Genomic DNA, 57,671 nt, shown 5'->3' with positions numbered 1-57,671 from the left:
TACGCACGTCCAGACGACCGCTGACGGCGTCGCGCTCGACGGTACCGGTATCAACTTCAGGCTCGACATCCAGCTGTTCGAAAATACTCTCGGCACCCGCCACACCTTTCTGGATGGTCGAGCTGACTTCGGACAACTGGCGGATCGGTTTAGGCAACAGGCCGGCCAGGGTGATGTAGGCAACCATGTCACCGGCCGATGCATCGCCGCGCAGGAACAGCACCAGGAACATCAACACCGCCATGGCGCTGTAAATCACCAATTGCAGCAACGGCGTGTAAATGGCGCCTGTACGTGTCATGCGCAGTTGCTTGTCGGTGTTGCCCTGACTGGCGGCAAAGAAGCGCTTCTCTTCGTAGACTTCACCACCAAAGCTGCGCACCACGCGATAACCCTGGATGGTTTCGGACGCCACGTGGGTCACGTCACCCATGGCCACCTGAATCTTCTTGCTCTGCTTGCGGAATTTCTTGCTCGCCGTACGCACCATGATGGCGATCAGCGGCAGGATGGCAATCATCACCAGCGTCAGGCGCCAGTTCATGAACAGCAGCGAGGCAAACAGGAAGATCACGGTCATGCCTTCACGGATTACGACCTTGATCGCATCTGTGGCCGCCCCGGTGACCATCGTCACGTTGAAGGTGATACGCGAAATCAGATGCCCCGAGTTATGCTTGTCGAAGTACCGGTTGGGCAAAACCAGCAGGTTGTTGAACAGTTGCACCCGCAAGTCATGGACCAGGCCGAGGGAAACCTTGGCCAGAAAGTAATTGCCCAGATAAGATCCCAACCCCTGCCACGCGGCGATCAGAATGATCAGCAGCGGCACAGCCTGCAACAATTGCAGGTCGCGCAGGTAAGGCACGGTTGGAAACAGCGCCGCCTCGGGATTGGACAGGCCATCGACAAAGTACTTGAGGATGTAGCCGAGCATTGGCTGGGTCGAAGCGAAAATCAAAAAGCCGACGATGCTGATCAGAAACAAACTGATGTACGGCCGGACATAGCCGAGCAAACGGAAGTAGATTTTCAAGCTCGATGGGCTTGCGGAGAGACTGGAGTCGGTCATATCACGCGTTTGTCGATAAAAAGGACGCAGACTTTAGCACAGCTTCTTCAGGGTTCTGGCAATCGCATAAAGGCTGTTATTGTTAGGCGTCGGATTAAGCATCAAATAGCCATCACCCCGAAATGGCCGATCAACTTCAGGATTGAATCTCCCAGCATGCAACTAAGCGGTTTCAATAGTGTGTCAAATCGAGTCTTCGATTTCATTTGCCTCTGGATTCTTCCACTCGGCTATCTCTTGCTGCTGTGCGCACTCTTCTTCCTGCCAGGTCGAAGTGTGCACCACAAACTTTTTTATGGCCTTTTCAGCATTCCAGCGCTGATCGCCCTGTGCCTGCGCCCCCGCGAACTCAACGAATTGGTCCGCGACCCGATTTTCATCGCCGTGCTGACGTTCGCAGCCTGGGCATTGCTGAGTTTGTGCTGGGGGCCGGATAAGGAAGACATCGCCGGACAATTCAAACCACCGCTGCATACCCTGCTGCTGTTCACGGGTTGCTACTTGCTGGTGCGCTATCGCAGCGAAATCATTCAACCCTTGCTGTTTGCCGCTGCATTGGTCGGACTGATCGGCACCGCCCACGATCTGTTCATGTTCGCTCGCGTATACCAGCCTGGCCTGCGTTTGATCGGTGGCGGCGCGTTCGATAACCCGCTGCTCAGCTCTCACATGTATGGCTTTTACGCCGCCTACTGGCTCAGCATCAGCATGCTCTGCAAGCGTCGCCAAATGCTCTGGCTGAGCCTCCCGGCGCTGGCAATCATGTTTGCCGCGGTGATTGCCACCGGCTCCAGGACGCCTCTGGTTGCGCTGACGATGGCGGCACTCTGGCTTAGCTTCATTTGCTGGAACCGCCGCTCGGTCGCATTGTTGGGGGTGTTGGCTGCCAGCGGAGTCACGGTTTACGTGCTGTTTTCGCGAATGATCATCGAAAGGGGCGACTCTTACCGCTTCGAAATCTGGCAGTTGGCCTTACAGAAAATTGCTGATCACCCCTGGATCGGTCATGGCTATAACGCCCAACTGTCGATCGACCCCGGCGTCGGCTACAACTTTCAGGAACCCCACAGCTTTGTCCTGGGCGTGCTCTATTACGTGGGTGTTGTTGGCCTGCTGCCGTGGTTGTTTTTCCATGCCTGGAGCCTGTTAAGCAGTTGGCGCAATCGCCTGCAGCCCCTGTTTATCATCGCTTCGACCTGGTTGATATTTGGTATTGGTGCTGGCCTGACCGAGGGCGGCGGCATTATTTCGCGGCCCAAGGAGCACTGGTTCCTGCTGTGGATTCCGCTGGCGCTAATCGTCGCGCTGAGTGTCAATCAACGCGCCAGACGCTTGCTGACGATGCCTATCAAGACGCTGACGCCGGCGGCCCGGCAACAGTTGACCGCCAATGCGCAGGTCATCGAAGAAGATGGCCTGGGCCCCAAAGTCTTGCGCCTGCTCGATGGCAGCTTCCTCAAGCTGTTTCGCGGCCGTCGCTGGTACACCTCCGGCAGTTTCAACCCCTACTCCGAACGTTTTGCCGTCAACAGCCAGCAACTGCGCAGCATGGGGATCCCGACGCCGCCAATTCTTCACCTTTATCGCCTCCCAGACGGCAGCAGTGCTGTGCATTATTCGCCACTACCGGGCAATACACTGCGTCAGGTCTTGCAAGGCATAACCGCTCCGGCGGTGCGCCAGGCGCTGGTGCAGCGTTTTGGCAAGTTCATGGCTCAATTGCACGAGCAAGGCGTCTATTTCCGCTCGTTGCATCTGGGTAATGTGCTGGTGCTTGAAGATGGCGAGTTCGGCTTGATCGATGTGGCCGACCTGCGCATTTACCCTTCTTCATTGAGCCTTCCCCTGCGTCAGCGAAACCTGCGCCATATGCAGCGCTACACGGTGGACAAGCGCTGGCTGTTCGAAGAACACTTCGAAGCCCTGCTTCAGGGCTACGCCATGACGGCCTCGAAGTCCGCTGTTGATAACCTGCACAGGCAAGTGCTGGCCGGGAATGCCCCGGCTCGAGCTCTTTGATGACTGAAACCAACCCACTCATTGCGCTGGCAGCTTATCTGCTGGCCATCGTGACCGCCGCCCTGTTGTTGCGCGCCGTTCCGAAAATCGCCCGGCACATCGAACATTCCGGTGAAAGCCGCTATGCCAGCATTGATGGGTTACGCGGTTACCTGGCGTTCGGCGTGTTCGTGCACCACGCGATCATTACCTTGATCTTCCTGCGCACGGGCGTGATTGATTTTCCGCCGAGCAATTTGTACTCGCAGCTGGGCCAGGGCAGTGTCGCGCTGTTTTTCATGATCACCGGCTTCCTGTTCTGGAACCGATTGCTCACCCAGGAGCGTCAACACGACTGGCTGGCCTTCGCGGTATCGAGGCTGTTTCGCCTTTACCCGTTGTACTTGCCGCTGATGCTGATCGTGTTTGTCTCGGTGTTCTACCTGCAAAACTGGGAACTCAAGGACTCTGGCCTCCGTTTCGCCGGCCAGGTCCTGGCCTGGCTGACCTTCGACCGGCCGGACGTCAACCAGTACTACCAAACCGGCATGATGATCTCCAACGTCACCTGGACCTTGGGCTATGAGGTGTTTTTCTATCTGGCACTGCCCCTTGCCGCCATGGTGTTCATCTACCGGGGCAGCAGGCTGCAAGTGGTGTTGTGCCTGATCGGCATTTACGCCCTGTATGAAGTGGTCGGCCTGGAGCACTCGCTGAAAAAACACTTTCTGGCGAGTTTTCTCGGCGGCATCGGCGCTGCGTACTGGATTCGTCGGCCGCAACTGGTGGCTTGGGCTCAATCGCGAATGGCGGGGATTATCGCACTGCTGGCATTGGTGATTGCCTTCACGGCATTCAACCGTGCTTTCAGCCTGAGGCCACTGCTGCTCATGTCGTTGTTCTTTGTGATTGTGGCGTCTGGGAACACCCTGTTCGGTGCGTTGAAACCGCGCAGCATCCGCTGGCTCGGCGAAATCAGCTACAGCACCTATTTGCTGCACGGCTATGTGCTGTGGGTGTTGATCCAGCGCCTGCCGCCAATGCTTGGGCTAAACGCCGGCGACCTCTGGACCTTTCTCCCACTGCTGGCCCTGTGCAGTTGCCTGCTGATCATCATCAGCAGCCTGACGTTCCTGTATATCGAGAAACCGGGCATAACGGCCGGCAGGAAGGTATTGCAGTGGCTGCGCCAAGGCAAAGAGGCCAAGAAGAGCCTGACAGAGAAGATCGCCGGCGAAAGCTGACGCGCCTGGCGTTCTGTAGCAGCTGGCGAAGCCTGCGTCCGGCTGCGCAGCAGTCGTCAACCCGGCAGCAAGGTATGCCTGATACACCGTGTGTTCTGATTTTACGACTGCTTCGCAGCCGGACGCAGGCTTCGCCAGCTGCTACGTAGGGCGCGCTGGATCAGTCTTTTTCCAGTGGCGAGAAATACAGTCGCCCCAGACCACGCCAGGTCTTCTTGTTCCAGGCCTTTAACGGGATCTGCGCCAGCAGTTCGCGGGCCAGTTTGCGATCACGGTTGGCGGTCTTGAGGAACATCGAGCTGAGAAACCTGTAGCGAACCTCGTCATACAGCGGGTGATCGCTGAACAGCGCGTAGGTACGCAAGATGCTGTCGATCATGAAGCGATGGTTCTTGTAGGAATTGGTGGCGTGCTTGCGATAGCGCGCCATCAGCACATTCAGACCATCGATAAAGTAACCGGCGTGGGTCACCTTCAGTTCGATCAGCAGGTCTTCCAGGCGAATGGTCGGATCGAACCCGCCCACCTTGTCCAGCGCTTCCCGGCGGATCATCAGGGTCGGGGCAGGTGGATAAGGTTTGCGCTCCAGAAACATGTCATCGAAGTCCAGGCGACGGAACGGCACGTCACGGCGCTGACGCTTCTCCGGGTACAGATTGCCGTCGGCGTCGATCAGCTCGATATTGCCGGCGCAGATGCCGACCTCGGGCTTGCCCTCCATGTGCGCGACCTGGGTGGCGATGCGTTCCGGCAGCATGATGTCGTCGGAACCAAACGGCACGATGAGACTGCCGCCGGAGCGAGCAATGGCACCGTTGAGCGTGTTGGTCAGCCCCTGATTCTCCTGAACCCGAAAATCGAATCCATATTGCGCCTGCAACACCTTGATGCGTTCGACGCTGTCGTCTTTGGAACCGTCGTCGACCACCAGCAATTCGATGTTCTTATAGGTCTGGTTTAGGACGCTGAGAATGCTTTCCTCGATGTAGCGAGCGTGGTTGTACGACGCGATGATGACCGTGACGAGAGGTTGCGCGGCGCTCATGGTTGTTCCTTGCGAGCCTGTTCCAGGCCGGATTCGATCAGGTTCAGGTATTCCTGACGGAACACCTCGATGTCATGTTGTTCCTGGAGATAACGGTAGGCCTGCTCGCCCTTGGCCTTGAGCTCGTCATCCGCCAGCCCGAGGTAATTGTCCAGCGCCGCGACCAGGCTTGGCACGTCCTTGGGGGTAATCGCCAACCCGCCAGCGCCTTCGATCAGCGGCAGCATGGCGGGCACGTTGGAGGCGATCACCGGAAGATGCCCGCTCATGCCTTCGAGCAGCGCCAGCCCGAGGCCTTCAGCCAGGGACGGCATGGTCCAGACGTCGAATGCGCGAATGTACTGCAAGGCAATCTCCTTGAAGCCCAGCAAGTGCGCACGCCCGTTCAGGCCCAGGCGCTCGATTTCGGCACTCAGGCGAGACTCTTCGCGGCCGGCACCAATGATCGCCAACTGAGTGTTCGGGTACTTGTCCTTAAGCGCGGCAAACGCCTGCAACAGATAAATGTGGCCCTTGACCGGCACCAGGCGCCCCAGCGCGCCAATCAGGCGAACCGACGGGTCGATGCCCAACAACTCGCGGGCACGCTCACGACTGTGCTGCAAACCTTCAGCCTGCTCGATGTCGATGGCGTTGGTGATGGCGTAGGTGTTCTGGTCGGTGAAACCGCAATCGCAATCCAGCAGGTACTGTTTGACCGCCGGGGAGACACCGACAAAACGCCAGTGACGATCGATCAGGCGCTGGGTCTGGCGGCGTCGGTAAAACCGGTCGTACTCGCCAAAGCCATGGGAAATGCCGATGCACAGCGGCACTTTCAACCAGCGGTTAAGCGCCAGCATCATGTTCACAGGCTTGAAGCGGTTGCAGATCACCACGTCGAATTTTTCCGCGCGGCAAAACTTGTACAGCGTCCACATCGCCCGCAAACGCATGCCTTTGAGCGACTTGTCGGAAAACTCGAAATACACCGAACGGTCGGCTCGGCTGACGGCCTCGCCCGGCCCGGGCTTGCCCCGCAGGAACGCCGCCGTCACTTCATAGCGATCACTGGGCAGCGCCTTGACGATCTGCTCCGCGAGGTCGGCAAAATCATGGGCTTTGACGTTGTAGTCAGGCTGCAACTGCAGAACCTTTGACCGCTGGCTCATAACTCTCCCCGCTGCGAAACGTTTATTGGTGTGTGCTTGAGTATCCACAACAGCTCGTGACGCCGAACAGCCTTGCGAAAGAATTCGTTTTCGCCGTAGACCGGTGGCTTGCGCCCGGCCAGCAGCCGCTGGATCAACCGGCGCAGTCGGCGCTTGGCCGGCATGGGCGGTTGCAGGTCATGCATCATGCCCAATGCCATGGCTTTATCGCGCTGAAGTTCCAGCGACAACGGCAGGCAGCAAGGCTGCATCGGCGTGGCCGGTTCGAAGGCTGGCGGCAACGTGACGCCCTGACCGGCATCACCCATTGGCCAACGGTCGTTGTCGTGCAGGTGATTAGCGTAGCCGAGCAGTGTCGTCGGCTGCCATTCGAGCCCTTGCAACGCCTCGAGGACGGCCTGCTGGGCGCAGATATGATCAGGGTGCGGATCGAGCGTCGGATGCGGCAGCACAATCACTTCAGGACGCGCGCGCAGCAGCAGTTCGCGTAAATCGGCCAACAAGTTGTTCCAGGTCGGCGCTCCGTCTGCATCGCCCGGCAGGGCAAACGGGTTCAACTGGCGAAACAGACGCGTATCGCTCAAATCCGCTTCCCGCGAAGCCACCGGTTGCGCCGGGGTAGCCTGCATCGCGGCCAGTTGCAGACAGAAATAACCCAACTGCACGCAATGTGCTTCAGGGACGCCTGCCCAACGCGGGACGGCGATACTGTCCCACGCACGCAAACGCCCCTTGAGGCGTGCGGCCTCGACCTTGTCCAGGCCCAGTTGTTGATAGTGCCCGGCTTCGATTTCACCGGCCGTCAGGGTGACGATCCAGGCTTCATCGGCTTGACTGTACAAACCATAGGCAGCCAGTTCGGCGTCGTCGGCGTGAGGCGCAATCACCATCACCCGTTGACGGCGGAAGTCGGGCTGCTCCAGCGCCCACAACACCGGCTCGCCGAGCAAGCGGCAGTGGCGCCCACGCAGGCGCAATTCACCGCGCGACAGCGCTTGCGCCTGACCGCTGAGGTTCAGGTAACGCAGGCCGTTTACGCCGCGTTCAAAGGTTTGGCGATCCGGGTTGTCACCGCCCGACAGTTCCACCACCGGGTCAAAAAAGCGCCCCAACCAGCTGCTTTTAATCCGCAGCGCCAACACCAGCGTGGCATCGTCGACCAGCATGACGCCTTCATCCAGGCGCAAACGTTCCCCCTCCAGGTGAACCTTGGGTTGCGGGGTATACGCCGGGAAGCTGTATTGGTAATCGTCCTTGGGGGAGTAAAACAAGTGATCGGCAAACCATGCTTCGTGGGCAATCCAGCCCAGGACGGCGAGCACCAGCGGCAACCACCAGGCCACCAGCACGCCGATGGCTATCAACAGCATCAGCGCGATCAGCAGGCTAATGCGTTTGTTGCGCCGATGGCGCTTGAGCAGTTGCTGTTTGCGGCTCATGGGTTCACTCACACGGTAAAAACCGGTACAGGGTTGCACCAGCGGTCCTTGTACTCGCGGTCAGCGCGGCCGAAGGAAAACCGCAATGGCTTATCCAGGGCCCGCGCGTGTTCCCAAGCGCTTTGCGTGTTGATAAAACTCAGCACGCTGCCGGGGCTGAACTCGCGGGTCTCGGGATCGACGCCACCGTTGATGTATTCGACGCTGATCCACTCGGGCGACTCGACGCGATACACCAATTGAATGGCAATCGGTGCATCGTTGAGGAAAATCACCGAACCGATCAGCAAGTCCCGCAACAGTTCGATCACCTCGCCCATACGCTCGGCACCCGTGGCCGGGAACCCCCAGCGGCGCTGGAACAGGTCGCAATAAATCGCGGCCAACTCCGAGCTGGAAAATTCGGCGACCGGTCGCACAACGCCACCGGCTTCTTCCAGCAGGCGCAATTCACGGCGCTGGTTGTAGCGGAATTTCTTCGACAGTTCTTCCGGCGTGCGCGCCATGGCCAGTTGTTCGGCTTGCAACTTGATAGCGCTGAAACGGCCCTCGCTCAGCGCCGACAAATAACGCCCGCGATGGCGCAGCGGTGCTTGAGCATCGGCGGCGGCCGGCAGGATCACCTCGGCATTGCCGAGGTCGAACAAGCCTTTTTTGCCACGGCGCTTGAGTACGTCCTTGGACAGCGCGAGGTCGCGCCCCCAGGTCGGAATGGCGGCTTTCACGTCACCGTTCTGTTCCCAGGCCAGATAGCGCACCGGAATGTCGGCCAGTTGCGCCAGGCGCTCAACCACCATGGGGTGCGTCGCGACGCTACCGCCAAATCGCTGCCAGGCCTGTGCATAAGTCGAGGCGTCGACTACCGTCCAGCCACGTTCGCGCCAGCCTTGAAATCGGTTGAGCATCAGCCCCTCGGCGCCAGTTCTGTGACGTGTGGCAAATGCCAGAAAGCATCGCGCACTGCGCGGTCGGAGAAACGCTCACGCAAGCGATCAAGCATCAACTCGGCACACTGGTGACGTTGCTGATCGTCCATCGCGGCCAGATGCTGCAGCCCTTGAGCCAGACGCTCGGCATCCCCCAACGGGAACAGGATCCCGACACCTTCAACGACTTCCTTCGCGCCACCGCAAGCGGTCGCGAGCAACGGTACGCCGGCGGCCATGGCCTCGAGCAGCACCATGCCGAACGGTTCGTGATCGGAGCTCAAGGCAAACACATCGAAGGCCCGAAAGTAGCGACGGGCATCCGGCACTTGGCCGAGGAACAGCACCCGATCGCCAATGCCCAGTTCACGGGCCAGTTCCTTGAGGTCCTGTTCCAGTCGACCGCTACCGAGAATCACCAGTTGGCTGTTGGCCGGCAACTGCGGCAATGCCAAGGCAAACCCGTGCAGCAGCGTGGTCTGGTCCTTATCCGGGTGAAGCCGTCCGACGTTGCCGACAATCCAGGCATCCGCCGACAGGCCCAAGGTTTCCCGAGCCTCGCGAACCGACACCTGGCTGGTCTGCAAGGCCGGCACATCGATGCGGTTATAGAGTGTTTGAATCCGCCCGGCCGGCCATTTCGGCAGGCAACGGCGCATGTCGTCACGCACCGCATCGGAAACACCGAGCAGGCTGAGGCGCTTGCGGAAGAGATGGGCGAAGAGTTTGCGAGAGCCGCGTTTGTAATCGTCAAACCCGTGATGCACACCGATGACCGGCAACGAAGTGCCGAGCAAGGCGATGTAGATCGGTTTGAAACGGTGGGCAATGCAGAAGCTGAAATTGCGCGAAGCGGCGATCTTGCGCAGATCGCCGATGGCGCCCAGCTTCAGGCCACGAATGGCCTTGGAGCTGTATTCCATGAACAGCACTTCATCGGAAGCACAGCCCGCGGCAACTTCGCTATCGGCGGCACCGGTCAGAAAGACCGTGGTCACTCGATAACCAGTCCCCGCGAACAGGCTGGCGTACTGCCGGGCGCAGTCCAGAAACGGGCCGTCATAGCCGTGACAGAACTGCAGCACATGGCGTTCAGCCGAGCGAGTCATAAGCGTCCGCGCCTTCTTTGACCACCAGGATGTCTTCCATGATCAGGTATTGCAGGTCAGAGCCGAAGAACATGTTCAGGGCGTCGGTCGGCGAGCAGATCATCGGTTCGCCACGACGGTTGAGCGAGGTGTTCAGCGACACGCCGTTGCCGGTCAGCACTTCCAGCGCCTTCATCATGTCGTAGTAGCGCGGATTGTATTCGCGCTTGAGCACCTGGGCCCGGGACGTACCGTCTTCGTGGACGACTTCCGGCACGCGGGTCTTCCACTCTTCAGCCACTTCGAAGGTGAAGGTCATGAACGGCGCCGGGTGATCGATCTTGATCATTTGCGGGGCAACGGTGTCGAGCATCGACGGGCAGAAAGGCCTCCAGCGCTCGCGGAACTTGATCTGGTGGTTGATACGGTCTGCCACGCCGACGGCGCTCGGGCAACCGATGATCGAACGACCGCCCAAGGCACGCGGACCGAACTCCATGCGCCCCTGGAACCAGGCCACCGGGTTGCCGTCGACCATGATTTTGGCGATGTTTTCCGGCATGTTGTTCAGCTTGCGCCAGACCGGTTTGCTCGGGTGACGAGCGCAGGCAGCCAGCACGTCTTCGTTGGTATACGACGGACCGAGGTAGACGTGTTCCATCTTCTCGACCGGAACGCCACGGGCGTGGGACACATACGCCGCCGCGCCGACTGCCGTGCCGGCGTCGCCGGATGCAGGCTGTACAAACAGTTCTTTGACGTCATCGCGAGCGATGATTTTCTGGTTGAGCTTGACGTTCAACGCACAGCCACCGGCATAGGCCAGTTTGCCGGTTTCCTTGAGCACGTCGCCCAGGTAGTAGTCGATCATCTGCAGCGAGATTTTTTCGAACAGCGCTTGAATGCTCGCCGCGTAGTGAATGTACGGCTCGTCGGCGATGTCACCTTCGCGCTTGGGACCCAGCCACTCGATCAGCTTCGGCGAGAAGTAGTAACCCTTGCCCTTCTCTTTGTAACGACGCAGGCCGATCACGTTGGCGTAGTCGGTGTTGATCACCAACTCGCCGTTTTCGAACGAGGCCAGGCGCGAGAAATCATATTTGCTGGCGTCGCCGTACGGCGCCATGCCCATGACTTTGAACTCGCCATCGAGCATATCGAAACCAAGGAACTCGGTGATCGCGCCGTACAGGCCGCCGAGGGAGTCTGGATCGAAGAATTCCTTGATCTTGTGGATCTTGCCGTTTTCGCCGTAACCGAAGAAGGTCGTGGCGTACTCACCCTTGCCGTCGATCCCAAGGATCGCGGTTTTCTCTTTGAAACCGGAGCAGTGGTAGGCACTGGAGGCGTGAGCCAAGTGGTGTTCGACGGGTTCGATCTTGATTTTCTTCGGATCGAAGCCCAGTTGCTCAAGGCACCAGACGATCTTGTTGCGATAGCGCTTGTAGCGACGGTTGCCCATCAGGATCGCGTCAAGAGCGCGGTCCGGGGCGTACCAGTAACGCTTGGCGTACTGCCAGCGAGCCTTGCCGAACAAGCTGATCGGGGCGAATGGAATCGCAACCACGTCAACGTCGGACGGCTTGATGCCCGCCTGCTCCAGGCAGAACTTTGCCGATTCGTAGGGCATGCGGTTCTTTGCATGTTTATCGCGCACAAAGCGCTCTTCTTCAGCCGCCGCGACCAGCTTGCCGTCGATGTACAAGGCTGCGGAAGGATCATGGCTAAGGGCGCCGGACAGGCCAAGAATCGTCAATGCCACAGGGGTCTAGCCTCTTTAGTCTGCATGCAGGCGACAAGCGCCTCAAAAATTAATGTGCCCTCGCAAGCGGCGAGAGACAGCTAAAGGGCGGGATTATAGCTTAAAAGCGACTGCAAACCTCTAGCGCGAAACGGCAGGCTCGCGCGTTGACAGCCGAAAGTCGTCGCCATAGACTCCTGTGCAAATGGACTGGGGGATCCCGGTCGGCGTTGCGGCCTCGGTGAGTTTCACCGGGGCTTTTCGCTTTCTGATGACGGAAAAATTTTCAAACCCCAATTTTCGAAACCTTCTCCCACATTATTACGACCACCACTGCAGTAGAACTTACGCTTTAGCACATCAAAGGCACGATTTTCTTGCCCTGACCGCAAAACGCTCATACCGATGGGTCTTGCAACAAGATCCGCCAGCTGCAGCCCCGTGGAATTCACTTGTTTAGTTGCAAAGACGATGTCGAACGGAAGCTGAATTCCCAGTCGATTTGCGCGATCACACATGCGACGAAACTCCAACTCAAGCTCGTTATCCTCCTTTTTCCCTCTTCGTTCGAAAATCACATGAGTCAACGCATTGTGATGATTCTTTTCCTGTAAAAACTCATAAAGCGTTTCCAGGCAAAAACCGAGGGCGACGTGATAAGGATTGTGCACAGCCCCCTGCTTTTCGCGAAGAGCGGCCTTGTCGATCACACAACTGATCAAAACGAAATTGCTTGCTTCGATAATGCCCGTCAGCTCATCAAGAAAGGCATGTTTGTGTTGCCTGGACATGAACAGGCTAGAGAATGCGCCCTTCTCTTTTCTAATTTCCAGCTCATGCAGACCAATCAGGTCGTGCCCCATATGATTAAATTTAAACTTCTGAAGGGCAGGTATAACTTTCTCGCAATAGTGTCTTTTATGGAAAACACAAAAAGCGAGCACAAACATTGGATAGTTTGCATCTAGCTTCTGCATCCCATGATCGCCGCTCTCATCGACATAAATTATGAAATCGCTGTATTTCCCAACAGGCGGCAAGCGCTTTTTCGCCTCTACATTTGCGTCGGCTTCAGTTTCGCTTTCAAAAAGAAAAAACTGCTGAGAGGGCAAGTCAGGGGTCGACATGAAGCTATACACCGGATTACAAAAAGAACTACCCGCGGCCTGCGCGCCAGTAAATGCTGAGATTGCCATCGACCGTCTGACGATAAACCGTATAAGGCAAGCAAACCGTGTCCAGGACACCTGACAAGGTTAAATCCAGGAGCACGAACGGTACCAGGAAGCCAGTGGGGTCAGGCGGAGCATTCAATACGCAAAAATCGTAGGCGAGGCCGCTGTAAACCCGGGGAATGGACTGACAGTAGGTTTTTTGTTTTCTGAGACCGCGAGCCGCGTCTTCATCGTCCTGGAATACCGTCATAGCGGTCCCGCAGCCGGTTAGCGCAAGTGAAACAGCACCGAACATAACAGCCATTTTTATCGTCAAAGCTTGCCCTCCGTGAACGTCAGGCAAACTAGCATCGTGGCTATTCAGGGCACAGTTCATGGGGGCTGTAGATCATGTAGGACGATTCATAAAAACTTGTCCCCTAATCTTCAGTGGCAGGTCGGACCTCATCGTCGGAATGCCACCCGGAGCCAGCTTGCTCCGGGTGGCATTCCGACGATGGCAATTCAGGCAGCGCCAGAGATATCTTTGGGCAAACGCTGATCGATGACCTTATAAAGCGCACTGCTCTCTGGCCAATTGCGCATGAACCGCGCCCGATCCCGCGCATAGGCCGGGGCAAAGCTGCCCGCCGAGCCATGCTGGCACATCGAATCCAGATCGATCAGCGCCCAGCGATCTTCCTGCCAGAACAGGTTATGGCCCTTGAAGTCACCATGGCTGATGCGCTCGCCAATCAACTCGGCGAACAAATGATCCAGCGCCAGCAGTTCCGCTTCAGGGGCGTTGCCGCTGTCGACGAAAGGCGCGAAGCGCTCGATGATGTCCGGTCCCGGCAGATACTCGGTCACCAGATACGCCCGACTGCGCAGCCAGAGAAATCGCTTCTCCAGCAACGCCAACGGTTTGGGGGTCGCAATGCCAAGGAAGGCAAGACGATTGCCTTCACGCCACGAGTGCCACGCTCGGCTCGGACGCCAGAAGCGTTTGAGCCAGTGGGCAAAGCCTTTGATGTTGTAGCGCTTGATCACCAGCGTCCGACCATCAACCTCGACTTTTCCTACGCTCGCCGCGCCGCCGGTCTTGTACAAATGACCTTCATCGAGCAACGCGTCGGCCTGCTCCAGCACCGGCAGCATCGCGGTTTCTTCTTCGCGACGGATCGCCCGCAAGCCAAACGCACCACGCTGGACGCTGAACAGCGTGCATTCGCGACCGACCTTGATCAGGAAGTCCTTCAAGCGCCAGGTGCGAACCTTATCGATCTGCTTCTGCAAGGCTTCCATCGGCAAGGCGTGCTCGCCGTTGCTCAACAGGTAATACACCAGCAGTTCTTCGGTGAACGGTTCCAGCGACTTGGGCAACTGCGCAAAAAATACACCAAGGTTTTCCAGCACCTTTTGCCGTGACAACGGCTGGCCCGGCGTCTCGGCACAGACACCGCCACCATCGATCAGGTACAACCGACCGCGCTGACGCAACAGGTTGTCCAGATGCAGGTCTTCCTGCCAGAGCCCCTTGCGGTGCATTTGGCCGATAGCGCCCAACGCTTCGGCCAGTACGGCCCCTTGCATATCCGCCAGCACCGGCAAGTGTTCGACTTGTTTCCAGGTATCCCCCAGGCTTTCGGCGCCTTCAAGGAAGTCAAACAACAGCCAGCCGCCCTCGCCTTCTTTCAAACCGTCCACCAGCAATTGCGGCGTGGTCAGCCCTTGATCGGCCAGCAAGCGCACACCGTCCAGTTCACGCTGAAAATGCCGCGCCGCTTTGCTGCCGACCAACAATTTGGCCAGCACCGGACGGCCGCGCCAGACACCGGCGCCGACATATCGCTGCCCCGGCAAGACCCGCAACAGGCTCAGCAATTGCAACTCTGCGGTCCCGGCGGCGTCGGCCAGTGAAATGTTCAGTGGCAGGCCCGGGCTGCGGCCGGCCGTTTTCAGTTCGGACAAACGCATCAGCGCGTCTCCTTGCGACTGCGCCGCGCGGTCAAGCGAGCAACCCAGTTGTCCACCAACGAGCTGTCTTGCGCCTGACCCACGTAAGCCGCCAACATCTCGCGCAATTGGCTGGCGGTCCACTCCGGCGCACGGCGCAGCAAAGGCTCCAGGTCCTTGACCCGATCACGCTGACCGAACAGCAGCGGCCGGGTTTTTTCCAGGTCGATCAACTGTGCCTGATAACCGTCGCCAGTAGCCTGCATGAAAATGTGTTTAGGGTAGAAGCAACCATGCACCTGCCGCACGCTGTGCAGCCGTCGCGCCAGTTCACCACAGGCTTTCAGGATGGCCGAATGTTGCGCATCGCTCAGGTCTGCCCAGCGCTGCAACAGCGAGTCGAGGTCATCCCAGCCGTCCAGCGCACGCGTCAACAAGACCGCACGGACTTCGCCATTAACCTTGCGCTCACCAAAAAAAACCGCCTGTAGCGCCGGAATACCGAGCGCTTGATAACGGCTGATGTTGCGAAACTCACGGGCAAAGCTCGGCTCGCCAAAGGGCGCGTGGAAGGTGCGCGTCAGGTAGTTGCTCTGACGCTTGAGATAGAAACCACGACCTTCCAGATCCAGCCGAAACACACTGCTCCAGCCACCGCCGACAGTGTTGGGTTCATCCACCGCTTCAAGCTGCTTGGCCCACAGCGCATCGAACGTGGCGAGACCATGGCGTTCAAGCAGCGCACGGTCTTCAGCAGCCAGAAAATCAGTCATTCGCGTCCCTCGAAAAATCTCACTACGTGCCGGATCCGTTTCTTGTCGGCGGCATTGAGTCGGTCCCGCTGGCGGTACTGCAGATAAAAGCGCAAGCGCTGGGTGGCCGACAGGTGGTATTTGGCCACCTTGTCCAGGCAAGCCAGGTCTTTGGTGATCCGGTACTGGAGCCAGAAGCCGCGCCAGAAATGGCCGTTGGGGCAATCGATCAGGAACAGTCGGGCTTGATCGTCGATCAGCAAATTGCGCCACTTCAAATCGTTATGAGCAAAGCGATTGTCGTGCATTACCCGAGTGTAATCCGCCAATTGCCGACTGACCGTATCGACCCAGGCACGGTCCGACAACTTGGGATCGTGCCGTTCAGCCAGTGCCGACAAGTCTTCAGTATTAGGCAGTTCGCGCGTGATCATCGCTCCGCGGTCGTACGCCGCGCCGCGCCGTTCCAGGCCCCAGGCCACGACTTCGGCGGTGGGAATGCCCCACTTGGCGAAGCGTTTGAGGTTCTGCCACTCGGTCTTCACCCGGGGTTTGCCCAGATAACGGCGCAGGCCTTTGCCGGCACCGTTGTAGCGTTTGACGTAATAGTTGACGCCGTTGCGATTGACGCGGATGACCTCGGACAACAGGTCGCGGGTCAGCCGCTCACCCTGCAGCGCGAACACCGCTTCAAGGCTGCCAAAATCCTCTGCCAGCTCACTGTAAGCAGGTTCCAGTTTCCAACCCGCCATCAGAGCGCATCCCCATATCGCTGTTTACGGTCATAAAGTTTGTTGGCTTTGCCTTCCAGCCAGGCGAGCAGCGACGCTTCTTCGGCCAGAATCTGGCGCAGCGGCTGTTGAAAGTAGCCTTTGAGGAAACGCAGCTTGTCACGCCGGGTCAGGCCGATGTCCAGGGCCGAAAAGTACAGCGCCGCCAGATCTTTATTGCGCCAGCGCCGAGTGATTGCCGAACGGGTCTGGGCACGATGCAGGTCAATCACTGAGAGTTTGAAATCGTCGGCGGTCACCGGTTTATCGGTGTGCAGCAGAAAATGGCAGATGTAGCAGTCGCGGTGGTTGACCCCGGCGCGATGCATCATGCCGGTCATGCGCGCCACTTCGGCGATCAGCGCACGCTTTAGCCTGGGCTCGGGCGGATTCTTGATCCAGTCGATGCTGAAGTCTTCGAGGCTGACGGTCGGCGCCAGCTCTTCGGTGACGATGAACGAGTGCTGGTCTGCCGGGTTGCTGCCCTTCTCGCCGTAAGCGACGGCGGTCATGGTTGGCACGCCGACTTCTTGCAGGCGCGCAATGGCTTTCCATTCCTGACCCGCGCCGAGGACCGGCAGCTTGGCCGTCAGCAGGTTTTTGAAGATCTCGCCCCAGCCAATGCCGCGATGGATCTTCACGAAAAAACCATTGCCGTTCACTTCAGTGCGCAAGGTCCGGCGCGCTTCCAGTTCACGGTAAACCTCGCCCTCGAGGCCTTCGACTTCGGTGAACGCATCGCGTCCGGCCCAAAGGCTCTTGAACGGTTCAGCCAGCATCAACTTCATTTAGCGCGCTCCGCCAGAATCACATCGGCCGCGTGCTGCGGCATGCTGTAGAGGTCGGCCGTCTCGGCAAAGGCCAGACCGTTGCGGCTCCAGGCCGTCCGTGCTTGAGCGTCATTCAACATACCGGTCAGGTATCGGGTCAGTTGTGCCTGCTCGAAGGGTTCGTCGAGCACCAGGCCGGCGTCGGCCTCGGCGATGTAATGGGCATAGCCACACACCGCACTCACCAATACCGGCAGCCCGGCCACCAGGGCTTCGAGCAACACGGTCCCGGTGTTTTCGTTGTACGCCGGGTGGATCAACAGGTCGGCACCGAGCAGGAAACGCGGGATATCGCTACGGCCCTTGAGGAACGTCACGTTATCGCCAAGGCCCAATGTGGCGCTCTGCATCTGGAATAATTTGGGGTCATCCTGGCCAATTACAAACAGACGGGTGCGTTTCTTCAGATCAGCGGGCAACGCGGCCAGTGCCTTGAGGCTGCGATCCACGCCTTTGGTCTTGAACCCGGAGCCGATTTGCACCAGCAGCAACTCATCGTCTTTGAGGTTGAATTCGGCACGGAACCCGGCGCGAATCTCAGCGGCATTGGCCGGTGCACGACGGTCTTGGGAAATGCCCGGTGGCAGCAGATGGAAACGCTCCAGCGGCGTGTCGTAATGCTTGATGAACAGCGGCTGCTGCACTTCGGAAATCATCAGCACTTCGGTCTTGGCGTCTTTGGCGAACACCGCGCGCTCGTACTCGGCGAAGTGCCGGTAGCGGCCCCAACGGCGGTACAGCGAGTTGCGCAGATTCTGCGCCTTGTCTTCAAAGCAGCCATCGGCAGCGTAGTAAACGTCCAGGCCCGGCATTTTGTTGAAGCCGATCAGCCGATCCACGGGACGTTTGGCCAGGTCGGCCTCCATCCACTCGCTGAGCTTCTCGTTGCGCCGATGATTGAACAGCGCTTTGACCGGTGCCACCAGCACTTCGAAACCCGGCGGAATGTCGCCTTCCCAGATCAGCGTGTAGACACGAATCTGATGGCCGCGCTGCTGACATTCCAGGGCGATGCGCATGAAATCGCGCTGCAAGCCCCCGAACGGAAAATACTTGTACAAGACGAATGCCAATTGCATCAGCGCAGCTCCTCAGCCAGTAACAACGTGCTCAGTCGGGTCGCGACACGCTCGGGATTCAGACGCGTGAAGCACAGTGGCCACTCGCGTTTCAGGTCAAACTGACGGGCATCCTGGGCCGTCGGTTGATACGTACATTTCTTTTGCAGGCACGGGGCGCACGGGAAGTCGCTGGCGATGTGAATCTGCGCTTTGCCATAGGCACCGGTCAGGCCCGGGTTGGTCGGGCCGAACAGCGACAGGGTCGGCACATCCAGCGCGGCGGCCAGATGACCCAGGCCGGTGTCCACGGCGACACACGCCTGTGCACCGGCCAGGACCTTGCCGACGCCCGCCAGATTCAGCTTGGGCAGCACTTCGACATGACGGAACCCGGCGGCGATGCGCTCGGCCCGGGCTTTCTCTACCGGATTGCCCCACGGCAGCTTCACGCCGACGCCGAGATAACCCACGCGTTCGGCCAGCTCACGCCAGTAGGCTTCCGGCCAGTGCTTGGTGTCCCACGTGGTGCCGTGCAGGAACAGCACGTACGGATTCTTGCGCGGCAGTTCCACCAGGCGTTCGACGTTCAGGCCGTAATCGCCCAGACCCTTGGGCAAGTCGTAGCCCAATGCCAGCGCGAACAATTGACGCACCCGCTCTACCGCGTGTTGTCCACGGCCCACCGCCAGGCGACGGGAGTAAAAGCGCGCGGCCATCGGCTCGCGTGCCGAATCCTTGTCCAGCCCGGCGACCGGCGCCTTGACGTAACGCGTCAGCCAGGCGCTTTTCAGCAAGCCCTGGGCGTCGATCACCAGATCATATTTTGTGGCTCGAACGCTTTGTTTGAAGCGCTTCCACTCGCCACTCTTGATGGTTTGCCAGATGTTCTTGCGCCAGCGACGGATCGCCACCGGGATCACCTTGCCCACGGCCGGGTGCCAGGTCGGGATCTCGGCAAAGCCTTCTTCCACCACCCAGTCAAACTTGATGCCGGGGATTGCCCGGGCCGCATCGGTCAACGCTGGCAGCGCGTGAATCACGTCGCCCAGCGAAGACGTCTTGATCAACAGAACCCGCAAACTATTTGACCTCGACCACAGTGCCCTGCAACCGCTGCAAGGCTTCGTTAACCGCTTGCGGCATCAGTTGGCGCAGGCAGTTGTAATGACCGAACCGGCACGTGCGATCGAAGCAGGGGCTGCACTCGATGCCCAGGCGAACCACTTCGACATGCTCGGCCAACGGCGGGGTAAAACCTGGCGACGTCGAGCCGTAGATCGCCACCAATGGGCGGTTCAGCGCGGCGGCGACGTGCATCAGGCCGGAGTCGTTGGACACCACGGCATCGGCGCAGGACATCAAGTCGATGGCTTCGGCCAGCGAAGTGCCGCCGCTGAGGTTGACCGACTCTTCACGCAGGCCGGGAATCAGGCGCGCCCGGATGTCTTCGCCCACGGCGTGATCGTTTTTCGAACCGAACAACCAGACTTGCCAGCCTTCGCGAATCTTCGCTTCGGCGACCTTGGCGTAATGCTCGGACGGCCAGCGCTTGGCTTCACCGAACTCCGCACCGGGGCACAGGACCAACACCGGGCGGTCGAGGGCCAGGCCGAACTTGGCCAGCGTCGCTTCGCGGGTGACCGGGTCGATCTGCAAGGTCGGGCGTGGATAGGGTTTCGGCAGTTCGACACCGGGCTCATGGGCCAGGGCCATGAAGCGCTCGATCATCAGCGGATAACGTTCTTTATCCAGCGTGCGCACGTCATTGAGCAGGCCGTAGCGGAATTCGCCACGCCAGCCGGTGCGCTTCGGGATGCCGGCGAAGAACGGCACCAGCGCCGACTTCAGCGAATTGGGCAGCAAAATCGCCTGGTCGTACTGACCGGCCAGGGATTTGCCGATACGCCGGCGGGTCGCCAGCTCCAAAGCGCCGTGGCCGAGTGGAAAGCTCAAGGCCTGGCGTACTTCGGGCATGCGTTCCAGGATCGGCCGGCTCCACTCGGGGGCCAGGACGTCGATTTCGCATTGCGGGTGGCGTTGCTTGAGACACTGAAACAGTGTCTGCGCCATCACCATGTCACCGACCCAACTGGGCCCAACGATCAGAATTTTCATGTGGTTTCCAAAAACGAACCGGGGAGGCATACGCCTCCCCGCCTCGAGAATTCTACAAAACACTGCAGATCTTTTGTGGCAGCGAGCTCACTCACCACCACATTGGGTATTGGATGTTTCAATATCCCGCTTCAGCTTAGCCCCAGCTCACGCCAGATTCGCAACACCTGTCGCCGTTCATCCGCGAACTGGTCGCCCGGTATGACCCCGGCGTCCTTCTGCAAGGCCTGCCGGTGAGCGGCGGAGCGATAGGCTTTATAGGCCTCGCGCAACAAGCTGGCGTCTTCGGCGGGCATCAGCCCTTCGTTTGCCAGCTCTTCCAGAATGCGGAAATTATCAGACCAGCGCAGCAATGACGGGCACGCTTGGGACCACGCCAGGGCCGCGTATTGCACCATAAATTCAATATCGACGATACCTCCGGCGTCCTGCTTGAGATCAAACGGAGCCGTGGCTTCGAAGGCATTCGCCCCGGTCCCGGCCGCCGTACTCTTGGTGCCGAGGTTATCGCGCATCTTCGCGCGCATCTCACTGACCTCCTGACGCAGGGTCGCCAGGTCTCGCGGCTTGCCCAGCACCGCCGCGCGAACCCGCTCGAATTCCCGACCGACATCCGCGCTGCCCACCAGCACTCGCGCCCGAACCAGCGCCTGATGCTCCCAGGTCCAGGCCTCGCCGTGTTGATAACGGGCAAATGCACCGAGCGAACTCACCAGCAACCCCGCTGCACCCGAAGGTCGCAAGCGCATGTCCACTTCATACAGCTGACCGGAGTTGGTCTGTGCCGTCAGCAAGTGAATGATCCGTTGCCCCAGGCGGGTGAAAAACTGCGCACCATCGATTGGTTTTGGTCCGTCGGTTTCTGCCAGTGGATCGCCATCGTGGATAAACACCAGATCCAGGTCCGAAATATGCCCGAGTTCCAGCCCGCCGACTTTCCCATAACCGACAATGATGAAGTCGGGATCGCACAACCTGCCGTCAGCACGCAACGGCGTGCCGTACTTGGCCACGGTCTGGTGCCAAGCCAGGGCCAACACTTGTTCAAGAATAGCTTCGGCGAGCCAGGTCAAGTAATCGCTGACTTTCATCAACGGCAGGCTGCCGGCGATTTCCGAGGCGGCGACGCGCAAGCGGTGCGCCAGTTTGAAATGGCGCAGGGCTTCCATCTGCTGTTCGAGGTCGTCCTCGGGAATCCGCATCAGGCGCTCGCGCAATTCGGCGGCCAGCTCCGGCGCCAGTGGTGGCTTGAACAGCCGGCCTTCGTTGAGCAATTCGTCGAGCAGCAGCGGGAAGCGCGTGATTTGCTCGGCGATCCACGGGCTAGCGGCGCACAAGGTCAGCAAGCGTCGCAGTGCGCCGGGGTTTTCGGTCAGCAACACCAGATAGGCGGAACGACGGGCCACGGCTTCAACCAGCGGCAGCACGCGCTCCAGCACCAGGTCGGGGTTGGCATGCTCGACGGCCTGAGCCAGCAAGCGTGGAATAAAGGCATCAAGGCGTTCACGCCCCAAACGCTGCATCGCACGAAGTTGCGGACTGCCGCGCAGTCCCGCCAAGGCTTTCAGGGCCTTGGTGGCGTCCTTGAAACCACCCTCCTCCAACTGCCGGCAAGCCGCCTCTTCGTCCTGGGCTTCTTCCCACAACGGCAGCCATTCACCGCCAACCACTACTTCGCTTTCGCCGCCTTGCTCTTCATCAGGATCGGCAATCACCTGAGCGAAATGCCAGGCCACGCGCCCACGCCAATACATCAGTTGCTCATGGAAGGCGTCCCAGTCGGCGAAGCCCATCATAAAGGCAATGCGCGCCTGGTCCTGCGCGCTATCCGGCAGCATCTGGGTCTGGCGGTCGGCAATCGCCTGAATCGCGTGTTCGGTGTAACGCAGGAATTCGTAGCCTTCGCGCAACTCGCTGATCACTGCCGGCGGCAGGTAACCCTGACCTTCCAGTGTGCTCAGTACTTTTAATAGAGGGCGTTGTTGCAGGCTCAGGTCGCGGCCGCCATGAATCAGCTGGAACGCCTGGGCGATAAACTCGACTTCACGAATGCCGCCAGAGCCGAGCTTGATGTTGTCGGCCATGCCTTTGCGCCGGACTTCCTGCTGGATCAGCTGCTTCATGGTGCGCAGCGCTTCGATTGCCGAGAAGTCCAGGTAACGCCGGTAAACGAAGGGGCGCAGCATGTCCTGCAATTGCGCACCAGTCACCTGATCACCCGCCACCACGCGCGACTTGATCATCGCGTAGCGCTCCCAGTCACGCCCCTGATCCTGGTAATACTGCTCCAGCGCATTGAAGCTCAAGACCAACGCACCTGCCGAACCGTAAGGGCGCAGGCGCATGTCGACGCGGAACACGAATCCGTCGACCGTCATCGGGTCCAGCGCCTTGATCAGGCGTTGGCCCAGACGAATGAAGAATTCCTGGTTATCCAGTGAGCGCTTCACACCGACGGTTTCGCCACCCTCGGGGTAGGCGAAGATCAGGTCGATGTCCGACGACAGGTTCAACTCCACCGCGCCGAGTTTGCCCATGCCGAGGATGACCATTTGTTGCGGCTCGCCACTGCGGCGGCCGGTCGGCACACCAAACTGCTCGCAATGACGCGAATACAACCACTGATAGGCCTGATCGATACTCGCATCGGCCATGTCCGAGAGGTCGCGGCAGGTCTGAACCAGGTCGGCCTGGCGGGTCAGGTCGCGCCAGATGATCCGCACTTGCTGGCGGGTGCGCTGACGGCGCAGGGCGCGGCCGAGTTCGTCCTCGGTTTGCGCCGCATTCACCGCTGCCGCAATCTGCCCGCACAACTCGCCGGGGGCAAAACCGCGATCCAATTCGCCGGACTCAACCAGCCCCAGCAACATCAAAGGGTCACGCACACTCTGTTCAATCACAAAGTCGCTGGCGGCCACGACGCGGGCGAATTGCGCCCAGCGTTCAGGTGTCCAGGTGGAGAGCCGATGATCGTCCTCAAGGGCCGCAACGGCGGTGCGCAGCGACTGTTCGGCGCGGGTGACAAGCGGCAGGAGAATGCCGGGCAGTTCGGCAAGCGTGGGAAGGCTCATGGTCTATCCTTGATCGGCGTACAACGGGTTGCATGTAGTGAATTTTCATATTGCACTACGTGAAGGACTGTCGAACAAAAGTTAGAAATAGCTGAAAATTCTTTATTTTTGGCAGTGAACATCAAGCTTTCACCTTTTGTGGTTGGTAAAAGACCAACCTTAACGATTATTCTCACAACGCAGCCGGAGGCCACAAGCCATTCATCTGTAGTTTTACTACTCGTATATACATTCGAAAGGCTGAAATGCCCGAAGATTTGTAGTAAAACTACACGCCGCCGGAACAACCTCTCGGCAATCCAAGAATTTATATCGTCTGCCCACAAGGCCAGTCGCAAACTCAGGCAACCGATTCTGGAAGCCTTTCCGCCCTGGAGCAAGCCATGCAAGACCTCGATCCCGTCGAAACCCAGGAATGGCTGGACGCCCTGGAATCGGTTCTCGACAAAGAAGGCGAAGACCGCGCTCACTATCTGATGACCCGTATGGGCGAACTGGCGACCCGCAGTGGCTCGCAGCTGCCTTACGCCATCACCACGCCGTACCGCAACACCATTCCCGTAACCCACGAAGCACGCATGCCTGGCGACCTGTTCATGGAACGCCGCATTCGCTCGTTGGTACGCTGGAACGCGATGGCCATGGTGATGCGTACGAACCTGAAAGATTCTGACCTGGGCGGTCACATCTCCAGCTTCGCCTCCAGCGCCACCCTGTACGACATCGGCTTCAACTATTTCTTCCAGGCCCCGACCGACGAACACGGCGGCGACCTGATCTACTTCCAGGGCCACACCTCGCCAGGCGTTTACGCCCGTGCATTCATGGAAGGCCGCATCACCGAAGACCAGATGAACAACTTCCGCCAGGAAGTCGACGGTCAGGGCCTGTCGTCCTACCCGCACCCTTGGCTGATGCCTGATTTCTGGCAGTTCCCGACCGTATCCATGGGCCTGGGCCCGATCCAGGCGATCTACCAGGCACGCTTCATGAAGTACCTGGAAGCCCGTGGCTTCATCCCTGAAGGCAAGCAGAAAGTCTGGTGCTTCCTGGGCGACGGCGAGTGTGACGAGCCGGAATCCCTGGGCGCCATCTCGCTGGCTGGCCGCGAGAAGCTCGACAACCTGATCTTCGTCATCAACTGCAACCTGCAGCGCCTCGACGGCCCGGTTCGCGGGAATGGCAAGATCATCCAGGAACTCGAAGGCGTGTTCCGCGGTGCTCAGTGGAACGTGACCAAAGTCATCTGGGGCCGTTTCTGGGACCCACTGCTGGCCAAGGACGTCGACGGTATCCTGCAACGTCGCATGGACGAAGTCATCGACGGCGAGTACCAGAACTACAAAGCCAAAGACGGCGCGTTCGTGCGTGAACACTTCTTCAACTCGCCAGAACTCAAGGCGATGGTTGCTGATCTGTCCGACGACGAGATCTGGAAACTCAACCGAGGCGGCCACGACCCGTACAAGGTCTACGCGGCGTACCACGAAGCGGTCAACCACAAAGAACAGCCAACCGTCATCCTGGCCAAGACCATCAAAGGTTATGGCACCGGTGCCGGCGAAGCGAAGAACACCGCGCACAACACCAAGAAGGTTGATGTTGAAAGCCTGAAGCTGTTCCGCGATCGTTTCGACATCCCGGTCAAAGACGAAGAGCTGGAAAATCTGCCGTTCTTCAAGCCAGAGCCAAACAGCGCCGAAGCCCGCTACCTGAGCGAGCGCCGCACTGCACTGGGCGGTTTCGTACCACAGCGCCGCGCGAAGAGCATCAGCGTGCCAACGCCGCCACTCGATACCCTCAAGGCAATCCTTGATGGCTCGGGCGACCGCGAGATTTCCACCACCATGGCTTTCGTGCGGATCCTCGCGCAACTGGTCAAGGACAAGGAAATCGGCTCGCGCATCGTTCCGATCATCCCGGACGAAGCCCGTACCTTCGGTATGGAAGGCATGTTCCGTCAGTTGGGCATCTACTCCTCCGTCGGCCAGCTCTACGAGCCAGTCGATAAAGACCAGGTGATGTTCTACAAGGAAGACAAGAAGGGCCAGATCCTCGAAGAAGGCATCAACGAAGCAGGCGCCATGAGCTCCTTCATCGCTGCCGGTACTTCGTACTCCAGCCACAACCAGCCAATGCTGCCGTTCTACATCTTCTACTCGATGTTCGGCTTCCAGCGTATCGGCGACCTCGCCTGGGCCGCTGGCGACAGCCGTACCCGTGGCTTCCTGATCGGCGGCACCGCCGGCCGGACCACGCTCAACGGCGAAGGCCTGCAACACGAAGACGGTCACAGCCACATCCTGGCTGCCACCATCCCGAACTGCCGCACCTATGATCCGACCTACGGCTACGAGCTGGCGGTGATCATTCAGGACGGCATGAAGAAGATGACCGAAGAGCAACAGGACGTCTTTTACTACATCACCGTGATGAACGAGTCCTACCAGCAGCCAGCCATGCCGGCCGGTGCCGAAGAAGGCATCAAGAAAGGCATGTACCTGCTTGAAGAAGACACCCGCGAAGCGGCGCACCACGTTCAGCTGATGGGCTCCGGCACCATCCTGCGTGAAGTGCGTGAAGCGGCGAAGATTCTGCGTGAAGAGTTCAACGTCGGCGCTGACGTATGGAGCGTTACCAGCTTCAACGAACTGCGTCGCGACGGCCTGGCCGTAGAGCGCACCAACCGTCTGCACCCGGGCCAGAAGCCTAAACTGAGCTACGTCGAAGAATGCCTGAACGGCCGTAAAGGTCCGGTGATCGCTTCTACCGACTACATGAAGTTGTTCGCTGAGCAAATTCGTCAGTGGGTCCCGTCCAAGGAATTCAAAGTCCTGGGCACCGACGGTTTCGGCCGCAGCGACAGCCGCAAGAAACTGCGTCATTTCTTCGAAGTCGACCGTCATTTCGTGGTGTTGGCAGCCCTGGAAGCACTGGCTGACCGTGGTGACATCGAACCTAAGGTTGTGGCTGAAGCCATTACCAAGTTCGGTATCAACCCGGAAAAACGCAACCCACTGGACTGCTGAGGAGAGATTCTGTGAGCGAACTCATTCGCGTACCTGACATCGGCAGCGGTGAAGGTGAAGTAATTGAACTGTTTGTGAAGGTCGGCGACCGTATCGAAGCCGACCAGAGCATCCTGACACTTGAGTCGGACAAGGCGAGCATGGAAGTGCCTGCGCCGAAGGCCGGTATCATCAAGAGCCTGAAAGTGAAGCTGGGCGATCGCCTGAAAGAAGGCGACGAACTGCTGGAGCTGGAAGTCGAAGGTGCCGCAGCCGCGGCCCCTGCGGCTGCCGCTGCACCAGCCGCCAAGGCTGAAGCCAAACCGGCTGCTGCGCCTGCCGCTGCTCCTGTTGCTGCGCCGGCTGCTGCCAGCGTTCAGCAAGTGCACGTGCCGGACATCGGTTCGGCGGGCAAGGCCCAGATCATCGAGATCCAGGTCAAGGTCGGCGACACCGTCGCAGCTGATCAATCGCTGATCACCCTGGAGTCCGACAAGGCGAGCATGGAAATCCCGTCGCCTGCCGCTGGCGTGGTCAAGGCCATCAGCGTCAAGCTCAACGACGAAGTCGGCACTGGCGACCTGATCCTGGATCTGGAAGTGGCGGGTGCCGCGGCACCGGCTGCTGCTCCAGCCCAGGCTGCCGCTCCAGCTGCTGCCGCTGCGCCTGCTCCTGCAGCAGCCCCGGCTGCACCGGTTGCCGACAGCATTCAGGACATCCACGTTCCGGACATCGGTTCGTCGGGCAAGGCCAAGATCATCGAAGTCCTGGTCAAGGCCGGCGACACCGTTGCAGCCGACCAGTCGCTGATCACCCTGGAATCCGACAAGGCGAGCATGGAAATCCCGTCGCCTGCCGCTGGCGTGGTGGAAAGCGTTTCCATCAAGCTCGATGACGAAGTCGGCACCGGCGACCTGATCCTCACGCTCAAAGTCAAAGGCGCTGCGCCTGCCGCTGCCCCGGCTCCGGCCGTTGCTGCACCGAGCGTTCCAGCTCCTGCCGCCGCACCGGCTGCTGCTCCGGTAGCTGCTGCACCTGCCGCTGCACCGGCCAAGCCAGGCGCCAAGGTTCACGCCGGCCCGGCTGTACGCCAACTGGCCCGTGAGTTCGGCGTCGAGCTGAACGCCGTCGGCGCCAGTGGCCCGCACGGTCGCATCCTGAAAGAAGACGTGCAGGTTTACGTCAAAGCCATGATGCAGAAGGCCAAGGAAGCACCGGCCGCTGCGGCTGGCGCAACCGGCGGCGCGGGCATCCCGCCGATTCCGGTCGTGGACTTCAGCCGCTTCGGTGAAACCGAAGAAGTGCCGATGACTCGCCTGATGCAAATCGGCGCGTCGAGCCTGCACCGCAGCTGGTTGAACATTCCGCACGTGACTCAGTTCGATTCGGCTGATATCACCGACCTGGAAGCGTTCCGCAACGCTCAGAAAGCCGTTGCAGAGAAGGCTGGCGTCAAGCTGACCATCCTGCCGCTGCTGCTCAAGTCGTGCGCGCACCTGCTCAAGGAACTGCCGGACTTCAACAGTTCGCTGGCACCAAGCGGCAAAGCGATCATCCGCAAGAAGTACGTGAACATCGGCTTCGCGGTCGACACCCCTGAAGGCCTGCTGGTACCGGTCATCAAAAACGTCGATCAGAAGAGCCTGTTGCAACTGGCAGCCGAAGCCGCTGCGCTGGCCGCCAAAGCCCGCGACAAGAAGCTCACCGCTGACGACATGCAAGGCGCCTGTTTCACCATTTCCAGCCTTGGCCACATTGGCGGCACCGGCTTCACGCCGATCGTCAACGCGCCGGAAGTGGCGATCCTTGGTGTTTCCAAGGCAACCATCCAGCCAGTCTGGGACGGCAAAGCCTTCCAGCCGAAACTGATGCTACCGTTGTCGTTGTCCTACGATCACCGTGTGATCAACGGCGCCGCTGCTGCACGCTTCACCAAGCGTCTGAGCGACCTGCTGGCGGACATCCGCACCATCCTGCTGTAACACCGAACGGCCCTCTCTCACCGGAGGGCCGTTCGCGTTCCACGTTTTCCGAGCGCCACGCTCGTACCTCAACCCCGCCAATTTGGCGGGGCTTTTTTTGCCTGGCAGAAAGTTTCTTCCTACATTCGTTGCTGACGTCGGCCACAACGCCAGTCCACTTTCGCTCGATATTTTTTTTGCGTACTAACTAGTCTTAGTTCGACAGTATTTTCTTTTAAATACTGCAACCCCTTCTACTTAGTTAGCGCCACTTCGAATGGATTCGAATATGTTTAAACCGACTGTCGGCCCTATTATTGGCCACACAACTACAAACCACGCGCGCATTTTTCTTCGCGGCAAACTTCAAGACACTTCATTGGTATTTGCGGGTGTTCGTTATCGACGCCTGGGTGAAGAGCACTGGTCCCGAGGCGAATTTGTAAAACTGATGATCGTGCGCGACATGAGCGATGTGATTGCACTCAATGAATTGGCCAGCGACACCGAGTACGAATATCAGGCCGGCTGGTTCAGCCCGATGAGCCCGGTGCATACCGTGGAGACGGTCCAGGAGCTGCCATTGCAATGGCCTCGGGATATTTATCGCTTTCGTACGCAGTCCAGCAAAATCACCACGCTGCGGGCGTATATCGTTGGCTCATGCCGCTACCTTCGAATGACCGCAGGGATACCGTCGGCCCCGCACCTGGGCGACCGGATTTTCGCTTCGATCGCACACCTTGCGCAGCGGGCGGAGCCGCCCATCAGCGCCACGTTGATGACAGGCGATCAAATCTACGTCGATGACTTGAACGTTATTGCTCCCGACCGCGAGTACAAGGAAATACTCAGCAAGTACCGAATTGCTTTTTCTCAACCCAACATCAGCAAGTTAATGTCCGGCACTCCAACTTACATGATCCTCGACGACCATGAAATAGAAGACAACTGGCCTGCCAACAAAAGCAAGACGGACGATTACTTATACAAAAACGCCATCGCAGCGTATGAGTTATATCAAGCCAGCCATAGCCCTGCGCATGAATTACTTGCCGACGGACAGATAAGCAGAAAGCTCGAACAGTATTGGTATCAGTTCGCCAACGGCGATATTGAATGGTTTGTCACCGACAGCCGCACTCGACGCAATTTGTCGGCCGATGATCGCCGTATCCTTGATGAAGAACAGGAACAGGCGCTGTGCAAATGGCTGATCCACAGCCCGGCCCGGGTCAAATTTGTGGTAACCAGCGTGATGTTCTACCCCGACCGCAAAACCTTGGGCGATGACGCCTGGAAAGCCTTCCCGGAACAACGCCTGCGATTGCTGGAAACGATTCGTACGCACCGCATCAAGAACGTGATCTTCGTGTCGGGCGATGTCCACGGCTCCCTGACGAGTCGACTGACCCACAGCAAAGACCCGGACTTCGAGGTGCACACCATCGTTTCCTCGCCCCTGTGCAACAGCAAACTGCTGCCTTATGCCAAGGCCTCCACGTTCATCCTGGATCAGCCGTTGGCGAAAACGGCTGCGGGGGACTACCGTCATGAACTGACCAGCCAGGTGGTCAGCCAGGACAATTTTGCCCATCTGGTCGTTGATAGAGAGCACATTCAGGTTAATTACCACGACCGGGACGGCAAACCATTACAAGCGATCAATATCCCTCTGGCCTAGTAAAGAAGGCCAAATGCATAAGTTTTAAGCGCGCGCTGGAGAAAACTTCCCTCCTGCCGACATATTCTTATAGCACTTGGCCTTCATGTCTCTTGTCAGTCAGTGCCGCAATGATGCAACCTTGCCGCAGACAACAGTTAAGAGGGCGAGAGCCCGGCGCGATCAGCACATTCGAAGTGAGTTTCCCTCAATGAAAAGCCAACCCGATGCCGCCAGCCGAATGGTGGCCGAGGTAGTGACGCAGTTGCCTGTGCCCTCGCGGCTCGGCATGCTGCGTTTCGAACGGCTGAATGAACCTAGCTGGGCGCTGCTGTTTCTCGATCCTAATTGCGAACGTCATTTCGGTCTGCCGGCCGTGGACCTGTGTGCGCTGGTCGACTCACCCTACGCCAGCCTGATGGAGCCCGAAGCGCGCTATCAGTTGCATGACGCGGTCCAGCAGCAACTCACCGACAGTCCGAATTACCAGATCCGCTACACCTTGCACACCGCCTCTGGCGCCTTGAACCTGCTGGAACTGGGCGAAGCCTATAAACAGCACAATCGGCACTTGTTGCGCGGCTATTTGCTGGTCGTCGACGACCTCTTCAAGGACTTTCAGCTATCCCCCGCGCAGGATCTGGAGACCCAGAACTCGCGCCTGCAAATCGCCCTGGAACTCAACCAGCGCGCCCAGCAGGAACAGTTGCAGCATCTGGACCGGGTGCGCGCCCAGCAGGACCTGATCCTGTTGCTGACCCGCCAGCGCTACAGCAGCAACAATTCTCTGAAAGAAGCCGCCGAACTGATCACCCGCAGCGCCTGCGATATCTACGAAATCGACTGCGCCAGCCTGTGGAACCTCGAAGACTCGATGCTGGTGCCGATTTCGGCTTTTCACCGCGTCAGCGGGGAATATCTGCTGCCGGACCCGATCGACGTCAGCGGCTTCCCCGACTACCTCGAAGCCCTGCACAGCAGCCGCGCCATTGACGCCCATAACGCCATGCGTGATCCGCGCACCCGGGACATGGCCGAGAGCCTGCGCCCGCGCGATGTGAACGCGATGCTCGACGCCAGTATCCGCGTCGACGGTCAAGTGGTCGGCGTGCTCTGCCTGGAGCAGACGGGTGCTACCCGCGCCTGGCAGTCGGACGAAATCGCGTTTGCCGGCGAGCTGGCGGATCAGTTCGCCCAAGTCATCAACAACCACAACCGCCGCACCGCCACCAGCGCCCTGCACCTGTTCCAGCGTGCGGTCGAGCAAAGCGCCAACGCCTTTTTGCTGGTCAATTGCGACGGCGTGGTGGAATACGTCAACCCCAGCTTCACCGCGATCACCCAGTACACCACCGAAGAAGTCCACGGCCAGCGGCTGTCGGAACTGCCGGCACTGGAGAACCTCAGTGAATTGCTGTTCGACGCACCCTCGGCACTGGCCAAGAGCAACAGCTGGCAAGGCGAATTCAAGAGCCGACGAAAGAACCTCGAACCGTACTGGGGGCAGTTATCAATCTCCAAGGTGTACGGCGATAACCGCGAGTTGACGCATTACATCGGCATTTACGAAGACATCACCCAGACCAAACTCGCCCAGCAGCGCATCGAGCGCCTGGCCTACACCGACAACCTGACCAATCTCGGCAACCGCCCCGCCTTCATCCGCAACCTCGATGAACGCTTCGCCCGCGACACCGATACGCCCATCTGCCTGTTGCTGGTGGACATCGACAACTTCAAGCGGATCAACGACAGCCTCGGTCACCAGACCGGCGACAAACTGTTGATCAGCCTGGCCCGACGCCTGCGCAACAGCCTGAGCCCGAGTGGCAGCCTGGCGCGCTTCGCCAGTAACGAATTCGCTGTGTTGCTGGACAACACCGATATGCGCACCGGCCTGCAGGTCGCCAATCAATTGCTGATGACCCTCGACAAGCCGATGTTCGTCGACAACCAGTTGATCAGCGTCACCGGCTCCGTGGGCCTGGCCTGCGCGCCGCTGCATGGTCGTGACCCGCAAACCCTGATGCGCAACGCCGGCCTGGCGCTGCACAAGGCCAAGGCCAACGGCAAGCATCAGGTCCAGGTGTTCACCGAAGCGCTGAATGCCGAGGCCAGCTACAAGCTGTTCGTCGAGAACAACCTGCGCCGCGCCCTCACCCAGAACGAGCTGGACGTGTTCTATCAGCCCAAGCTGTGCTTGCGCAGTGGCCGCCTGCTGGGGATGGAAGCGTTGTTGCGCTGGAACCACCCCGACAAAGGCATGATCCGCCCGGACCAGTTCATCAGCGTCGCCGAAGAAACCGGGCTGATCATCCCGATCGGCAAATGGATCGCCCGCCAGGCCTGCCGCATGAGCAAGGCGCTGAGCGCCGCCGGCCTGGGCAATCTTCAAGTGGCGATCAACCTGTCACCCAAACAGTTCTCCGACCCGGACCTGGTGTCGTCCATCGCGACCATCCTCAAGGAAGAAGCGCTGCCAGCCCACCTGCTGGAGTTGGAACTCACCGAAGGCCTGCTGCTGGAAGCCACCGAAGACACGCACTTGCAGCTTGATCAACTCAAGCGCCTGGGCCTGACCCTGGCCATGGATGACTTCGGCACCGGATACTCGTCGCTCAGCTACCTGAAAAAATTCCCGATCGACATCATCAAGATCGATCGCAGCTTCATCCACGAAATCCCGGACAACCAGGACGACATGGAAATCACCTCCGCGGTGATCGCCATGGCCCACAACCTGAAACTCAAGGTCGTGGCCGAAGGCATCGAGACGGCCGAGCAGTTGGCCTTCTTGCGCCGTCACCGCTGCGACGTCGGCCAGGGCTACCTGTTCGACCGACCAATCCCCGGCGCCGAGCTGATCGAAAAGCTCAAGCGCTACCCGCGTGGCCCGTTCGCCTGACATCGGCGTAACACTCGGGCAAACTGCGTGTCTGACCAATTACACTCAACCTGACTGAGGGGACTGATCATGGTCTTGCGCTCGGAAATTCTGGTGAACAAAAACGTGCTTCCAACAAAAGAACAAGCTCTGCCTGGCCGCGAAACCGCGATGAACCTGCCTGAAAAGCATTTTGTTTTTACCGACACACCACTGCTGGGCCCGTTCTTCGAGGACGTCGACTTCGCGATCTTCGGCCTCGGCTGCTTCTGGGGCGCGGAACGTCGCTTCTGGCAGCGCGAAGGCGTGGTCAGCACCGTGGTGGGTTACGCCGGCGGCTACACGCCGAACCCAACGTATGAAGAAGTCTGCTCAGGCCTGACTGGCCACAGCGAAGTGGTGCTGGTGGTGTACGACAAGGCGAAAGTCAGCTACGAAGCGCTGTTGAAAATGTTCTGGGAACTGCACAACCCGACCCAAGGCATGCGTCAGGGCAACGACATCGGCACTCAGTACCGCTCGGTGATCTATGCCACCACCCAGGAGCAATTGGACGCGGCACTCAACAGCAAGGCAGTGTTCCAGACCGAACTGACCAAGGCCGGCAAAGGCGAGATCACCACCGAAATCGACCAGGCCCCGACGGTCTACTTCGCCGAGGCGTATCACCAGCAGTACCTGGCCAAGAACCCTGAAGGGTATTGCGGGATTGGCGGCACGGGCGTGACCTGCCCGATTTGATTTCAGATTGATCGTTCCCACGCTCTGCGTGGGAATGCCTCAATGGACGCTCCGCGTCCGCTGTTGGGACGCGGAGCGTCCCGGGCTGCATTCCCACGCAGAGCGTGGGAACGATCATCACCAACTGATCAACTCTCAGCGATCAACCAATCCATCTGCCACCCGCCCTGGGTTTGCCCAAGTTTCTTGGACAACCACGGCAGCAGCTCGCGCAATTCCTCTTCCAGACCCCACGGCGGATTGGCAATCGCCATCCCGGAGCCGTTCAGGCTGTTCGGCGTATCCAGCGGATGCACCAGCAACTCCACGCGCAACAGCTTCGGCGCGCCCGTGCCCGCCAGGTCCTGATAGAAACGACGCAACATGCGCTGGTCCTTCACCGGGTACCAGATCGCCGCCACGGTTTGGCGCATCCGGCCAATCGCCTCTTTGAGCGATGCCGCACAACGCTGCATCTCATCGAGCTGCTCGAACGGCGGATCGATCAACATCACCGCGCGCTTCTCCTGCACCGGCAACATCGCACGCGGCACATGCCAACCTTCGCCCAGATGCACCTTGACCCGGCGATCGCCCGCCATGTTGTCCTTGAGCAGCAAACCGTCTTCCGGATGCTTCTCGTTGAGCATTACCCGATCCTGCGGCCGCGTCAGACGCCGCGCCAGCTCAGGGGAACCCGGGTAATAGCGCAACTGGCCATCCGGGTTCATGTCGTGCAGCACCTTCATGTAATCGGCGGTCAGCTCCGGCAGATCAGGCTGATCCCACAGACGCGCAATACCTTCCAGGTACTCACCGGTACGGCTCGCCTGATCACCCTGCAGGTCATACAGACCAATGCCGGCGTGAGTATCGAGATAGGCAAACGGCTGCTCCTTGCGCGACATCAGGGCGATGAGGCGGGTCAAAGTCAGGTGTTTGAACACATCGGCGTGATTGCCGGCATGGAAGGCGTGACGATAATTCATGATTGCTCCTGCGAAGGCCGGGAAGTTTACCTTGTACCGAGGCGAACGTCAGGGCTTCGCAGCCGAGCGGGCGATTGCGGAGACTGCTGCGACAGCCCCTGCAACGCTCTTTGTAGCAGCTGGCGAAGCCTGCGTCCGGCTGCGCAGCAGTCGTAAATCCAGCTTGCAAGGAGAGCCTGAAACACCGCGAAACCTGATTTTACGACTGCTGCGCAGCCGGACGCAGGCTTCGCCAGCTGCTACAAAGCGTGTTCTGTCAGCGCTATTCCGAAGCCCGAGCCCGCAATCGCCGCCCGATAACATCCAGCACATCGCACCCATCGCGCAACGGGATGGCGCACAGCAAAGCGAAATCACTGAGGATGAACGACTCACACTCGACAGACCCACGCATGGACATGTTTTCCAGCACTTGGGTGACGGCGCGGATTCGGTAGCTGGCGGCTTCGGTTAAAACATCGAGCGGGGCGTGGGTATCGACGAACAGCGTGGGCATTTCAGTGCAGTTGCTGGTGAGTGCCATGAAGCGGCTTTTGGGGTGGGGAATGGGTTTTTCGTAGGGTGGATCCGGCGTTAACGTCGTCATTTGTAATTTCCATGAGTGAGAAATACGAGCTGCCAAACGCCCCCTCCTACAGGTTTGGGTGGCAGCCATGCGCAGGAGTAGGAGTACCGAGCACTCATGAACCTCGGTCACGCCGAAGCGTGTCCCGCGCACAGCCGCCGCGAACGATTTTATGGGCACACATTAAGTGCCGCAATCAAACGACAGAGCTGTTGCATCATGAGTGAGGGCTCCTACACCCTGCCACCACTTGCGCGGTGACAGCCAAAGACTATCGATGGAGAACATTTCAAACCAGTTCATGAAAGCCGCCACAACTTGAAGGAAACGTCCGACGACCTTGCCCAGAAATTTCGACTGGCCCTACACCCGATCATTCCAGCTCCGCCATCAAGTGCTCCAACAACTCGGCTTTCGGTCCACCAGGCAGGTCAGGCGTCGCAAGAAACATCTCGACCTTGCGTCGCAACACCCCCTCTGAAAACGCCTCGAACAGGCCCGGATGCTCCTCACTCAGCCACCGCACCAGATTGTTGATCAGGGTCGAAGCATCTTCAGCACCGAGGTGTTGCAGCAGGGATTCAGAAACCTCCCACCATGGAAAAACCTTCGATGTTTGCAACGCACTGCCACCGATATCAACCGACTGCCCATTGATCAAACACCGCTCAATCACCGGCAGCAATTCCGAGGCACTCACTTCAGCCGACTGCAAAATCGGCAGCAAGTAACGCCCATCCCAAAAACGGAAAAACACCGCTTTACCATCCGGCAGCTTGACCTGGGTGAGGCTGCGCAAATGCGCAACCACCGCCTCAAGGCTCGCCGAAGACACCGCCAACCAGCCCCAGTCTCGGGATTCAGTGGTCGGTACCCAATCCAGAAACCCACTGTCTGCGTCGACAATTCCCACATAAGGCATCACCGCATCCCACTCGGAGTAAATCGTGTCGGCCCAAATAGGGCTGGGAGCATGAGCATTCGCTAACGCCTGCCAAGCCTTGAACGGCTCGGCAGCGCTAGCGTTACTGAAGATGGCGAAGAGTTGTTCCGTGCTGTTAAGGGGATGGATTTGTAGCCAGTTTTTGATGCAATCACCGCTCATAGAAACCACCTCTAACTTCAGCCATCCACCAAACCAAATAATCCAGAGTTGTTAACAGCCAATCGACCCAACTCAAAGACTCATAAATCCACTCAACGAGGATAAAACAGAAAAATACAAAGTAGATGCTGCTGCAACTACCTCTAATCAACCATCGCAAACCAATAGAAAAATCATCGTAGTCGCGCTCATTCAAATGCCCACGTTTTAGTGCCAAGTCGCGAAACGTTAAAACATACCAGATAACAAACAATGCCTCATACCTGGAGCGAAAACACTGCCCCTTAATTGGGCTGCGCAATGTCACCACTTCAGATCGGCTCATAGCGTCGAGTATTTTGTCCATTTTGAAACACGCCAAATAAAACATCACCGCTATTGACGCAACGAATAGAAAACCTACAACGGGAAATATCCGATTGAGCACGGCTTCAAATGCGTCCGGACCTGCCCAGTAAATCGCATATAAAATCAAGAAACTCATTTAATGCACCAGCGAGATAAAATCACTCAATCCAGCCCATATATTTCCCACCAAAAAAAAGCACAAACATTGCCACCCCTCCTCCAACACCAGCTGCATAAAGAAATTTTATACAACTCAAAAGCCCCCGAGGAAAACTCAAATAATCATTTTCATCTAAGTTTCCACACCTGATCGACTTAGACGGAAACATAAAAAAAGCCCCTATACAAATCAACATGAAAAAGACACCAAAAACACCATCATCCATTAAAGGCTTACGCAGTAAAACCCCACGAGAGTTACTCAAACAACCAATTATTTTTTTTAATTGAAAGCACGCCAGATACAATTGGCCCACAATAAAAATAAACCCAAGACCAAAAAACATCCCGCCAGTGACCAAGACAAATAAGACCTCATCGTCATCTGTCATATGTATTTATCATCTTGATAGCGCGTAAAGAGAGAGAAAGGTTGAGGCATTATTTTTGCCCCCCCTACTTGAGCCACCCCATGTACTTTCCCAACGCAAAAAGCACAAGCATCATCACGCCGAGGAATAGCGATACCAGATGCATCGCTCGCAACTGAAATTTTATTTTTGACGGGAAATTGTCGTAATCGTACTGACTCAAATCCCCACCTTTTATCGACCTCTTATGAAAACAGAGCATCATGGCTATATTTCCAACTACAAATATTTTGCTAAACACTCCCCCATTTAAAAAAGGCTTTCGCAGTTCAGCGCCATACGAATTCGGCAACGCGGCAAAAATATTCTCAAGCTCAAAAAACACAAGATAGAGCTGAACAAAAAGCACTCCGATTCCCGATGCAATATTGAAAATCGCGAACATGAAATAGATGTCTTCTGCATCCAGCATCACTCGCGCCACTCGTAAATTTTTTCGCCAATTCCTTCACCAATTTCCTCGCCGATAAGGCCACCACCGACTGCGCCGACTCCCGCCATAACAATGGCACAGGCAATTGCACCATATCCGGTCCAAGTGATTGCCACACAAGCAGAGCTAGCCACCTTCGAACCAATCGTGCTTCCAGCCACAGCCCCCACCAGCTTCCCGCTTTCAGTGACTTTGACTTTCTTGCACTCTTGCTCACGCCCAGTCCGACAAACCTCTCTCACTTTTACTCCCGAAGCCGAAGCCCCCAACCCAACCCCAACCCAACCACCCAACTTCATCACTTTCCCAGCTTTACTCACCCCATCAATATGCGTCGCGTACCCCGGAATCCCTCCAGCTGTACCCGCCTTGCTCCAATGGTGCACCAGGCTGCGACTTGATATCCCCAGCGCATTTTTCAGTTTTGGATGATCCGGAATACCCACGCCTTTACGCACCAATGATCCAAGGCTGTTATCCAGCCGCCCCATCAACTTTTTACGCTCGTTAAAGAAATCCGCGCCCTGCAGTTTTCCGTGTTTATCGAAGGTGCGCTTGTGCAGGGTTTCAAGCTCTACAAGGGTCTTTTTCAAGTTGCCCAAGTGCTTACCGAACATCGCTGAACCAACGCCAACACCTGTCGAGCCATGCGAAAGAAAGGATTGAATCTCCCCATGGTGACGCGCCATAAACTCCGCTTCCGCATCACTCAACGGCTCAAGCGCTGCATCAACTTTTTGCGCTGCCTCCATCAGCAACGCTTCTTCACGCGTGCATTGCGTATTGCGCGGATCGCTCAAGACGATCAATTGACCAGGCCTGGCGTATTGAGTGAGCTGCGGATTCAGGCTTCGAAATTTTTCCAGTACTGCCGGGGCCGGCTGTGGAAACAATATTGATTCGAGCGCAGACCGGGACATCCCCTGTTCAACAATATGGAAACCAGGTTCAACAGTTGAAGCAGGTGTAACGGATGACGCCTTGGGCGCACCGCTTAAAGTATTCGGCGTAGGGCATACCCCATCCTTACAACGCTCACATTCCTCACAAAACGGCGCATCACTTTTCAGGCTCATGATCTGCGCCGCGCTCAACACCGCTGCAGGCGCAGCGGCGAGTTTCAACGGTGTATTCGGCGACACCGGCGCAGCCGCCATCGCCGGCATCAACGCGCCACCGACCTGAATCGGCACGCTGCTGAAAATCCCGCCCGGGCCGATATTGATCCACTGCCCGCCCGCCTGAATCGTCGCGCTGGCGCCGCCGTCGATGACCACTTGCTGACCGGCGCTGACGTGGAATTGCTGACTGGCGCTGAGCGCCTGACTGGTTACGCGGATGTGCCGATCACCCTTCACCACCAAGTGATCGTCGAGCTTCACTTCGGCCTGGCGTTGGCCATGGGTGATGCGCTGCTCGTCAGCCTTCAACTCATGGCGAGCAGTGCCGGTAACGACAATGCTGCGCTGGTTATCGACCTACACCTGTTGATCATTCAACACGTGCTGGGTCCAGTTTCGCTGGGCGCGCAGGTAGATTTCCTCGGCGCCTTTACGATCCTCGATGCGTAATTCGTTGTAGCCGCCGCCACCGGGACTGCTCTGGCTGCGGAAAATGCTGCGGGTTTTGTCCGCCGGCAGGTCCAGTGGAACGGGAGTCGCCGCGTTCGGCAGGCAACCCATCACCAGTGGGTTGTCGGCATCCGCATCGATAAATCCGACCAGCACTTCCATGCCGACGCGCGGGATCAGCACGCTGCCATAACGGTCATGCGCCCAGCCTGTCGCAACGCGCAGCCAACAACTGGAATGCTCGTTAAGTTGACCGTCGCGGTCCCAGGCGAGCTGAACCTTGACCCGCCCGAACTCGTCGCAATGGATTTCGCTGTCGGCCGGGCCGGTGACCACGGCGGGTTGATAGCCAAGCATTCGAGGCTTTTGCGGCCCCAGCGGCGGGCGAAACGAAACGTCCCACGGCGTCGCTAGAAACGTATTGCGATAGCCCTGAAAATCATCCGGGTCATCGCTGGTGGCCGACTCTTCCAGCACTTGCGGCTGGCGGCCGCGATGTTCGATTTCAGTGATCAGCCAGAGGTCGTTCCATGCCTGACGTGGATGCTCGGCGAGGTGCAGGAAATGTCCGCAAACCAGCGCCGAATCGTCGCCTTTACCTTCAGCCTGACGGAAGTCCGCGTTGTGCCGTTCAAGTGCGCGTTGGGTCAGTTGTCTGCCGTGTTCGCGATCAGTGAACTGGCCGGGAAAGTGATAATCCTCCAGCACCGGCCGCTGTTCGCTGTCGACTCGGTTATCGAGTTGCAGGCGCGGTTTCCGAAAGTCGTAATCGCGACGGGCAACCGCTGTGGTGCGGGTTTCCAGGCGCACGTTGAAGCGCTTGATGGCCGGCGCATCCGCCGCCATTCCGCTGCCGGGCAGGTACAGCGTCGTCTCGGGCAGACGAGGGAAAACCGTCTGGTCATCGCCGAACACCAACAGATGCCCGTCGGGGCTGTGCTGGAAGTGGTAGTGAATGCCGATCTCGGCACACAGTCGCTGGATAAACGCCAAATCGCTTTCGGCGTACTGCACGCAGTACTCGCGAGCCGCGTAGTCGCTGCCGAGTTGAAACTCGAACGCATCGCGCTGGATGCCATGGTCCTTGAGCACCTGCGCGATGATCGCAGGTACGTTTTTGTGCTGAAAGATCCGCTGGTTGATGCGCTGACCAAGGTAGGCCAGTCGCGGCACGAGGCTGATCTGGTAGCCCGTCAGACGTTTTCCGGAGTCGCTTTGGCCGACCCGAAAAATCTGACCGTGGATACCGCTACCTTGCGCATCGAAACTCAGAAACGCCTGACGGTGCAGCAGGCTTTCAAGCTCGATGTCCGGTCGGTCACTGACCAGTTCCAGGTCAAAACGGTAGGGCTGGCTGATGGCTTCCTTGCCCGTGAACTCAAGGACCTTGAGCTCATTCTGGACGCCGTCGAGGGTCAACGTGAAACGCGGTTGATTGGCAGGCGCGAACATCCGATGTGTCTCTGCAGAATGAAGGCGAGCGATTCTGCATGAGCGACAAGGGGTGTTGAGGGAGGGACAAGAAAATCAGACTTTCCCTACTTTTTAAGAGATTTGTCCTTCAAAAATCAGTGCGTTTGGCTACAGACATCTCCCTCAAAACCACCACCAATCCCTGTGGGAGCGAGCAAGCTCGCTCCCACATTAGAACTTCGATAGCACGAGATCTGCGCCATAAAAAAACGGCCCGCCTCCAAAAGGAAGCGGGCCGTTTTCATGTTCTGCAAAAGGTCAGAGCATCAGCTCATCGCAATCATTTGTTCAGGCGGAAATCTGCCTCGGCAGCAGCGAAACGCTGCAGCATGCCGTGAGTCGGCGTGCCCAGTTTGCTGACGATGTAGATCGCCAGGCTGGCGAAGATGAAACCAGGGATGATTTCGTACAGACCCAGCAGTTCGAAGTGTTTCCAGACGATCACGGTGATCGCGCCGACCAGGATACCGGCCAGTGCGCCGTTGCGAGTCATGTCTTTCCAGATCACGGAGATCAGGACAACCGGACCGAACGCAGCACCGAAACCAGCCCAGGCGTAGCTGACCAGGCCCAGTACACGGTTTTCCGGGTTAGCGGCCAACGCGATGGCGATCAGTGCAACCACCAGCACCATGGCGCGGCCGACCCAGACCAGTTCGAGCTGGGAAGCGGATTTGCGCAGGAAGGTTTTGTAGAAGTCTTCGGTCAGGGCGCTCGAGCACACCAGCAATTGGCAGCTCAGGGTGCTCATGACGGCAGCCAGGATGGCCGACAGCAGCACGCCGGCGATCCATGGGTTGAACAGGATTTTCGCCAGTTCGATAAACACACGCTCGTGGTTTTCAGAAACCGGCATGGCCACGGCAGGGTGCGCCGAGAAGTAGGCAATACCGAAGAAGCCCACAGCCACGGTGCCGCCCAGGCACAGGATCATCCAGGTCATGGAGATGCGACGGGCGTTAGCGATCGACTTGACCGAATCCGCCGCCATGAAACGCGCCAGGATGTGCGGTTGACCGAAGTAGCCCAGGCCCCAGCCCATCAACGAAATGATGCCGATGAAGGTGGTGTTCTTCAGCATGTCGAAGTTGCTTGGGTCCTGCGCTTCGATGGCCAGGAACGTGGTGTCGACGCCACCGGTGGCCAGCAGCACGATGATCGGCGTCAGCAGCAGGGCGAAGATCATCAGCGTGGCTTGTACGGTGTCAGTCCAGCTTACTGCCAGGAAACCGCCAACGAAGGTGTAGGCAATCGTCGCCGCAGCACCGGCCCACAGCGCTGTCTCGTAAGACATGCCAAAGGTGCTTTCGAACAGACGGGCGCCGGCCACGATGCCGGATGCGCAATAGATGGTGAAGAACACCAGAATCACGATCGCGGAGATGATCCGCAGCAGACCGCTTTTATCTTCGAAACGGCTGGCAAAGTAATCCGGCAGGGTCAGGGCATCACCGTTGTGCTCGGTCTGCACACGCAGACGGCCGGCGACGAACAGCCAGTTCAGGTACGCACCGATGATCAGGCCGATGGCGATCCAGCTTTCGGACAGACCAGACATGTAGATGGCGCCCGGCAGGCCCATCAACAACCAGCCGCTCATGTCGGAGGCGCCGGCGGACAATGCCGTCACGACGCTGCCCAGGCTGCGACCGCCCAGAATGTAGTCAGAAAGGTTGTTGGTGGAGCGATAGGCCATCAAGCCGATCAGCACCATTGCTGCGATGTAGATCACGAACGTGATCAGGGTTGGATTGCTTACGCTCATTGAGTTACGCCCTGGCTTTGTTTTTATGTAGCGGCGGTTGGTGAACCGCACGCAAACGACGACGTTTGACAGACGATCCAGGGTCCCGCGCATTTATGACTGATGTTTCCCCAGGAAAGCCATCAGCCGGTGCACCCGTATTTTTACGGGTTGCACCTTGGGGCGCGAATGCTATTCAACAAAGCAAATAAGGTGCAACCCATTTTTTGAGAATAAGTTGCACCTAGTCGGAAATATAATTAAAAGCAGCGCTTTTGCTCCTTTTCGGAGCAAGCACGAACGTCGACCGCTCTAAAAAGCACCAACTGAATGCAGCACTGGCGTACCAGAATTTATTTCCTGACGAGCTGCCTATTATTCCGGCAAAAAAAGGGTTGCACCCGGTTGCACCTCAACAGTTGCACGGCTAATCTTGCCGCCAGCTGATGCCACGCGGTCGTGGCAAACATGAGGATAAAAATATGGCTACCACCACCCTTGGGGTCAAACTTGACGACCCGACACGCGAGCGCCTCAAGGCCGCTGCGTCCTCGATTGATCGCACGCCACACTGGCTGATCAAGCAGGCAATCTTTAATTACCTGGAAAAACTCGAGGGTGGTGCAACCCTGACCGAGCTGAACGGTTTGACCAAGGATTCCGACGACACCGTCGATGCGCCTCTGGATCACGCCCACCAGTGCTTCCTCGAATTCGCCGAAAGCATCCTGCCGCAATCGGTACTGCGCGCCTCGATCACCGCCGCCTACCGTCGCCCCGAGCCGGAAGTGGTGCCGATGTTGATCGAACAGGCTCGCCTGCCGGTCGCCATGGCTGAAGCTACCAACAAGCTCGCTGCCTCGATTGCCGAAAAACTGCGCAACCAGAAGAGTGCCGGTGGCCGTGCTGGCATCGTGCAGGGCCTGCTGCAAGAATTCTCGCTGTCGTCCCAGGAAGGCGTGGCGCTGATGTGCCTGGCCGAAGCGCTGCTGCGCATCCCGGACAAAGGCACTCGCGATGCGCTGATCCGCGACAAGATCAGCACCGGTAACTGGCAGCCGCACCTGGGCAACAGTCCGTCGCTGTTCGTCAACGCCGCCACCTGGGGTCTGTTGCTGACCGGCAAACTGGTCGCCACGCATAACGAAGCCGGCCTGACTTCGTCGCTGAGCCGCATCATTGGCAAGAGCGGCGAGCCGATGATCCGCAAGGGCGTCGACATGGCCATGCGCCTGATGGGCGAGCAGTTCGTCACCGGCGAAACCATCGCCGAAGCCTTGGCCAATGCCAGCAAGTTCGAAGCAAAGGGCTTCCGCTATTCCTACGACATGCTGGGTGAAGCGGCACTCACCGAGCACGATGCCCAGAAGTACCTGGCCTCGTACGAACAAGCCATTCACTCGATCGGCAAAGCCTCTCACGGTCGTGGGATTTATGAAGGCCCGGGCATTTCGATCAAGCTGTCCGCTTTGCACCCGCGTTACAGCCGCGCGCAATACGAGCGCGTGATGGACGAGTTGTACCCGCGCCTGTTGTCGCTGACCTTGCTGGCCAAGCAGTACGACATCGGCCTGAACATCGATGCTGAAGAAGCTGACCGCCTCGAGCTGTCGCTGGATCTGCTGGAGCGCCTGTGCTTCGAGCCGCAACTGACCGGCTGGAACGGCATCGGTTTCGTGATCCAGGCGTACCAGAAGCGTTGCCCGTACGTGATCGACTACGTGATCGACCTGGCTCGCCGCAGCCGTCATCGCCTGATGATCCGTCTGGTAAAAGGCGCGTACTGGGACAGCGAGATCAAACGCGCCCAAGTCGAAGGCCTGGAAGGCTATCCGGTCTACACCCGCAAGGTGTACACCGACGTTTCCTACATCGCTTGCGCCCGCAAACTGCTGTCGGTACCGGAAGTCATCTACCCGCAATTCGCTACGCACAACGCCCACACGCTGTCGGCCATTTATCACATTGCCGGTCAGAACTATTACCCTGGCCAGTACGAGTTCCAGTGCCTGCACGGCATGGGTGAACCGCTGTACGAACAGGTTGTAGGCAAAGTTTCCGAAGGCAAGCTGAACCGTCCGTGCCGCGTGTACGCTCCGGTCGGTACTCACGAAACACTGCTGGCGTACCTGGTACGTCGCCTGCTGGAAAACGGTGCGAACACTTCGTTTGTTAACCGTATCGCCGACCAGTCGATTTCGATTCAGGAACTGGTGGCCGATCCAGTGGCCAGCATCGAGCAGATGGCGACGCTGGAAGGCGGCTTCGGCTTGCCACACCCGCGTATCCCGCTGCCGCGTGACCTGTACGGTGCCGAGCGCGCCAACTCCAGCGGCATCGACATGGCCAACGAACATCGCCTGGCTTCCCTGTCCTGCGCGCTGCTGGCCACCGCTCACAACCACTGGAAAGCCGCGCCGATGCTCGGTTGCGCCTCCAGCACTGAAACACCTGCACCGGTGCTGAACCCGTCCGATCTGCGTGACGTGGTTGGCCATGTTCAGGAAGCCACCGTCGATGACGTTGATAACGCGATCCAGTGCGCCCTGAACGCCGCGCCGATCTGGCAGGCCACCCCGCCCGCTGAACGCGCCGCGATTCTGGAACGTGCCGCCGACTTGATGGAAGGCGAAATCCAGCCGCTGATGGGCCTGTTGGCTCGCGAAGCCGGCAAGACCTTCGCCAACGCCATCGCCGAAGTGCGTGAGGCCGTGGACTTCCTGCGTTATTACGCGGTGCAGGCCCGCAACGATTTCACCAACGACGCCCACCGCCCACTGGGTCCGGTGGTGTGCATCAGCCCGTGGAACTTCCCGCTGGCCATCTTCAGTGGTCAAGTGGCTGCTGCGCTGGCCGCCGGTAACCCGGTACTGGCCAAGCCTGCGGAACAAACCCCGCTGGTAGCCGCTCAAGCCGTGCGTTTGCTGCTCGAAGCCGGGATCCCGGAAGGCGTGCTGCAACTGCTGCCGGGCCGTGGCGAAACCGTCGGTGCCGGCCTGGTCGGTGATGATCGCGTCAAAGGCGTGATGTTTACCGGTTCCACCGAAGTCGCTCGTTTGCTGCAACGCAATATCGCCGGTCGCCTGGACAGCCAGGGCCGTCCGATTCCGTTGATTGCCGAAACCGGCGGCCAGAACGCGATGATCGTCGACTCTTCGGCATTGACCGAACAGGTTGTGATTGATGTGGTGTCGTCGGCCTTCGACAGCGCCGGCCAACGTTGCTCGGCACTGCGCGTGCTGTGCTTGCAGGAAGATTCCGCCGACCGTGTCATCGAAATGCTCAAAGGTGCCATGGCTGAATGCCGCCTCGGCAATCCCGAGCGCCTGTCCGTGGACATCGGCCCGGTGATCGACGCCGAAGCCAAGGCTGGCATCGAGAAACACATCCAGGCCATGCGCGACAAAGGTCGCAACGTATACCAGGTGGCCATCGCCAACAGCGAAGAAGTCAAACGCGGCACCTTCGTGATGCCGACCCTGATCGAGCTGGAAAGCTTTGACGAGTTGCAGCGCGAGATCTTCGGCCCGGTACTGCACGTGGTTCGCTACAAGCGCAAAGACATCGATCAACTGATCGGTCAGATCAACGCTTCCGGCTATGGCCTGACGCTGGGCGTGCACACGCGCATCGACGAAACCATCGCCAAGGTGATCGACAACGTCAACGCCGGTAACGTCTACGTGAACCGCAACATCGTCGGTGCCGTGGTTGGCGTGCAGCCGTTCGGCGGCGAAGGTTTGTCGGGGACCGGTCCGAAGGCTGGTGGTCCGCTGTACCTGTACCGCTTGCTGTCGACACGTCCTACCGATGCGATCGAACAATCCTTCGCTCGTGGGGACGCTATCGCTGCGCCGGACGTACGTCTGCGTGATGCCATGAGCAAGCCGCTGACCGCCCTGAAAGCCTGGGCTGACGGCAACAAGTTTGCCGACCTGAGCACCCTGTGCGTGCAGTACGCAGCACAATCGCAAAGCGGGATCACCCGCACACTGGCGGGCCCGACCGGTGAGCGCAACAGCTACGCCATCCTGCCGCGCGAACACGTGCTGTGCCTGACGGAAGTCGAAGGCGACCTGCTGACTCAACTGGCGGCGGTACTCGCTGTCGGCGGTTCGGCGGTATGGCCGGAAACTGACCTGAGCAAGGCATTGTTCGCACGACTGCCGAAGGAAGTTCAGGCGCGGATCAAGCTGGTGTCCGACTGGAACAAAGACGAAGTGGTGCTGGATGCGGTTCTGCATCACGGCCATTCCGATCAGCTGCGTGCGGTGTGCCAGCAAGTGGCCAAGCGTGCGGGCGCCATTGTCGGTGTTCAGGGTTTGTCTCAGGGCGAAACCAACATTGCGCTGGAGCGCCTGGTGATTGAGCGTGCGTTAAGCGTTAACACCGCTGCGGCGGGTGGTAATGCGAGCTTGATGACCATCGGCTAAAACCGATAAACCGGGCACCTGCAACGGTGTCCGGTTTAGCAATAATCCCTGTGGGAGCGGGCTTGCCCGCGATTGCGATGTATCAGTCACCATTGATATTGACTGATCTGCCGCCATCGCGGGCAAGCCCGCTCCCACAGTGGTTTTTGGCGCCAGCCCAATCGCTGTACTACTCAAACATCACCAGCATCAATCATCCTGTTCAGCCTTTATCAGCAAGCCTAGACTCGGCCCATCCCAATAAAAGGTAGGCCGCCATGTCCGAGACGTTGCTCAGTTCCCGCAATCTGGCTTTCGAGCTGTATGAAGTCCTCGATGCCGAGGGCCTGACTCAGCGTGAGCGTTTCGCCGAACACAATCGCGAAACCTTCGATGCCGCCATTGGCACCGCCCGCAGCATCGCCGAAAAGTTTTTCGCCCCGCACAACCGCAAGGGCGACGAAAACGAGCCTCGTTATGAGGACGGTCAAGCGATTCTGATTCCTGAGGTGAAACCCGCCGTCGACGCCTTCCTCGAAGCCGGTTTCCTCAACGCCGCGCGCAGTTTCGACGCCGGCGGCATGCAGCTGCCTACCTTGCTGTCCCAGGCCTGCTTCGCGCACTTCCAATCGGCCAACGCGGCGTCGACCTCGTACCCGTTCTTGACCATGGGCGCGGCGAACCTGATCGAAAGCTTCGGCACCGAGGAGCAGAAGCGCCGCTTCCTGCAACCGATGATCGATGGCCGCTTCTTCGGCACCATGGCCCTCACCGAACCGCATGCGGGCTCGTCACTGTCGGATATTCGTACCCGCGCCGAACCTGCGCCTGATGGCACCTATCGACTCAAGGGCAACAAGATCTTCATCTCCGGCGGCGATCACCCGTTGTCAGAAAACATCGTGCACATGGTGCTGGCCAAGCTGCCGGACGCACCGGCCGGGGTGAAGGGCATTTCGCTGTTTATCGTGCCCAAGTTCCTGGTCAACGATGACGGCAGCCTCGGCAAGCGCAACGACGTGTTGCTGGCCGGTCTGTTCCACAAGATGGGCTGGCGCGGCACCACCTCCACCGCATTGAATTTCGGCGATAACGGTGACTGTGTCGGCTACCTGGTGGGCAAGCCGCACCAGGGTTTGAGCTACATGTTCCAGATGATGAACGAAGCGCGGATTGGCGTCGGCATGGGCGCGGTGATGCTTGGTTACGCCGGGTATCTGTATTCGCTGGAGTATGCCCGCGAGCGTCCGCAGGGTCGCGTGCCGGACAACAAAGACCCGACCACCGCACCCGTGGCGATCATTGCCCACGCCGACGTCCGGCGCATGCTGCTGACGCAGAAGGCCTACGTCGAAGGCTCGTTCGACCTGGGGTTGTACGCCGCGCGATTGTTCGACGACACCACCACGCTCGAGACGGAAGCCGAGCGCAAGCAGGCCCATGAGCTGCTGGATTTGCTGACGCCTATCGTCAAATCCTGGCCGTCGGAGTTTTGCCTGAAGGCCAACGAACTGGCGATCCAGATTCTCGGCGGCCACGGCTATACCCGCGAATACCCGGTGGAACAGTACTACCGAGACAACCGCCTGAACCCGATTCACGAAGGCACTCACGGCATTCAGTCGCTGGATTTGCTGGGGCGCAAACTGGCGCAGAACGGTGGCGCCGGGCTCAAGCAATTGATCCGCTTGATTGCCGACACCGCCAAGCGCGCACAGGCGTTTGAATCGCTTACCGCGCTGTGTGAGCCGCTGGAAAAACTGGTGGCGCGCCTGCAAACCGTGACCATCGGCCTGCTGACCGACCTGGCTCAAGGCAAGGTCAACAGCAGCCTGGCAAACTCGGCGCTGTACCTGAAAGTGTTTGGGCACACGGTGATTGGCTGGCGCTGGCTGGAACAGGCGATCCGCGCCGAGGAAGGCTTGGCCAAGGGCAACGCAGCGGATGTCAGCTTCTATAAAGGCAAGCTGCAAGCGGCGCGGTACTTCCTGACTTGGGAAGTACCGGGTTGCCACCATGAGTTGGCGTTGCTTGAGGCGCGGGATGATGTGTGCCTGGGCATGCAGGATGAGTGGTTTTAACCGGAGGCTGGTTGTGTGTAGCCCGGGACGCTCTGCGTCCCAGAAGCGGACGCGGAGCGTCCATTGAGGCATTCCCACGCGGAGCGTGGGAACGATCGGTTACGCATCACTTCAAGCGAAACCCACCCATCTGCCGTGCCAGATCATCCGCCAGGCGCTGCAGCGTCTGACAGTCTTCACGGCACGCCCTGACTTCCCCGGCGGTCGCGCGAGCCAAATCAGAAATCCCCTGCACGTTGCGGTTGATCTCTTCGGTCACCGCCGACTGCTCTTCCGTGGCAGTCGCCACCTGATGGTTCATGTCGCTGATGCGCTCCACCTGTCCGGTGATCGCCGTCAACGACGCCCCGGTGCGCTGGCTCGATTCAACACCCGTGCCCGTCGCGGCTTGCCCGGAATGCATCGATGACACCGCGTTTTCGGCGCCCTGTTTGAGGCTGCCGATCATCTGCTGAATTTCATCGGTGGAGGCCTGAGTGCGCCGCGCCAATGTGCGCACTTCATCCGCCACCACTGCAAATCCGCGGCCCATGTCACCGGCTCGCGCCGCTTCGATGGCGGCGTTAAGCGCGAGCAAATTGGTCTGTTCGGATATCCCGCGAATCACCGCCAGCACTTGATCGATAGACGCGACCTGATGGGCCAACTCGCCCACCGCGCCGGCAGCAATGCCGATTTCATCGGACATGCTTTCTATATGCCGGATAGACCCGCCGACCACTTCCCGCGCCTGCATCGCTTCGTCACGGGCATTTTGTGAGGCGACGGCGGCATTGCCAGCGTTCTGGGCAATTTCCTGCACGGTCAGGCCCATTTCATGGACGGCGGTGACAACCATGTCAGTCATTTCCTGCTGGCGCCCGGAACGTTCGGCGGTGTTGTCCACCACCCGCGCCACCTGCCCGACCGCAGTGCGCAGACGCTCGCTGGTGGTCAGCACTTCACCGATCATGTCGCGTTGACTGTCGAGAAAGCGGTTGAAGCCGCGCGCCAGATCACCCAGTTCATCGGCGCGGCTGGCATCGAGTCGGTGGGTCAAATCTCCACCACCGCTACCAATGGCAACCAGTGCCGCTGTTACCTGACGAATCGGCCGCACCAGCCCACGAGCCAGCAAAACCACCAATAACAGGCACACCAGCGCCACCGCCAGGCCGATGCCGCTGCTCATCCACATGGCACGGCGGGCTTCGGCGTAAATCTGCGATTGCGGCACTTCGGCCACCAGGGTCCAGCCCAGATCCCGCAGCGGCAGGCTTAAAGCGAGAAAGTCTTCGCCGTCCCGGGTAAAACTGTTGGTTGTGGCGGCTTTTTGACCAATGACGGCTTGCGCTGCTGACTCGCCAATCTGCTCAGACAGCGTGCGTTTGCCGCTGAATTGCGCTTCAGGATGGACCTGGATCAAACCGTCGGAACGCACGAGATAGACCTTGCCGCGCTCACCAAAACTGAAATTGTGAATCAGCTCCGACAGCTCTTTCATGCTCAGGCCAAGCCCGGCAACGCCCACGACTTTACCGGCCTGCTCGACTTTGAAGTCGATGAAAAGCGCCAATTCTCCGGTCGCCGTGTCGTTATCGATATTGAGGGTGCGCGGCTGGTTGCTGTCGAGAAATGAGTAGAACCAGGCGTCTTTCGGATTGGAACGGCTGAGGGTCCGATCCAGGCCTTTTTCGGTGAAGTAATGGTTGGAGGCGGTGCCGACAATAATTGCGGTAAAGGCTTTGTGCTCGGCGCGAATCCCTTCGAGATAGGTCGTAAACGTGCCGGCCTGGGCACTGTCTTCACCCCCGGCCAGCCAGCCGCGCACCATGCTGTTGCTGGCGATGTCCTTGGCGGCGGTAAGGGGCTGGACGAGGATGCGCTCGATGTCGTTGCGCATCGCTTCGATGCTCGACGGCAAGGCTTGCTCGACCAGATAGTTCTGGGCCAGTCGATTGACCACCAGGGTATAGATGCCCACCACGATCAGAATACTGACCAGCAACGCGCTGCCCATACTCAGGATCAATTGCCATTGAATACTGCGTCGCCAGAACTGCATGGAGCACCCCCAAAGAATAAGAGGCTGAAACACTGCAACAGCCGTGCCGATTGTATACAACGCAAACGACAATTTATTCTTTGGTTGTGCGCAAAGCCGATCAGGCCTGATTGATCGTCTTGGAAATCACTTCAACCGTGGCGCTGACTTGCTCTTGGTAACGGTCGAGTTCCTGCTTGTGCTGCTTTTTCATTTCGATCTGCTGCGAGCACAGATTCATGGCGGCCAGTACCAACAGGCGGTCACCGATCAGCGTCGGGTACTTTCTTTTGGTGTCGGCCAAAGCAGCCTTCAACATCATTGCGGCGTCCAGCAGGGTTTGCTCTTCCCCGGCCGGCGCCTTGATCGAATAGTCCTCCCCCAGGATCGAGACGACTTTTACCCCTGCGGCGCCCACACTCATGCGCTGACTGGGCCAGCGCTGACGCGCTCAACCAGGGCCTGGATGCGTGCGGCGGTGGCGCCTTGTTTCTCTTCCTGTTCCATCAGGCTCAACTGCAGGCTTTCGTTTTCATCCTTGGCCTGAGCCAGTTCCGCGCTCAGGGTCTGGTTGGTGCCCAGCAGTGCCTGGTTCTGTTGCACCAGGTCGTTTACCAGCTGTTCCAATTGGCTTAGGGATGCTTCCAACATTTTGATTTTCCGAGCATTTTCAAAGGGCGCGTACGATAAAGAAAAGTCACCACGGATGCCAGGGTTATTCAGGCGCAAGGCCTTGATTTTCCTGGCGGGCGACCTTCCTCGCGAGCAGTAGAGACTGTGATTGGCGAATGTGGTTCCTGCACTTCGTCAATCAAGGCCTTTGTGCGACAAAAACGCGCAGGGACTCAAGACTTTAGTCGCATGACCGATAAGTCACTCATACGTCAGCTTCAGCGCCGCACGGGCGCGCTCAATTCGGTAAACGCCATGTCCCTTCGTAATATGAATATCGCGCCACGGGCGTTCCTCGGTTTTGCCTTGATTGGCGGCTTGATGCTGATCCTGGGTGTGTTCGCCTTGAACCAGATGAGCAAGATTCGTGGCGCCGCCGAGGACATCACGTCCAGCAGCGTACCGAGCATCAAAAGCCTCGACGAATTCACTCAACTGACCCTGCGCCTGCGCGTGTTGTCGTACCGCTTGCTGGTCAATCGCGAGCCGGACGTCCAGCAGAAAACCATGGAGTTGCTGGAAACCCGCAATCAGCAGATCCGTACCGCCCAGTCGACGTACGAAAAGCTCATCAGCAGCCCGCAGGAGCGTGCCGCCTACGATCAATATGTGCAGTTGCTCGGCCAGTACCGCCAGATCGAAGACCGCATGAAGAGCCTGTCGCGCAACAATCAGGTGGATGAACTGCGCACCTTGCTCAACACCGATTTGCTGACCAACTCCGAAGCAGTCAACACCGTGCTCAACCGTTTGCTGGAGATCAACACCCAGCAAACCGTCGACACCAACCAGCAAGCGGCCGACCAGTACGACTCGGCCTTCACCCTGGTGATTACATTGCTGGTCTTCGCCACTGGCCTGACTGTGCTGTTCGCCTGGCTGCTGACCCACAGCATCACCAAGCCGATCGCCAATGCCCTGAGCGCGGCCGAAGGCATTGCCGAAGGCAATCTGACTCGCCCGATCACGGTCGACGGCGAAGACGAAGCCGGCCGTTTGCTGGCCGCCATGGCGAAGATGCAAGACAAGCTGCGCGACACCCTGCAGCGGATTTCCGGCTCGGCCACTCAACTGGCGTCGGCCGCTGAAGAACTCAACAGTGTGACCGACGAAAGCGCTCGCGGCCTGACCCAGCAGAACAACGAAATCGAGCAGGCGGCCACCGCGGTCAACGAAATGACCAGTGCCGTGGAAGAAGTGGCACGCAACGCGGTGAGCACCTCCGAAGCCTCGAAAAACGCCACCACTTCGGCGGGTGACGGCCGTGACCTGGTGCAGGAAACCGTCAGCGCCATCGAACGCATGAGCGCCGATGTGCAGAGCACTGCGACACTGATCGGCGACCTGGCCAACGAATCCCGCGACATTGGCAAAGTGCTGGACGTGATTCGCGGCCTGGCGGACCAGACCAACCTGCTGGCCCTGAACGCGGCCATCGAAGCGGCACGCGCCGGTGAGGCCGGGCGTGGTTTCGCGGTGGTTGCGGATGAAGTTCGTGCCCTGGCGCATCGCACCCAGCAGTCGACCAGCGAGATCGAACGCATGATCGGCAGCATCCAGAGCGGCACCGAACACGCCGTGGATTCGATGCGTAACAGCACCGAGCGCGCCGAGTCGACGTTGAATATTGCTCGCGGTGCCGGTCTGTCGCTGGACACCATTAACAGCGCGATCGTCGAAATCAACGAACGCAACCTGGTCATCGCCAGCGCCGCTGAAGAACAGGCGCAAGTGGCCCGTGAAGTGGACCGCAACCTGGTGAACATCCGTGATTTGTCGGTGCAGTCGGCGACCGGGGCCAACCAGACGAGCGCGGCAAGTAATGAGTTGTCGCGATTGGCGCTGGACCTGAACAACATGGTTGGACGGTTTAGCCTGTAACAGCCAATACACCGCTCCTTGTAGCAGCTGGCGCAGCCTGCGTTCGGCTGCGAAGCAGTCGTGATTCTGGCTACCGGATCTGCCAGACAGACCACGAATGACCATTTGACGACTGCTGCGCAGCCGAACGCAGGCTGCGCCAGCTGCTACAGGGTTAGTCTTGCCATCGCGGCGTACCCATGCAAAAACCTTTTTGACAGCATCACATTTCAACAGGTTAGAATCGCTGGCACGCAGACTGCATGGTCAGTTTTCGCCCGCCTTTCCGTCTCTGGAGTACTGCCTTTGAATGCAATCACCATCAACAGCCTGTTTCTGATCGGCGCGTTGCTGGTAGGTGCGAGCATTCTGGTGAGTTCACTTTCATCCCGCCTCGGCATCCCGATTCTGGTGATTATCTTGGCCGTGGGCATGGCCGCCGGTGTCGACGGTGGCGGCATTATTTTTGATAACTACCCCACGGCTTATCTGGTCGGCAACCTCGCGCTGGCGGTGATCCTGCTCGATGGTGGTTTACGAACCCGAGTCGCAAGTTTCCGCGTTGCGCTGTGGCCGGCGCTGTCGCTGGCCACCGTCGGGGTGTTAATTACCACCGCGTTGACCGGCATGGTCGCGGCCTGGCTGTTTAACCTGAGCATCATTCAGGGCCTGCTGATCGGTGCGATTGTCGGCTCGACCGACGCCGCAGCGGTGTTCTCGCTGTTGGGTGGCAAAGGCCTGAACGAACGGGTCACCGCCAGCCTCGAAATCGAATCCGGCAGCAACGACCCGATGGCGGTGTTCCTCACCGTGACCCTGATCGACATGCTAGCCAGCGGTGAAACCGGCCTGCACTGGAGCCTGCTGGCGCACTTCGTGCGCGAGTTCGGTATCGGTGCCGTCGTCGGCCTCGGCGGCGGCTGGCTGATGCTGCAACTGGTCAACCGCATCAACCTGGCCAACGGTCTTTATCCAATTCTGGTGATTGCCGGTGGCCTGGTCGTGTTTGCCCTGACTAACGCCCTGCATGGCAGCGGCTTCCTCGCGGTTTATCTGTGTGGCCTGGTCATCGGCAACCGCCCGGTGCGCAGCCGGCACGGCATTTTGCACATGCTCGACGGTATGGCATGGCTGGCACAGATCGGCATGTTCCTGGTGTTGGGGCTGTTGGTTACACCGCATGATCTGCTGCCGATCGCCCTGCCCGCCCTGGGTCTGGCGCTGTGGATGATTCTGTTCGCCCGGCCGCTGTCGGTGCTGGTCGGTTTGCTGCCGTTCAAGGCGTTCCATGGTCGCGAAAAGGCGTTCATTTCCTGGGTTGGCTTGCGCGGCGCGGTCCCGATCATTCTGGCGGTGTTCCCGCTGATGGCCGGCCTGCCCAACGCCCAGCTCTATTTCAATCTGGCCTTCTTTATCGTGCTGGTGTCACTGCTGGTGCAGGGCACGAGCCTGCCGTGGATTGCCAAGCTGCTGAAAGTGACGGTGCCACCAGAGCCCGCACCGATCTCGCGCTCCGCTCTGGAAGTGCATGTCACCAGCGAGTGGGAGCTGTTCATTTATCGCCTCGGCGCCGAGAAATGGTGCATCGGCTCGCCCCTGCGTGAACTGAAAATGCCCGAAGGCACGCGGATCGCGGCCCTGTTTCGTGGCCAGCAATTGCTCCATCCGTCGGGTAGTACGGTGCTCGAAGTCGACGATTTGCTCTGTGTCATCGGCCATGAACACAACCTGCCGGCCCTCGGAAAACTCTTCAGCCAGGCGCCGCAGCGGGGTCTGGATTTGCGCTTCTTCGGCGACTTCGTCCTCGAAGGAGATGCCCAACTGGGCGCGGTTGCGGCGCTGTACGGGTTGAAAGTCGAAGGCATCGATCCGGGCATGTCGCTCGGCCACTTCATCGCCCAGAAAGTGGGGGGCGCGCCTGTCGTCGGTGACCAGGTGGAGTGGAACAACACCATTTGGACCGTCGCGGTCATGGAAGGGAACAAGATCGGCAAAGTGGGCGTCAGATTCCCCGAAGGAAGTCGCCCCGGTCCGGGACTCTTCCTCTAAACTCCACTCTTCGTCTCGTTTTCGATCGGTCTCTATGTCAAGCCTGCGTAACTTTTTCATCCTGGCCCTGCTGGGCCTGAGCCTCTCCATCGGCACGCTGCAAGCGGCCGAGCCGCCGACCAGCGAAGCCGTGCAAGCGAGCCTGGACAAGATCGCCGACCGCAAGCTGCCGGAAGCCGATCAAAAAGCGTTGCAAGCCACGCTGCAGAACACGCTCACCCAGCTCAACAACCGGCAAGACAACGAACAAAAACTGGCCGATTTGAAGCAACAGCTGGCTACCGCGCCAAAGCAGAACATCGAAAATCAGCGTGAACTGGCTCGTCTGAAGGCCACCAAACCGCAACCTGTGGCCCAACGCTTCGCCAACCTGTCGATCCCGCAACTCGAACAAATGCTCACTGAGCGCTCCACCCAGCAAAGCGACCTGCAAAAAGCCCTGTCCGACGCCAACAGTCTGGTCATTACCGCCCAGACACGTCCCGAACGTGCCCAAGCCGAGATTTCTGCCAGCCAGACCCGAATCCAGCAGATCAACAACATCCTCAAGGCGGGCAAGGACGCGGGCAAAACCTTGAGCGGCGAACAGCGCGACTTGCTCAATGCCGAACTCGCGGCACTGAATGCGCTGATTCCGCTGCGTCGCCAGGAACTGGCCGGCAACAGTCAGTTGCAGGACCTGGGCAACAGCCAGCACGATTTACTGTCGGAAAAATCCGATCGCCTGGATCAGGAAATCCAGGAGCTGCAAACCCTGATCAACCAGAAACGCCTGGCTCAGTCCCAGCAAACGGTGACCCAGCAATCCATCGAGGCGCAGAAATCCGGTGGCAGCAGCCTGTTGGCCAGCGAAAGCGCGGCCAACCTGAAGCTCTCCGACTACCTGCTCAAAAGCACGGACCGACTCAACGAAGTCACCCAGCAAAACCTGCAAACCAAACAGCAACTGGACAACGTAACCCAAAGCGATTCGGCCCTGGACGAGCAAATCAACGTGCTCAAGGGCAGCCTGCTGCTCTCCAAGATTCTCTACAAACAGAAGCAGTCCCTGCCGCGTTTGAGGCTCGACCGTAACCTCGCCGATCAGATCGCCGACATTCGTCTCTATCAATTTGAAGTCAGCCAACAACGCGAACTGTTGAGCAACCCGGCGACTTACGTCGATAACCTGTTGGCGAGCCAACCACCGGAACAAGTCACCCCGCAACTGCGCAAGAGCCTGCTGGAACTGGCCAACACCCGCGCCGACTTGCTGGAGCGGCTGAACCGTGAGTTGAGCGCCGTGCTCAATGAATCCATCACCCTGCAACTCAATCAGAAACAACTGTTGAGTACCGCGCAAAGCCTGCGGGCGACGCTCGATGAGCAAATGTTCTGGATCCCCAGCAACAAGCCGCTGGATCTGGAATGGATACGCGCCGTTCCGGAGCGATTGCAGCGCCAAGTCATGACCTTGCCGTGGACGTCCAGCCTGATCGAGTTGAGCGATGGCCTGATTCAACGACCGCTGCTGTTTCTGCCGCTGGTGCTGCTGATCGGCGCCCTGTTGTGGCGACGTAAAAGCTTGTATGCCCGACTGAACAAGGTTCACAAGGACATCGGCCACTTCAAGCGCGACAGCCAGTGGCATACGCCTCAGGCCATTCTGGTCAATATTTTGCTGGCGCTGCCGGTCGCGCTCGGCCTGGCCTTGTGCGGCCTCGCCTTGCAAATCGATGCCCGCGGGCAGAACGCCAACATGGGTTCAGCGCTGTTGCAAATGGCACAGGCCTGGTTGGTGTTCTACACCGCCTACCGGATCCTCGCGCCGGGTGGCGTGGCTGAGTTGCATTTCCGCTGGGAGAAACCTCAGGTCGAATTCCTTCGGGGCTGGATCCGTCGCCTCGGTGTGGTAGTGATGGCGCTGGTGGCGGTGGTGGCGGTTGCCGAGCTGCAACCGGCAACGCTGGCGGACGACGTGCTGGGCATGCCGGTGGTGTTGATCTGCTACGCCTTGATGGCCTGGCTGCTCAGCCGCTTGCTGATGCGCAGCCCGACGCATGAAAACGCTTCGTTGTTCCGAAAACTGCTGGGGATTCTGTTCACCGCCTTGCCGGTCGCGCTGTTC

At 58.9% G+C, this 57,671-nt stretch carries 39 protein-coding genes and 3 pseudogenes (2 of these 42 cut by a window edge); 13 read left to right on the top strand and 29 right to left on the bottom strand.

Going from position 1 to position 57,671, the window contains the following annotated elements; genetic code table 11:
* Positions 1 to 1,072: the 5' portion of a lipid A export permease/ATP-binding protein MsbA gene (msbA, locus tag LOY55_RS02325; RefSeq protein ID WP_109785422.1), read on the bottom strand. 731 nt of this gene lie to the left of the window's left edge; the window shows 1,072 of its 1,803 coding nt (coding positions 1-1,072); it begins with the start codon at positions 1,070 to 1,072; its stop codon lies beyond the left edge, outside the window.
* Positions 1,073 to 1,228: 156 nt separating this feature from the next.
* On the opposite strand from msbA, the gene LOY55_RS02320 reads away from it, so the two are divergent.
* Together LOY55_RS02320 and LOY55_RS02315 are read left to right on the top strand one after the other, a co-directional pair.
* A complete protein-coding gene (locus LOY55_RS02320; protein WP_258667574.1) occupies positions 1,229 to 3,091 on the top strand; it encodes a bifunctional O-antigen ligase/aminoglycoside phosphotransferase family protein in 1,863 nt (620 codons plus the stop codon).
* On the top strand, positions 3,091 to 4,314 hold the full coding sequence (locus LOY55_RS02315; RefSeq protein WP_109785420.1) for an acyltransferase: 1,224 nt from the start codon (positions 3,091 to 3,093) through the stop codon (positions 4,312 to 4,314). Before LOY55_RS02320 ends, LOY55_RS02315 begins: the two co-directional genes overlap by 1 nt.
* 160 nt (positions 4,315 to 4,474) lie before the next feature.
* Here the strand turns inward: LOY55_RS02315 and LOY55_RS02310 are convergent, their stop codons facing one another.
* The 16 genes from LOY55_RS02310 to glnE form a co-directional block, all read right to left on the bottom strand.
* Positions 4,475 to 5,359, bottom strand: coding sequence for a glycosyltransferase (locus tag LOY55_RS02310; protein WP_109785419.1), 885 nt, complete (start codon positions 5,357 to 5,359; stop codon positions 4,475 to 4,477).
* On the bottom strand, positions 5,356 to 6,510 hold the full coding sequence (locus tag LOY55_RS02305) for a glycosyltransferase family 4 protein (RefSeq protein ID WP_109785418.1): 1,155 nt from the start codon (positions 6,508 to 6,510) through the stop codon (positions 5,356 to 5,358). Before LOY55_RS02305 ends, LOY55_RS02310 begins: the two co-directional genes overlap by 4 nt.
* A complete protein-coding gene (locus LOY55_RS02300) occupies positions 6,507 to 7,949 on the bottom strand; it encodes a PIG-L deacetylase family protein (RefSeq protein WP_109785417.1) in 1,443 nt (480 codons plus the stop codon). Before LOY55_RS02300 ends, LOY55_RS02305 begins: the two co-directional genes overlap by 4 nt.
* Before the next feature lie 8 nt (positions 7,950 to 7,957).
* Complete coding sequence (locus tag LOY55_RS02295) at positions 7,958 to 8,854, bottom strand: antimicrobial resistance protein Mig-14 (protein ID WP_046028338.1); 897 nt, start codon at positions 8,852 to 8,854, stop codon at positions 7,958 to 7,960.
* Complete coding sequence (locus LOY55_RS02290; protein ID WP_223525423.1) at positions 8,854 to 9,984, bottom strand: glycosyltransferase; 1,131 nt, start codon at positions 9,982 to 9,984, stop codon at positions 8,854 to 8,856. Before LOY55_RS02290 ends, LOY55_RS02295 begins: the two co-directional genes overlap by 1 nt.
* Positions 9,968 to 11,725, bottom strand: coding sequence for a carbamoyltransferase (locus tag LOY55_RS02285; RefSeq protein ID WP_046028335.1), 1,758 nt, complete (start codon positions 11,723 to 11,725; stop codon positions 9,968 to 9,970). Before LOY55_RS02285 ends, LOY55_RS02290 begins: the two co-directional genes overlap by 17 nt.
* 227 nt (positions 11,726 to 11,952) lie before the next feature.
* Positions 11,953 to 12,831, bottom strand: coding sequence for a DUF3800 domain-containing protein (locus LOY55_RS02280; RefSeq protein WP_109785415.1), 879 nt, complete (start codon positions 12,829 to 12,831; stop codon positions 11,953 to 11,955).
* 28 nt (positions 12,832 to 12,859) lie between these two features.
* Positions 12,860 to 13,195 (bottom strand): YceK/YidQ family lipoprotein, encoded by a 336-nt coding sequence (locus LOY55_RS02275; protein ID WP_177412224.1) that lies wholly within the window; start codon positions 13,193 to 13,195, stop codon positions 12,860 to 12,862.
* 188 nt (positions 13,196 to 13,383) lie between these two features.
* Positions 13,384 to 14,835, bottom strand: a complete 1,452-nt coding sequence (locus LOY55_RS02270; RefSeq protein ID WP_109785414.1) for a lipopolysaccharide kinase InaA family protein — start codon at positions 14,833 to 14,835, stop codon at positions 13,384 to 13,386.
* Entirely contained in the window at positions 14,835 to 15,587 is a 753-nt protein-coding gene (locus tag LOY55_RS02265) for a lipopolysaccharide kinase InaA family protein (RefSeq protein WP_109785413.1), read from the bottom strand. Before LOY55_RS02265 ends, LOY55_RS02270 begins: the two co-directional genes overlap by 1 nt.
* Positions 15,584 to 16,318 (bottom strand): lipopolysaccharide kinase InaA family protein, encoded by a 735-nt coding sequence (locus LOY55_RS02260; RefSeq protein WP_046028331.1) that lies wholly within the window; start codon positions 16,316 to 16,318, stop codon positions 15,584 to 15,586. Before LOY55_RS02260 ends, LOY55_RS02265 begins: the two co-directional genes overlap by 4 nt.
* Entirely contained in the window at positions 16,318 to 17,124 is an 807-nt protein-coding gene (gene rfaP, locus LOY55_RS02255; RefSeq protein ID WP_046028330.1) for a lipopolysaccharide core heptose(I) kinase RfaP, read from the bottom strand. The genes LOY55_RS02260 and rfaP overlap by 1 nt, the downstream gene beginning before the upstream one ends.
* On the bottom strand, positions 17,121 to 18,245 hold the full coding sequence (locus LOY55_RS02250) for a glycosyltransferase family 4 protein (protein ID WP_223525424.1): 1,125 nt from the start codon (positions 18,243 to 18,245) through the stop codon (positions 17,121 to 17,123). Before LOY55_RS02250 ends, rfaP begins: the two co-directional genes overlap by 4 nt.
* Positions 18,245 to 19,306, bottom strand: coding sequence for a lipopolysaccharide heptosyltransferase I (gene waaC / locus LOY55_RS02245; protein WP_077432349.1), 1,062 nt, complete (start codon positions 19,304 to 19,306; stop codon positions 18,245 to 18,247). Before waaC ends, LOY55_RS02250 begins: the two co-directional genes overlap by 1 nt.
* Before the next feature lies 1 nt (position 19,307).
* Positions 19,308 to 20,342 (bottom strand): lipopolysaccharide heptosyltransferase II, encoded by a 1,035-nt coding sequence (waaF, locus tag LOY55_RS02240; RefSeq protein ID WP_046028324.1) that lies wholly within the window; start codon positions 20,340 to 20,342, stop codon positions 19,308 to 19,310.
* Between the two features lie 131 nt (positions 20,343 to 20,473).
* Positions 20,474 to 23,413 (bottom strand): bifunctional [glutamate--ammonia ligase]-adenylyl-L-tyrosine phosphorylase/[glutamate--ammonia-ligase] adenylyltransferase, encoded by a 2,940-nt coding sequence (glnE, locus tag LOY55_RS02235; protein WP_223525425.1) that lies wholly within the window; start codon positions 23,411 to 23,413, stop codon positions 20,474 to 20,476.
* 383 nt (positions 23,414 to 23,796) lie between these two features.
* Between glnE and aceE the strand changes: the two genes are divergently transcribed.
* From aceE to msrA, 5 genes are all read left to right on the top strand, one after another.
* Positions 23,797 to 26,442 carry a pyruvate dehydrogenase (acetyl-transferring), homodimeric type gene (gene aceE, locus LOY55_RS02230; RefSeq protein WP_046028319.1) on the top strand — a complete coding sequence of 882 codons (2,646 nt, stop codon included), beginning with the start codon at positions 23,797 to 23,799 and terminating at the stop codon, positions 26,440 to 26,442.
* An 11-nt stretch (positions 26,443 to 26,453) separates the two neighbouring features.
* Positions 26,454 to 28,403 (top strand): dihydrolipoyllysine-residue acetyltransferase, encoded by a 1,950-nt coding sequence (gene aceF / locus LOY55_RS02225; RefSeq protein WP_109785409.1) that lies wholly within the window; start codon positions 26,454 to 26,456, stop codon positions 28,401 to 28,403.
* 268 nt (positions 28,404 to 28,671) lie between these two features.
* Positions 28,672 to 30,066: an alkaline phosphatase D family protein gene (locus LOY55_RS02220; RefSeq protein ID WP_223525427.1), complete on the top strand. Its 1,395-nt coding sequence runs from the start codon at positions 28,672 to 28,674 to the stop codon at positions 30,064 to 30,066.
* Between the two features lie 190 nt (positions 30,067 to 30,256).
* On the top strand, positions 30,257 to 32,950 hold the full coding sequence (locus LOY55_RS02215) for a bifunctional diguanylate cyclase/phosphodiesterase (RefSeq protein WP_109785407.1): 2,694 nt from the start codon (positions 30,257 to 30,259) through the stop codon (positions 32,948 to 32,950).
* 69 nt (positions 32,951 to 33,019) lie between these two features.
* Entirely contained in the window at positions 33,020 to 33,670 is a 651-nt protein-coding gene (msrA, locus tag LOY55_RS02210) for a peptide-methionine (S)-S-oxide reductase MsrA (protein WP_109785406.1), read from the top strand.
* A gap of 128 nt (positions 33,671 to 33,798) precedes the next feature.
* Here msrA and LOY55_RS02205 read toward each other — a convergent pair whose 3' ends face one another.
* The 8 genes and pseudogenes from LOY55_RS02205 to putP form a co-directional block, all read right to left on the bottom strand.
* Positions 33,799 to 34,638, bottom strand: coding sequence for a 23S rRNA (adenine(2030)-N(6))-methyltransferase RlmJ (locus tag LOY55_RS02205; RefSeq protein ID WP_223525428.1), 840 nt, complete (start codon positions 34,636 to 34,638; stop codon positions 33,799 to 33,801).
* 262 nt (positions 34,639 to 34,900) lie between these two features.
* Entirely contained in the window at positions 34,901 to 35,224 is a 324-nt protein-coding gene (locus LOY55_RS02200) for a hypothetical protein (protein ID WP_109785404.1), read from the bottom strand.
* A 352-nt stretch (positions 35,225 to 35,576) separates the two neighbouring features.
* Complete coding sequence (locus LOY55_RS02195) at positions 35,577 to 36,308, bottom strand: DUF4123 domain-containing protein (RefSeq protein WP_223525429.1); 732 nt, start codon at positions 36,306 to 36,308, stop codon at positions 35,577 to 35,579.
* The gene (locus LOY55_RS02190; protein WP_109785402.1) at positions 36,298 to 36,792 is read right to left on the bottom strand and encodes a hypothetical protein; all 495 of its coding nucleotides are present in this window, start codon (positions 36,790 to 36,792) and stop codon (positions 36,298 to 36,300) included. Before LOY55_RS02190 ends, LOY55_RS02195 begins: the two co-directional genes overlap by 11 nt.
* Positions 36,793 to 36,814: 22 nt before the next feature.
* The gene (locus tag LOY55_RS02185) at positions 36,815 to 37,207 is read right to left on the bottom strand and encodes a hypothetical protein (RefSeq protein ID WP_223525430.1); all 393 of its coding nucleotides are present in this window, start codon (positions 37,205 to 37,207) and stop codon (positions 36,815 to 36,817) included.
* A 64-nt stretch (positions 37,208 to 37,271) separates the two neighbouring features.
* Complete coding sequence (locus tag LOY55_RS02180; protein WP_046028308.1) at positions 37,272 to 37,658, bottom strand: hypothetical protein; 387 nt, start codon at positions 37,656 to 37,658, stop codon at positions 37,272 to 37,274.
* A gap of 1,034 nt (positions 37,659 to 38,692) precedes the next feature.
* Positions 38,693 to 40,702: pseudogene (locus tag LOY55_RS02175) on the bottom strand (type VI secretion system tip protein VgrG); the annotation flags it as partial.
* A gap of 301 nt (positions 40,703 to 41,003) precedes the next feature.
* Positions 41,004 to 42,488 (bottom strand): sodium/proline symporter PutP, encoded by a 1,485-nt coding sequence (gene putP / locus LOY55_RS02170; protein WP_046031125.1) that lies wholly within the window; start codon positions 42,486 to 42,488, stop codon positions 41,004 to 41,006.
* Positions 42,489 to 42,949: 461 nt separating this feature from the next.
* Between putP and putA the strand changes: the two genes are divergently transcribed.
* Entirely contained in the window at positions 42,950 to 46,900 is a 3,951-nt protein-coding gene (gene putA / locus LOY55_RS02165) for a trifunctional transcriptional regulator/proline dehydrogenase/L-glutamate gamma-semialdehyde dehydrogenase (RefSeq protein ID WP_258667552.1), read from the top strand.
* Positions 46,901 to 47,157: 257 nt separating this feature from the next.
* Complete coding sequence (locus LOY55_RS02160; protein ID WP_258667550.1) at positions 47,158 to 48,960, top strand: acyl-CoA dehydrogenase; 1,803 nt, start codon at positions 47,158 to 47,160, stop codon at positions 48,958 to 48,960.
* Positions 48,961 to 49,066: 106 nt separating this feature from the next.
* Here the strand turns inward: LOY55_RS02160 and LOY55_RS31105 are convergent, their stop codons facing one another.
* From LOY55_RS31105 to LOY55_RS02145, 4 genes and pseudogenes are all read right to left on the bottom strand, one after another.
* Complete coding sequence (locus LOY55_RS31105) at positions 49,067 to 49,798, bottom strand: methyl-accepting chemotaxis protein (protein ID WP_408980990.1); 732 nt, start codon at positions 49,796 to 49,798, stop codon at positions 49,067 to 49,069.
* Between the two features lie 132 nt (positions 49,799 to 49,930).
* Positions 49,931 to 50,959 (bottom strand): annotated as a pseudogene (locus LOY55_RS31100) (cache domain-containing protein); the annotation flags it as partial.
* Positions 50,960 to 51,104: 145 nt separating this feature from the next.
* Positions 51,105 to 51,407, bottom strand: a complete 303-nt coding sequence (locus LOY55_RS02150) for a cell division protein ZapA (protein ID WP_046031129.1) — start codon at positions 51,405 to 51,407, stop codon at positions 51,105 to 51,107.
* The gene (locus LOY55_RS02145; RefSeq protein WP_027922060.1) at positions 51,404 to 51,634 is read right to left on the bottom strand and encodes a hypothetical protein; all 231 of its coding nucleotides are present in this window, start codon (positions 51,632 to 51,634) and stop codon (positions 51,404 to 51,406) included. The genes LOY55_RS02150 and LOY55_RS02145 overlap by 4 nt, the downstream gene beginning before the upstream one ends.
* A gap of 210 nt (positions 51,635 to 51,844) precedes the next feature.
* Here LOY55_RS02145 and LOY55_RS31095 point away from each other — a divergent pair.
* The 4 genes and pseudogenes from LOY55_RS31095 to mscK form a co-directional block, all read left to right on the top strand.
* Positions 51,845 to 52,681: pseudogene (locus LOY55_RS31095) on the top strand (MCP four helix bundle domain-containing protein); the annotation flags it as partial.
* Positions 52,664 to 53,536, top strand: coding sequence for a methyl-accepting chemotaxis protein (locus tag LOY55_RS31090; RefSeq protein ID WP_371916747.1), 873 nt, complete (start codon positions 52,664 to 52,666; stop codon positions 53,534 to 53,536). The pseudogene LOY55_RS31095 and the gene LOY55_RS31090, both read left to right, overlap by 18 nt.
* Positions 53,537 to 53,821: 285 nt before the next feature.
* A complete protein-coding gene (locus tag LOY55_RS02135) occupies positions 53,822 to 55,564 on the top strand; it encodes a potassium/proton antiporter (protein ID WP_109785396.1) in 1,743 nt (580 codons plus the stop codon).
* A 34-nt stretch (positions 55,565 to 55,598) separates the two neighbouring features.
* Positions 55,599 to 57,671, top strand: the 5' portion of a protein-coding gene (gene mscK, locus LOY55_RS02130) for a mechanosensitive channel MscK (RefSeq protein WP_046031131.1). Its footprint extends 1,278 nt past the window's final position; the window shows 2,073 of its 3,351 coding nt (coding positions 1-2,073); the start codon lies at positions 55,599 to 55,601; the stop codon falls past the right edge of the window.

The organism is Pseudomonas sp. B21-040 (genome assembly GCF_024748695.1).
GTDB lineage: Bacteria > Pseudomonadota > Gammaproteobacteria > Pseudomonadales > Pseudomonadaceae > Aquipseudomonas.
Note: the sequence above shows the minus strand (reverse complement) of the source record. Positions and strands in the feature narration are given on the sequence as shown.

Bases quoted from the DNA above. Each gene is read 5' to 3' on its own strand.
- waaF (WP_046028324.1), bottom strand. From the start codon at position 20,342: ATGAAAATTCTGATCGTTGGGCCCAGTTGGGTCGGTGACATGGTGATG.
- rfaP (WP_046028330.1), bottom strand. From the start codon at position 17,124: ATGAAGTTGATGCTGGCTGAACCGTTCAAGAGCCTTTGGGCCGGACGC.
- LOY55_RS02200 (WP_109785404.1), bottom strand. From the start codon at position 35,224: ATGACGACGTTAACGCCGGATCCACCCTACGAAAAACCCATTCCCCAC.
- LOY55_RS02250 (WP_223525424.1), bottom strand. From the start codon at position 18,245: ATGCAATTGGCATTCGTCTTGTACAAGTATTTTCCGTTCGGGGGCTTG.
- LOY55_RS02265 (WP_109785413.1), bottom strand. From the start codon at position 15,587: ATGACTGATTTTCTGGCTGCTGAAGACCGTGCGCTGCTTGAACGCCAT.
- LOY55_RS02145 (WP_027922060.1), bottom strand. From the start codon at position 51,634: ATGTTGGAAGCATCCCTAAGCCAATTGGAACAGCTGGTAAACGACCTG.
- LOY55_RS02185 (WP_223525430.1), bottom strand. From the start codon at position 37,207: ATGACAGATGACGATGAGGTCTTATTTGTCTTGGTCACTGGCGGGATG.
- LOY55_RS02270 (WP_109785414.1), bottom strand. From the start codon at position 14,835: ATGCGTTTGTCCGAACTGAAAACGGCCGGCCGCAGCCCGGGCCTGCCA.
- LOY55_RS02180 (WP_046028308.1), bottom strand. From the start codon at position 37,658: ATGCTGGATGCAGAAGACATCTATTTCATGTTCGCGATTTTCAATATT.
- LOY55_RS02295 (WP_046028338.1), bottom strand. From the start codon at position 8,854: ATGCTCAACCGATTTCAAGGCTGGCGCGAACGTGGCTGGACGGTAGTC.
- putA (WP_258667552.1), top strand. From the start codon at position 42,950: ATGGCTACCACCACCCTTGGGGTCAAACTTGACGACCCGACACGCGAG.
- putP (WP_046031125.1), bottom strand. From the start codon at position 42,488: ATGAGCGTAAGCAATCCAACCCTGATCACGTTCGTGATCTACATCGCA.
- LOY55_RS02310 (WP_109785419.1), bottom strand. From the start codon at position 5,359: ATGAGCGCCGCGCAACCTCTCGTCACGGTCATCATCGCGTCGTACAAC.
- LOY55_RS02150 (WP_046031129.1), bottom strand. From the start codon at position 51,407: ATGAGTGTGGGCGCCGCAGGGGTAAAAGTCGTCTCGATCCTGGGGGAG.
- LOY55_RS02215 (WP_109785407.1), top strand. From the start codon at position 30,257: ATGAAAAGCCAACCCGATGCCGCCAGCCGAATGGTGGCCGAGGTAGTG.
- LOY55_RS02195 (WP_223525429.1), bottom strand. From the start codon at position 36,308: ATGAGCGGTGATTGCATCAAAAACTGGCTACAAATCCATCCCCTTAAC.
- LOY55_RS02205 (WP_223525428.1), bottom strand. From the start codon at position 34,638: ATGAATTATCGTCACGCCTTCCATGCCGGCAATCACGCCGATGTGTTC.
- LOY55_RS02190 (WP_109785402.1), bottom strand. From the start codon at position 36,792: ATGAGTTTCTTGATTTTATATGCGATTTACTGGGCAGGTCCGGACGCA.
- LOY55_RS02160 (WP_258667550.1), top strand. From the start codon at position 47,158: ATGTCCGAGACGTTGCTCAGTTCCCGCAATCTGGCTTTCGAGCTGTAT.
- LOY55_RS02320 (WP_258667574.1), top strand. From the start codon at position 1,229: ATGCAACTAAGCGGTTTCAATAGTGTGTCAAATCGAGTCTTCGATTTC.
- LOY55_RS02220 (WP_223525427.1), top strand. From the start codon at position 28,672: ATGTTTAAACCGACTGTCGGCCCTATTATTGGCCACACAACTACAAAC.
- LOY55_RS02315 (WP_109785420.1), top strand. From the start codon at position 3,091: ATGACTGAAACCAACCCACTCATTGCGCTGGCAGCTTATCTGCTGGCC.
- LOY55_RS02280 (WP_109785415.1), bottom strand. From the start codon at position 12,831: ATGTCGACCCCTGACTTGCCCTCTCAGCAGTTTTTTCTTTTTGAAAGC.
- msrA (WP_109785406.1), top strand. From the start codon at position 33,020: ATGGTCTTGCGCTCGGAAATTCTGGTGAACAAAAACGTGCTTCCAACA.
- aceE (WP_046028319.1), top strand. From the start codon at position 23,797: ATGCAAGACCTCGATCCCGTCGAAACCCAGGAATGGCTGGACGCCCTG.
- LOY55_RS02300 (WP_109785417.1), bottom strand. From the start codon at position 7,949: ATGAGCCGCAAACAGCAACTGCTCAAGCGCCATCGGCGCAACAAACGC.
- LOY55_RS31105 (WP_408980990.1), bottom strand. From the start codon at position 49,798: ATGGTTGTCACCGCCGTCCATGAAATGGGCCTGACCGTGCAGGAAATT.
- LOY55_RS02260 (WP_046028331.1), bottom strand. From the start codon at position 16,318: ATGGCGGGTTGGAAACTGGAACCTGCTTACAGTGAGCTGGCAGAGGAT.
- LOY55_RS31090 (WP_371916747.1), top strand. From the start codon at position 52,664: ATGGCGAAGATGCAAGACAAGCTGCGCGACACCCTGCAGCGGATTTCC.
- LOY55_RS02290 (WP_223525423.1), bottom strand. From the start codon at position 9,984: ATGACTCGCTCGGCTGAACGCCATGTGCTGCAGTTCTGTCACGGCTAT.
- LOY55_RS02305 (WP_109785418.1), bottom strand. From the start codon at position 6,510: ATGAGCCAGCGGTCAAAGGTTCTGCAGTTGCAGCCTGACTACAACGTC.
- glnE (WP_223525425.1), bottom strand. From the start codon at position 23,413: ATGAGCCTTCCCACGCTTGCCGAACTGCCCGGCATTCTCCTGCCGCTT.